The following is a 55,997-nucleotide window of genomic DNA, read 5'->3' as shown; positions in this document are numbered from 1 at the left end:
GACGTTGGTCCCTCCGGTTTCGTCAATCAGGCGCAGCACATGGCCGCGGCGCACGATAAAGGACCAGTGGGATCCGCCGGGAATCAGATCGTCGTAGAGGGGGGCTGCGGTTTGCAACATGGCCTTTTCCTCCTGGTTAGGGCATCCAAAAAAGCGAGAGGCGTCAGTAACTGAGCGATCCTCCCGGGCTTTTGTCCCGCCGTGTAACCTTGGAAAAGGTCGTCAACTCTCGGACCAGTCGTCTGCGTTTGTGGTTGCAGACCGGAACCCTAGTTGACCATTGGTCAGATTGTGGCGCTTTGATTGTGGTTTCAGTAACCGACGTCTCGCTGCGTAACAGATTGACTGCAGAGTCCATGCCAGTTTGTAAGTCCTTGTTTTTGTTGACGGTGCTTTTGAGCGTCGGGGTGAGGTTGCCTCTTGCCTGGGCGCTCGCACTGTTTTTGTGCATTGCTCCGAGCCTTGGCTGTGCATTTATTTTCGGTGGGTGATTGTGGGGCCGGGCCGCTGGTGCCATGGCCTTCCAGCCATCTACTACCAAGGGAGGAGTTTTTCGCCTCCATCGCATCATTCAAACCTCGGGGATTGAGGTCTACATTGAATGGGTAAACGCGAAAGGCCGCGTTGCCCTGCGACAAACACAACAAGAGGTCGAGATCATGATCTACGCACAACCAGGAAAGGATGGCTCCGTCGTTTCTTTCAAATCCCGTTACGAGAACTATATCGGTGGCGAGTGGGTTGCCCCGGTAAAAGGCCAGTATTTCGAGAACATCACACCGGTTACTGGCAATGTGATCTGTGAAATTCCGCGCTCCAGTGCCGAAGATATTGATCTGGCGCTGGACGCAGCGCACAAGGCGGCACCAGCGTGGGGCAAGACTTCGCCCACCGAGCGTTCCAACATTCTGTTGAAGATTGCCGATCGGATCGAGGCCAACCTCGAGAAGCTCGCAGTTGCGGAAACCTGGGACAACGGCAAGGCCGTGCGCGAAACCCTGAACGCCGACATTCCCCTGGCAGCCGACCACTTCCGCTACTTCGCGGGTTGTCTTCGTGCCCAGGAAGGCCACATGGGCGAGATCGACCACAATACCGTGGCGTATCATTTCCATGAGCCGCTGGGTGTCGTTGGCCAGATCATTCCCTGGAATTTCCCGATTCTGATGGCAGCCTGGAAACTGGGCCCCTGTCTGGCTGCGGGTAACTGCACCGTGCTGAAGCCTGCCGAGCAGACGCCTGCCAGCATCCTGGTACTGATGGAAATCATTGGCGACCTGCTGCCGCCGGGCGTACTGAACATTGTTAACGGCTACGGCATCGAGGCTGGCCAGGCCCTGGCCACCAGCAAGCGTATTGCCAAGATTGCCTTCACCGGCTCCACCCCGGTTGGCTCCCACATCCTCAAGTGCGCGGCTGAAAACATCATCCCGTCCACAGTGGAGCTGGGTGGCAAATCCCCGAACATCTACTTCTCCGACGTGATGAAGGCCGAGCCGGAATTCATCGACAAGTGCGTGGAAGGCCTGGTTCTGGCGTTCTTCAACCAGGGCGAAGTCTGCACCTGTCCGTCTCGGGCACTGGTTCAGGAAGACATGTTCGAAGAGTTCATGCAGAAGGTGGTTCAGCGGACCAAGTCGATCAAGCGCGGTAACCCGCTGGATACCGATGTTCAGGTAGGCGCCCAGGCGTCCAAGGAACAGTTCGACAAGATCATGTCCTACCTTGCCATTGGTAAGGAAGAGGGCGCTGTGGTTCTGACTGGCGGCGATCGCGAGCACCTGGATGAAGAGTTCAACAATGGCTTCTACATCCAGCCGACTCTGTTCAAGGGCGACAACAAGATGCGCGTGTTCCAGGAAGAAATCTTCGGACCGGTTGTGGGTGTGACCACCTTCAAGACCGAAGAAGAGGCCCTGGCCATTGCCAACGACACCGAGTTTGGTCTGGGTGCCGGTGTGTGGACCCGTGACACCAATCTCGCCTACCGGATGGGCCGCAACATCCAGGCCGGTCGGGTGTGGATGAACTGCTACCACGCTTACCCGGCTCATGCTGCCTTCGGTGGTTACAAAAAGTCTGGCGTCGGCCGTGAAACCCACAAGATGGCGCTTGAGCACTACCAGCAGACCAAGTGCATGCTGGTGAGCTACGACACCAACCCGCTGGGTTTCTTCTGAATCTATGAGCGGTAAGCGGGCCTCCCACACGGGCCCGCCTGTGAGTCAGCACATTGGATGTGCACCTTCATCCCCCGGTGTCTGACCGGGGCGACTCTCTGATGAGAGTTCGGGTTTTTCTGTCACTCTCTTTGGCCCTTCCCAGGGCCTTTTTTCGTTTCAGGCCAGAGCCGGTTTCTGCCGCCACCCATGTGCGACCTAGGGAGGCACCAAAACAGTTCCAAAGTACCATATTGGCCCCTTGCCCCGGCCGATAGGATGGGAACTGGGTTATCGGCAATGTCGTTGATTCACCCTCAATGCGCTAACAATCATGACAATATAGGTGAGCATTATGTGGACCAAACCAGCCTACGAAGATCTCCGCATCGGTTTCGAAGTCACCATGTACTTCGCCAATCGCTGAGTGCTGAAGCGGCCAGCCTCGAGCTGGCCGTTTTGCTTGTGGAGTGACCCACCATGTTGATTCACGTTCTGGGCTCCGCCGCCGGCGGTGGCTTTCCCCAGTGGAACTGTAACTGCGCCAACTGCGACGGCTTCCGTAAGGGTACTCTGAACGCCCAGGGCCGTACCCAGTCTTCCATTGCTATCAGTGAAGACGGCGAGCACTGGATCCTGTTTAACGCATCCCCGGATATTCGCGCCCAGTTGGCTTCTTTCGAAGCGATGCAGCCGGCCCGTGCTCTGCGCGATACCGGCATTGATGCCATTGTGCTGATGGACAGCCAGGTGGATCACACCACCGGCCTGCTTTCCCTGCGCGAGGGCCTGCCGATGGACGTCTGGTGTACCGAGCAGGTTCATGAAGATCTGAGCGGTGGTTTTCCGCTGTTCACCATGCTCGAGCACTGGAACGGTGGCCTGAACTGGCAGCGTATCGAGGCGTCCGAGCAGTCGCCCTTTACCATACCCTGCGCACCGTCCATCGAGCTGACCGCCATTCCGCTGCTGAGCAACGCACCCCCGTATTCACCGCGCCGGGACAACCCGCACCCGGGCGATAACATTGGCCTGTTCCTGAAAGACACCCGTACCGGCCAGACTGTGCTCTATGCCCCCGGACTGGGTGAGCCGGACGACCGTATTCTTGGATGGATGCGCCGGGCCGACGTCCTGATGGTGGACGGTACCGTCTGGCACGACGACGAGATGATCCGTCAGGAAGTGGGTACCAAGACCGGGCAGGCCATGGGTCATCTGGCCCAGAGTGGCCCGGGCGGCATGATCGAGGTGCTCGATGCCATGTCGGCTCAGCGCAAGATTCTGATACACATCAACAACACCAACCCGATCCTGAACGAGGACTCGCCGGAGCGGGCGGAGCTGATCCGCCACGGCATCGAAGTATCCTGGGACGGGATGCACATCGACCTGTCGGGGCAGCCATGAACGCCAAAGCCAACACCGCCATGAACCGGACGGATTTCGAGCAGGCACTCCGTGCCAAGGGCCAGTACTACCACATCCACCACCCGTACCATAAAGCCATGTACGGCGGGCAGTGCACGCCCGAACAAATCCGCGGCTGGGTGGCCAACCGGTACTACTACCAGATCAAGATTCCCCAGAAAGACTCCGCCATCATGGCCAACTGCCCGGACGCTGGTGTGCGCCGGCTCTGGCTGCAGCGGATTCTGGACCACGATGGCCACGACGGGGATGTCGGCGGCATCGAAGCCTGGCTGTCCCTGGCCGAAGCCGTGGGCCTGAGCCGGGAAGAGGTAATTGATCAACGCCACGTGCTGCCCGGGGTACGCTTTGCCGTGGATGCCTACCTGAACTTTGCCCGCCGGGCGACCTGGCAGGAGGCGGCCTGTTCGTCCCTGACCGAACTGTTCGCCCCGGAAATCCACCAGTCCCGACTGGACAGCTGGCCTGCCCACTACCCCTGGATTGAAGAGAGCGGCTACAGCTACTTCCGCAAACGTCTGTCCGAAGCGAGAAGAGACGTGGAACATGGCCTGACCATTACCCTGGACTACTTCACCACCGAGGCGCAGCAGGCCCGGGCCCTGGAGATTCTTCAGTTCAAACTGGACATCCTCTGGACCATGCTGGATGCCATGACCATGGCCTACGGCCACTGCACCCCGCCGTACCACACCGTGACCGACGAACAGGTCTGGCACCGGGGGCTGTAATGGAGGTGGGTATGCATGAGATACCGCGTTTTCGCCGGGGGTTCCGGTTCCAGTGGGAGCCGGCCCAGGAAAGTTATGTGCTGCTCTACCCCGAGGGCATGGTGAAACTCAACGGCAGTGCCGGCGCCATTCTCAACGAGGTGGACGGCCAGCGTAGCGTGGCCGATATCGTCGCCAGCCTGGAGCAGCAGTTCCCCGACGCCGGCCCGCTTGGCAAGGACGTCAGCGAATTTTTGCAGGACGCCCGGCAACAACACTGGATTGAACTGTCATGAGCACGACTAACCCCCACAACGCCGGGCCACCCCTGTGGCTGTTGGCGGAGCTTACGTATCGCTGCCCGCTGCAATGCCCCTATTGCTCCAATCCGCTGGACTTTGCGCAGACCCAACAGGAGCTGACCACCGAGGAGTGGGTGAGCGTGCTTCGACAGGGGCGAAAAATGGGCGCGGCCCAACTGGGCTTCTCCGGGGGCGAACCCCTGGTGCGCCAGGACCTGGCGGAGCTGATTGCCGAAGCACGGCACCTGGGGTATTACACCAACCTGATTACCTCAGGGCTGGGCCTGACGGAGGCCAAGGTGGGCGCTTTCGCCGAGGCGGGGCTGGATCATATCCAGGTGAGCTTTCAGGCTTCAGATCCGGAACTGAACAACGCCGTGGCCGGCTCCCGCAAGGCCTTTGACCAGAAGCTGGCCATGGCCCGTGCGGTGAAAGAAGCCGGCTACCCGATGGTGCTCAACTTCGTAATCCACCGCCACAACATCCACCAGATGAACGACATCATGGATTTGTGCGAGCGCCTGGGGGCGGACTACGTCGAGCTGGCTACGTGCCAGTATTACGGCTGGGCCTTCGAAAACCGGGAAGGGTTGATGCCTTCCAAAGCGCAGCTGGTCAAGGCAGAGCAGGAAGTGAACCTGTACCGGGAACGGCTGCAGCAATCCGGCTCGGCCATGAAGCTGATCTTTGTTACACCGGACTATTACGAAGAGCGCCCGAAAGCCTGCATGAACGGCTGGGGGAATCTGTTCCTGACCGTGGCGCCGGACGGCACCGCATTGCCGTGCCACAGCGCCCGTTTGCTGCCCATCGACTTTCCGAATGTCCGAGACATGGATCTGCAAAACATCTGGTACGACAGCCCGGGGTTCAACCACTACCGTGGCGACAGCTGGATGCCGGAGCCTTGCCGTTCCTGCGATGAGAAGGAGAAAGACTTCGGTGGCTGCCGCTGCCAGGCCTATCTTTTGACCGGTAATGCGGATAACGCAGATCCAGTATGCAGCAAATCGTCGTATCATGATCGAATCCTGGCAGCGAGGAAAGCTGCCGATCATGCCACGGCCGGCCTGACTGAACTGGTTTATCGAAATGCGGACAATTCACGGCTTTTCTTCCGGGGTTAACAGCTCCGCCATCGATCCTGCACTGGTCGGCCATCACCACGACAAAACGGTACTGAGTGCCTACGAGGCCTGCTCGGCCCATATCCAGCGTGGCGAACTTGCGGTGTCCCCGGCGGGTGTGTTCTGGCTGGAGACTGATCCGGCACGCGGTTGCAATTCGCTCTGGCACCTTACCGATCAGGGGCCGGTTCGTCTTGGGCCTGATGATCTTGGCATCCGCAGCCGGGTAAATGGCTACGGTGGTGGCGCCCTGGCGGCTGCCGACAGCGGCGTATTCGTGGTTGGCGAGGATCAACAGATACGGTTTGTCAGTCTGCCCGACGGCCAGTGCCTCACCCTGACCGATGACCCTGGGGCGGCCTATGGTGGGTTGGTCGCTGACCCGTCCCGTCAACGGGTGCTCGCGGTACGGGAAGCAGAGGGCAAACAGCAGCTGGTTGCCGTCTCCATGCAGGGTGAGCGTTCGGTTCTTCATTCCGGCCTGGATTTTTACAGCTCGCCGGCGGTCTCGGCCGACGGCTATCAGGTTGCCTGGACCAGCTGGCAGCTGCCGGATATGCCCTGGCTGCGTACCCGGCTGTGGACCGCAAATTTCTCTGAAGATAGATCGCTGGATCAAGGCCGGGAATGGCCAACACCTTCTGAGTCTTCGGTACAGCAGCCGGTGTTCGATGGCAACCAACTCTGGGTTTTGTCCGACCACGAGGGTTGGTGGCAACCCTGGCGTGTTGATACGTCGGGCGAGGGCGGATGGCACGCCAGCGATTCGCCAGCTCGGGATCATGCCAATGCCCCCTGGCAGTTGGGCGAATCCCACCACTGCCCAACAGGCAGGGGCGGCTGGGCCAGGGTTCGTTATTGTAATGGCACGGGTGAGCTCTGGCTCAGCTCCGGGCAAACCGGTGACGCTATCCGGGTTGCCCGGGACTTTGGCGACTTCCGTTGTCTGCAGTCGGCTGGCGAGCATCTCTACTGCATCGGCCGCGCATCCAGCCGCCTCGACGCCGTCCTCCAGATTGATCTCGAGACCGGACAGGCCCGCACCATTGCCGGGGGCGAGGAGGCCATGCCAGAGGCGAGGGCGGCACTGCCGCTGGATATCGAGATTCCAGCCCTGAACCCGGGCGAAGCTTCTATCCACGGGTTTTTCTACACGCCCAAGCTGGCCACGCCAGACGTCCCTCCACTGATTCTGATTGCTCATGGAGGGCCGACGTCGGCGGCCTATCCGGTGTTCAATCCCCAGGTTCAGTACTGGTGTCAGCGGGGATTCGCCGTGGCTGAAATCAACTATCGAGGCAGCACCGGCTTTGGTCGTGAGTTCCGCCTGGCCCTGGAAGGGCGGTGGGGTGAAGTGGATGTCGTGGATATGGAACGGGCGGCAGACCACCTGGCCTCCTTCGGCCTGGCTGATGGCAACAGGGTGTTTATCCAGGGCCGTAGTTCCGGGGGCTACACGGCTCTGATGGCGATGATCCGAAGCCAGCGTTTTACCGCCGGTGCCAGCATGTTCGGCGTGACGGATCCCATGCGCTTACGGGCCATGACCCATCGCTTTGAGTCCGGTTATCTGGATTGGCTGCTGGGCTCGCCAGAAAAACACCCGGAGCGGTGGCAGGAGAGAACGCCTCTGTTTCACGCCGATCGTATTACCGCGCCGATGATTTTTTTTCAGGGCGGGCAGGATAAGGTTGTGGTGCCCGAGCAGACCCGTGCCATGACAGACGCCATGAAAGCGGCTGGCAGGGCACCAGAGTTGCACTGGTTTGAAGACGAGGGTCACGGTTTCCGGCGCCAGGCCAACCAGGCCGGTATGCTCGAATGGATGTTCAGCTTCTACCGAAAGCATAGCCAAAAGGCCAATGATCAGGCAGAGAAGTTGAGTTAAACTCTCGGCTATTCCTATAACAACAAGCGGTCGAGTGCAGTCTGATGAGTCACGATATATCCAGCTTGCGAAAGTTTGTTTCACCGGAGATCGTATTTGGTGCCGGCTCCCGGAAGTCCGTGGCCAACTTCGCCAGTAATTTCGGTGCCCGTCATGTCTTCCTGGTGTCGGATCCGGGTGTAGCTGCCGCCGGCTGGGTCAATGAAATCGTGACGCTGCTGACCGATGCGGGTATCCGCTCGACCGTGTACACCGGTGTATCACCCAACCCCAAGGTGGATGAGGTGATGACCGGCGCCGAACTCTACAAATCCAATGAGTGCGATGTCATCGTTGCCATCGGCGGTGGCAGCCCCATGGACTGCGCCAAGGGCATCGGTATCGTGGCCACTCACGGTCGCAGCATCCTGGAATTTGAGGGCGTCGATACCATCACCAACCCGTCACCGCCCCTGATCCTGATTCCCACCACGGCGGGCACCTCGGCGGATGTGTCCCAGTTTGCGATCATTTCCGACCCCAACCGCCGGTTCAAATTCTCGATCATCAGCAAGGCCGTAGTGCCGGATGTGTCCCTGATCGATCCGGAAGTCACCGAGACCATGGATGCCTACCTCACCGCCTGCACCGGGGTCGATGCCCTGGTGCATGCCATTGAGGCCTATGTGTCGACTGGCAGCGGGCCGCTGACCGATACCCATGCGCTGGAGGCAATCCGGTTAATCAACCGGAATCTCGAGCCGTTGGTGGACAACACGGCAGATCCCTATCTTCGGGAGCAGATCATGCTGGCCTCCATGCAGGCGGGGCTGGCCTTCTCCAATGCTATTCTCGGGGCGGTACACGCCATGTCTCATAGCCTGGGTGGCTTCCTGGATTTGCCTCATGGGCTGTGTAATGCGCTGCTGCTGGAGCACGTGGTGGCTTACAACTTCCAGTCTGCCGAAGACCGGTTCCGCCGCGTTGCCGAAGCCATGGATATAGATACCCGGGGTATGAGCAAAGCGGAAATCAAGAAGCGGCTGATGAACCGTATCGTGGAGCTCAAGCGTCGGGTCGGTCTTGAGGCGCGTCTTGCCCAGCTGGGTGTTTCGGTGTCCGATATTCCCCACCTGTCCGGCTTTGCGTTGCAGGACCCCTGCATTCTCACCAACCCCCGGAAGTCGTCGCTGCGGGATGTCCAGGTTGTCTATGAAGAAGCCCTCTGACATCAAGGATGGCGAACAGGACAGTAGCTACGGAATTGGCGATCTTCTCGGGCTGGGCAGCCAGTCCGTCCGCAAGAACTATTACCCGGCTCTGCAGGAACGCATTGACGAGCTGGAGCAGGAACGCAACCGTTACAAATGGCTGTTCGAGAACGCCTTGCACGGTATCTTCCAGGCCAACCTGCGGGGCGGTTTTCTGGCCTGCAACCCGGCCATGGCGAGGATCTGCGGTTACGACAGCCCTGAGGCGCTCACGGAAAAGGTCATCCGCCTCCGTGAACAGTTGTTCTGCAGTTCCAGTGAATTCGATGCCATACGTCAGGAGCTTCTCGACGAGGGCAGCCTGAGTGCGCGGGAAACCCGTTTCCAGCGTGCTGATCGCACGCCGGTCCACGTTGCTGTCACCTTGCTGCGACGCCCGGACCTCGGACCGGAAGTGGTGGAAGCCTTCGTTGCCGACATTACCGAACGAGTGTTGGCCCGGCAGAAACTGGAGCAGTTGAACGCCACCCTCGAGCGGCGCGTGGAAGAGCGGACCGAAGCACTGCAGAATGCCAATGTGGGCCTGCGCTACCAGATTGAGGAACGTGAGAAGGTTGAGCGCGAGCTCTTTGTTGCCATGGAGGCCGCCAAAGAGGCCAACCGCAGCAAGGATAAATATCTCGCGGCGGCCAGCCATGACCTGCTCCAACCCCTGAATGCAGCCCGGCTGATGATCTCCGCGCTCCAGGACAGCACTCTGCCGGAACAGGAAACCCGTATGGTGCACCAGGTACATCGGGCTCTGGAGGGCGCCGAAGACCTGCTGGCGGACCTGCTGGATATCTCCAAGCTCGATCAGCAGGCGATGAAGCCGGATCTGGTGTACACCGATGTGGCCGCCCTGGCCAGATCCCTCGGGGAGGAGTTTGAGGCCGTTGCTAGCAATGCTGGCCTTGGGTTTCGGATCCGGACCATTCCGGCGATGGTGCGAACAGATCAGCGCATGCTGACCCGTATCCTCCGAAATCTGCTTAGCAATGCCTTCCGGTACACTCGCAAGGGCGGTGTTGTCATGGCTTTGAGATCCCGCGGCGACCGTCTGCGGATTGAAGTCTGGGACACCGGTGTTGGCATCGAGGAAGACAAGCTCCGGGACATTTTCACCGAGTTTCACCAGCTGTTGCCCCAGGGCACCGGCGGTCGGCAGGGTGTGGGGCTGGGGCTGGCCATCGTGGAACGGATGGTCCGGGTGCTGGGATACGACATTGATGTGTCATCACGGCCCGGTCGTGGTTCCCGCTTCGTGCTGACCCTTCCGCTCGAACCCGCTCAGGCCAGACCGGATCTGGCTCGCGCAGATTCGCTCCAGAATTTCGCCGATGGCTTTGACGGTGTACCGGTGCTGGTGATCGACAACGAGCCGGCGGTTCTGGAGAGCATGCAGTTGCTGCTGGAGCGTTGGGGCTGTGAAGTGCTCACAGCCGCCAGCAAGGCAGAGGCCGTAGAGACTCTGGAGCAAACCGGCCAGATACCGGCCATTATCCTTGCGGACTATCACCTGAACAATGAGCGAACCGGTTACGATGCCGTTCACGGGGTTCGCCGCCACCTTGGCCGGGACATTCCCGCCGCCATCATTACCGCAGATCGCAGCGACGACACCCGCAAGATACTGCGCGCCCAGTACCTGCCAATCCTGAACAAGCCGGTGAAACCGAACCGGCTCAGGGCCCTGATGACCAGCTTGCTGGCTTCTGACTCGGCCTGACCCTTTCTCGCCAGTCATGTAAGACCTTCTTACATACACTCTGAAGCGCTTCGCGAAATACTCCCTCAACCGGTCTCCGATACCGGCAAGTTTCAAAACATCTGAGGGAGTAACAGATGAAAACAACAACGATTGGCCGGAAAGCCGGCAGCGGATTTGGGCATTGGTGGCTGGCAATGATCGGCGCTGTGCTATTGGCAGGTTGCGGCGGTGGGGGCAGCGAGACGGAGGTGTCCAGCCCATCGGATTTCGAACCCCCGGCCGAGCCCGTGAATATAGGAGGCGATGCCGAGCTTTATGATCCCGAACGGCTGATTGATGTGTCGGTCACCATGAGCTCCGCCGATTTCAGCAAACTGAAATCGGAAGCCCGAACCCTGGCCAGCACCGACCGGGAATGTGTGCCCGAGTTTGAATACACGGAATTCACCGCCAGTGTCACCATCGACGGTGACCGCATGGACCGGGTGATCGTGCGCAAGAAAGGCTACCTGGGCTCCCTGAGCCCCAGTATCCCCTCTCTCAAGCTGGACTTTAACGATCTCTGGCCTGGTCGCACTTATCAGAACATGACCCGGATGACCCTGAACAACAACCGCCAGGACCCATCCAATGCCCGCCAGTGCCTGGCCTATGACCAGTTCCGGCAGGCCGGGCTCGCGGCGCCGAAATGCAATTACGCCAGAGTGTCTGTCAATGGCGAGGATCTGGGTGTGTTTACCAATGTCGAGCCGATCAAGAAGCCCTTTCTGGCACGGGCATTCGGGGACGACGACGGTAACCAGTACGAAGCTCAAACGGCGGACTTCGGTACCTGGCTGAGCCAGCGTTTCGAGAAAAAGACCAACGAAAAAGAAAACGACCGGACTGACCTGCAGGCCGTTACCGATGCTCTGGCCTTGCCCGATGAGCAGATGCTGAATGTATTGCCGCAGCTGGTGGATGTGGATGAATTTATCCGGTTCTGGGCGGTGGAAACACTGTTGGGCGCCTGGGATTCTGCCACGGGCAATGCCAATAACTTCCACATCTATCGGGACCCCGGAGACGGTCTGTTCCATTTTATTCCCTGGGGCGCTGATACGGCGTTTCGTGGGACGCATCCCCTGAAGCCGCTGACGGGGGTGCTCTACCGCAACTTCTCGCTGGCGGACCGGCTTTTCAATATTCCCGAGTACCGGGCGCGCTATGAGGCCGAGCTTGAAAACCTGCTGGCCACCCAGTGGGATGAGGCCGATTTGCTGACGGAAGTGGAGCGGAAACGTCAACTCACCGGAACCAGCGCGGAGACAACTGCCAGCCTGAAAGCCTTCATTGGTGGCCGCGGCGTGGCCGGCGATGACGATTTCCGGCCCGCCCGCAGAGCTGTTATTGAACAGGCCATCGCCGAGCAAACGCCCTCCGGGGACGTATACCGGCTCGCGGACACGCAACCGGACTGCAGTGCGCCGGCGACAACCAGCCTGACCGGCACCGTCAAGTCTGAGGACGGTGCCGACACGGGCGCCTTCCGATTCACGTTGCCCGGAGGTCAGGCGGTGAACGCGAGCCTGACCTTTGCTGCCTTCGAGGTGGACAGCCTGGTTTACTCGGTTGATCGCGAATCAAAGCCGGCGGTGATGAGCCTCCTGCTGATTGGCGCGGATATCAACGACAACTTCACACCCTATGTGCTGCAACTGTTTATCGAGGCATCCGATTACGTGCCCGGTACACACGAGTTCCACGGCTTTGCCACCAACGCCTTGCTGTTTGAAGTGGACGAAAGCCAGCCCGGGGATGTGCGCACCCTGGCCCTGGGTGCAGAGGGCAGTATTACCATCAGCCGAGCAGGCACCGGCGCCAGTGAGGGCGATGTGGAGCTGACTCTGGATGCCACCCTGGAATACGATTCGGGCATCCAATGAACATGGCCGTCGCCAGCCCGCCGGATGCATTCCGCGGGCATTGCCTGGGCGAGCAGATGCAGGCCCGTTTGATGAACCGGGTCGACACCAAGTTTCTGGTGTCGGCCCACCTGCTGGATGCCTGCCTGCGCGGTTTGGAGCACCACTACTCCATTCTGGAGATCGACGGGAACCGGCGGTTCACCTATGACACCCTGTATTTTGATACACCGGGTCGCCAGCTTTATCTGGATCACCACAACGGCAAGCTGAACCGATTCAAGCTCCGAATCCGGCACTACCGCGAAACCGGGGGTAGCTTCCTGGAGGTCAAGAAAAAGAGCAATCGGGAGAGAACCATCAAGAACCGTTTGCCGCTGACATCGCAGACCGTTACGAACAACCGGGTGATCCCGTTTCTTGAAGAGCAATTGGGCCGACCGGTGGCAGGGATGCTGCCGGCTCTTTTTGTCGGCTACCGCCGGATGACCTTGATGAGCCCGATGGGAACCGAGCGGATAACCGTGGACACGGGGCTGGGTTTTCACTCGCCCGACCGTCGAAACAGTTTGTGCCTGCCCGATATTGCCGTTTTCGAGGTCAAGTACGATCGCAAGATCCCTTGCTCCCCCTTTCTTGAACGTCTTGGTCAGCTTGGCTGCCGGCCGATGCAGTTCAGCAAATACTGCATCGGTACCAGCCTGTTGTTCGGCCACGAATGCAAAACCAATCGTTTCAAACCGCTGTTGAGGAGACTCCATGGAATCTGCAGTTGATTTCCATTTTGTGATCCGCCTTTTAATCAATACCGCCTCGGTGTTTGTGCTGATTCGTTGCTACTACGCCTTTTCCCGTCACCGGGAGAATGCCGCCTCGTTCATTCTGTTTGGTGTCGGCGTTTTTCTGGTGACTGCCTTGCTGCATTCGGTCACCGTCACCATGGGCTTTGCCTTCGGGCTGTTCGCAGTTTTCTCTATGCTCCGGTATCGCACCGAGGCGCTGGGCATAAAGGAAATGACCTACCTGTTTCTGGTGATTGCCATGGCCCTGCTGGCGGCGGTTGGGAACATGCACCACCTGGAACTGGTGTGCCTGAATCTCCTGGTCATTGCTCTGGCGCTGGTGCTCGAAACCCGTGTGCTTTTGCCGAGGCACAGCGAGAGAGAGGTGGAGTACGAAAAGATCGAAAACATCCACCGGGATCGCCGGGAGCTGCTCATTGCGGACCTTCGTGAGCGTACCGGTCTGGATGTGTTTAGGGTGGATGTGGTGTCTGTCAGCTATCTGAGGGACACCGCCATGCTGCGAATGCACTTTCGCAAGGATGCCGATCATGTTCGCTGAGCTGAAATGGGCATTGCTGGTTATCGGTCTGACACTGGCGTTTACGCTGCAGCCACTGCTCGTTCTGGCGTCACCGCTGGAAGCCGAACTGGGTGGTTATGTCGCCGCCGGTGTTGACCATTACGGCGCGTTTTATGACGAAGATGGCGAGCGCAGCACAACCCGGGGCGTATTGCGAAATGCGAAGCTTGAACTGGAACTGAGCTGGGGAGAACGCTGGGAGGCAGAGCTGGACGGCAGCTATAAGATCAAAGGCGACAAGAAAGAGCTGGATCTGGGCGATGCTTATCTTCTCTATGACGGTAGGAGCCGTTTCGAGGCCCAGATTGGGCGCTTCAAGGAGCCTTTCGGCCTGGAGCGCCTCGCCAGCTACACCAGCCTGAACACCAGCGAGCGTTCGCTGGTGACCTCGGCGTTCGCACCGGGTCGTTCCACCGGTATTATGGCGGGGCAGTACCGCAAACGCGGCACCTGGTCACTGGGCCTGTTTACCGATGAACCCGATGGTGGCTCCACTCACGCCATAACCGCGAGACTGACCCGTACCCCCATTCGTTCAGAGAGCCAGACCCTGCATTTGGGTGCAGCCGCCTCTTATCGTGATCTCGGCGACAGCCGTTTCCAGATCAAGGATGAAGGGGAAGTGTTCAGTGCCGACAATGTCATCCGCAGCCCAAGGTTCGAGGCCCGTGATGCCTGGCTGGCAGGTTTTGAAGCCGCCTGGCTTCATAATCGCCTGACCCTCGTGGCGGAAGCCATGGCTCAGAATGTGCGGCGAACCGATGGGTCGCGCTGGCAGTTCGGTGGCGCTTACCTCCAGGCCGGTGTGTTCCTGACAGATGACCAGCGTTATTACAGCCGGGGTGAGTTCGACCGGATAGAGCCCCGGCACCGGGCGGGCGCCCTGGAACTGGTCGCCCGGTACAGTGCTGTGGACCTGAGAGACAGGAACCTGGGAGCCGAGGCGAGTGTGACGCTGCTGGGTCTTGCCTGGTATCTGGGCGAGCTGTTCCAGCTGCGTCTGAATTACCTTTTGCCGGATATTCGCGGTAACACCCTGATGGCCAACCCGGACGGAGACGCCGTTACCCTGCGTGCAGTGCTGCGGTTCTAGGTAGCGTGAGGGTGACCTGTGTCCACTGGCCGGGCTCGCTGGTAATCGACATGTTGCCCTTGTGATGTCGCATGATGGTCTGGCAGATGCTCAGGCCCAGCCCCAGGTTGTCCGGCGTATCACTGGTGGAATAGAACGGATCAGTGAGCCGCTTGATATCGTCCGGCGCGATGCCCTGGCCGTTGTCCCGAATCACGATTCTATGAGCATTGTCGGTGCTTTCGGCGGATATCTCGATCTTGCCGGGCCGCTGGTTTTTGCTGACGGCAGAGACGCCATTGAGCAGCAGGTTAACGAACACCTGGGTCAGGGCAGACGGATAGCAGGGAACGGTCGTCCCGTCCGGGATGTCAGTCTGAAGCTCGACACCTCGGAGCTGATGCTGGCAGAAGCGGGTGGCGGTGGTCACCAGTTTGCCAAGGTCTGCCGTCTCCAGGTGGTGTTCCGGTACCGGACGGGAAAACTCGATCAGGTCAGACACAATATCGGCAATGCGTTTCTGGTGGGTGCTGGCGTCGGTCAGGGCGTCTGCGACCTCGACATCCCGGTTCACCGAGCTGGCAAAATCCACCGCCTGGCTGGCGCAGTTCAACGGGTTCATGATTTCGTGCAGCAGCCCCTTGGCCATATGGCTCAGGGCCTGATGTTTCTGTTCCTGGGCCAGTCTTTCTTCCGTTGATTTCAGGGTTTCCAGAGTGCGGGAAAGTTGTCGATTCCGGTCCCGAAGCAGGAATTGAAGTGCCAGCAAATTGCGCAGGAACTGTGACAGAAACCAGGCCGACAGTGGCGCGACCACGAGGCACATCAGAATCAGCCAGTTGGTCAGAATGCCGATCAGGGTGTCGCTTACCTGAGCGCTGTCGACCGCCACGAACGTGGCGAGGACCAGCAGTGTCAGGTTGATCAGGATAATCACGCTGGTGTGGAACAGGGACAGGGTAATGATGCCCACGGAGCTGATGAAAAAGAACAATCCCACGATGGGAGCGAGCGATGCGCCCGTTGTCATGTATCCCAGGTAGCTGAACGCAGCCATGTTGAAAAACACCAGGTAAACGATCATCGGCGCTGACCGGCGCAGGCGCGTGAACCGGTGAGCGGCGATCAGACCGGTCAGTATCGCGGTGTAGATGAGGTAGATGCCGAATACGTCCGGTGCATCCGGGTTCAGGGCCAGGCCCCCGAGAAACAGCAGGGTACCGATAAAGGCAATGACCAGGTAAACGTCGGCGAACAGGGGCAGCACCCGGTACCGATACTGGGTATGGTAGAAGCGTTCGAAGCGTCGCTGTCGGTAGGCGGGCAGCTGGCGGATCTGATCCATCCCGGAAAGCAGTTTCACTCGGCGGCTCCGTGTTGGTGTCGTTGCATAAAGATAATGAGCTCGGGCAGGCGCTCGAAGCCCAATTTCACGAAAATCCGGTCCTTGTAGGAATGCACCGTCTTGCAGGAAACGCCAAGCCTGCCTGCAATATCGCGTACCGGCAGCCGGCTGGCCATCAGCTGTGCCACTTCCCGTTCCCGTCCGGACAAGGCCTGATAGGCGAGCATGGCGGCCGGTGCTGGTTCCTGTTGCCAGTTACCGACATAGACCTGCCCGTTTCGAATGTAGAACAGCGTCTTGATCAACTCCTGTACTGGCTGGTCTTTGGATACCACGGCCTTGATGCCTGCTTCCAGATAGATCGCCATCCGTCCGCTGCTGACCGGCGTGTCCGATATCAGCAGTACGGACAATGAAGGATTCATCGCCAATGCATGCTCGGCGATGGTGAGCCCGTCGTTGTCCTGCAGGTTTTCTTCAATCAGCAGTACTGAAGGGGTGGCCGTCTTCAGGCGATTGAGCGTTGCCACTCCGGTCTCCGATTCGCCGACCAGCTCGACCTCATCGTGCAAAAGGATCTGGAATAACAAGCTGTCACGGAGCAGTCGCTGCCCCATGGTGACGTACAACCTGAGCCTGCGCTGACCTGACGCCATCAGTCTGCCCTGGCCGGCAGCTGAAGGCTCAATCGAAGACACTGGTCGCCTCCGGTTACATCGATGTCGCCAGCAAGCAGTCGGGTGCTCACGAAGAGCATCAGAAGGGCGCTCTGCTGCTCCAGTAGTGGTCGGGAGATACGGGTGATTGGTGCCAGCAGGTGGCTGTACATGTGAAGTGGGCTGGCGCTGGTGACCATGAGACGGTTCTCGGTCCGGGTCAATTCCAGAGCAGAGCGCTCCAGCCCGGAGGCCTTCATCAGGGTTGCCAGTGCCCGGCAAAGGGCCATCAATGGTGTTTGTGTTTCGCTCGCGACTGCCGGGTTCTCCAATGCGTCCGCCAGACCCTGGTCAAAGGCTTGCCGGCTCAGGATGCCGTGCACGTAGCTTGACTGCAGGGTGTCCAGCTGTCGGCCCACCAGTCCGGCAAAGTCCCTTACAAGATCATGCTCAAGCGCGGTTTCCCGGCTTGCGCGCAGATGGGGTGGCTGGGCAGGAAGTGTGCGGACGGTTGCCAGGGCGTCCAGAAAGTCGGCGGTGATCGGTTCGCCGGTAAAACCGTCCACTCTCCCGGAAAGATGTTCAAGCAGTCTGGCTCGTCGTTGCTGGCGAAGCTCCGCGAACTGTTGTTCTGCGATTGAGCGTGAACGGTCCCTTGCAGAGACCAGGGCGCGATGTTGGACAAGAGCCGTGCGGAAGAGAGACAACAATTCGGCTGCGTTCCACGGCTTCTTTTGATAGCGGAAAATCCGGCCCTCGTTAACTGCATCCATGGCCACATCAACCTCGCCCCAGGCTGACGTGAGAATGCGGACAATGGTCGGATGCGACTGGCGTAGTTCGTCCAGCAGCTCTTTGCCATGCATCCCGGGCATTCTCTGGTCGGTCATCACCACCGCGACATCGCTGTCTTTCTGCAACACGAGCTGAGCCTCTTCTGCACTGATGGAGCTCAGCACGCGGAATTCGTTCTGCATGCGCTCCAACTGCCTCGACAGATAACGGGTGGCAGTCGGTTCGTCATCCACAATCAGAATCGCCGGTTTGGGGCCCTCGTGGGGCTGGATGGTATCCGGAGAGGGTGTTTGTCCTTCGCGGGTAAGCGCAGCTGTGAGCACGTGCGACCGGATAACATCGGGATTGACCGGCTGTTCGAAACAGCGATCGATCAGCTGATTGTCCAGCAGTTTCACGAGGAGGTTCAGCGCAATGGCATCTCCTATGAGGATCTTCAGAATCCGGGGGTGGTGGTCCCTGGCCTGTGCCAGTAGCGACGACTCAAGATAGTCATCAGCGCGGTTCGGAAGCAGAATTATGGCGGTGGGTATGGTGGGAGCCGAGGCCAGGTAGTCGAGTGCCCCCTGGTCAGTGGCGAACGCGTGAATAACGAAATCGCTGGCGAACAGGGTTTCGAAATGCTGCCGGCCCTGGTCGTCGTCATACCGGAGAAGGATCTCCGCCGCTCCGCTAGTCGCCATGATTGCTCTGTATCCTGCTGATGGGGTCGGGAAGAGATTAGCAACAGCAGTGGCTTAGCGGTGTAGGAAATTCCTACAAGAGTACCTTTGCCGGTAATGAAAGTCTGGTTCTGTGACAGCCTTGGCACTATGGACTGTCCTGGCGTCAGGAGCGACTACACTTACCAAAGGCTCATCGAAAGGGAAATAACCATGACAGTTCCTGAGAATGGTCTGACGAATCACGAAGTAACCATCTGCCTGGCTGGCGGCGCCGTAATGGGTCCGTTCAATGCGACCTGGAGCAAGGATTCCGGTGGGGATGTGCGTGAACTGGTCCGCGAGTACGATGCGTTTCTGCAGGGTGAAAAGCAGCACCGTTACAAGTTTCACCTTCACGACACCTACACCAACACCGTTCATACCCTGATCCTCAATTTTGAACAGGTTACGGGCATCTGCGACCATGTCCGGCTAAGATCCCAGGGCGGCGGCTGAGCCATGGCCGGGCCCCTGGCGTACAGGCCAAGAAGCCCACAGTGCAAACGCACGGACAGGAGGGAATATGAGCGAATTCAGAACGGAAACCGACAGCCTCGGGGACGTCCAGGTACCTGCTGATGCGCTCTGGGGCGCGCAAACCCAGCGCGCGGTCGAAAACTTCCCGGTCAGTGGCCAGCCGATGCCTCAGCCGTTTATTGCCGCCGTTGCCCAGATCAAGCGAGCGGCCGCCGAGGCCAATACCAGCCTGGGACTGCTGGACAACGATCTGCGGGATGCGATTTCCCGGGCTTGCGAAGATCTGGTGAAGGGCGAGTACGCGGATCAGTTTCCGGTGGACCGCTACCAGACCGGCTCCGGCACTAGCACCAACATGAATGTCAACGAGGTCATCGCCAGTATCGCCCGCAACGCAGGCTTTGAGGTGCACCCGAACGATCACGTGAACATGAGCCAGAGTTCCAACGACGTGATTCCAACGGCGATCCACGTGAGCGCCGTGATTGCAGCCAAGGAGAAGCTGCTGCCGGCGCTGTCGCATCTCTGCGGTGTGATTTACGAGCAGGAAGCGGCATTTTCCAGCCAGGTAAAAACCGGTCGCACCCACCTGATGGATGCCATGCCGGTGACCCTCGGCCAGGAGCTGAAAACCTGGCGCGAACAGCTTCTGGCCGTGGAAAAGCGGTTAGAAGCCGCAGCTGATGAGCTGTTGGCCGTACCCCAGGGCGGCACAGCGGTGGGTACCGGAATCAATGCGCTACCGGAATTTTCCGGCCAGTTCGTCAAGTTCCTGCGCGCCAACACCGGCTATCCGTTTACCTCTCTCGATCACAAATTCACCGGCCAGAGCGCCGTGGATGCTCCGGTGGCGCTGTCCGCACAATTGCGCGGTGCGGCCATTGTTCTAACCAAGATCGCCAACGATTTGCGCTGGATGAACAGTGGTCCGATTCATGGTCTGGCTGAAATCAGTCTTCCGGCATTGCAGCCGGGGAGCAGTATCATGCCGGGCAAGGTAAACCCGGTGATTCCCGAATCCGTTGCCATGGTGGGTGCCCAGGTGATGGGGCTGGACAGCGCTGTGGCTATCGCCGGCCAGTCCGGTAATTTCCAGCTCAACGTCATGCTCCCGCTGGTTGGGGGTAACCTGCTGGACATGACCGATTTGCTCGCCAACGCGGCCATCATGCTGGCGGACAAAGCGATCAAGGATTTCTCGGTCAATGCCGACAACCTGAACTCAGGTGTGGGTAAGAACCCGGTGCTGGTGACAGCACTTAATCCCGAGATCGGCTACAGCCTGGCGGCAGACATTGCCAAAGAGGCGTATAAAACGGGGCGGCCAGTCATCGATGTGGCGGAGGAGCGCAGCGGCCTGAGCCGGGAGCGGCTTGAGGAATTGATGGATCCGCTCAAGCTGACGCGGGGCGGTATCGCCTGACCGGCTGTTTCAGAGAGGCGCCAACGCGTGCTGATACCCCTGGAGCTTTTTGTGATGCTGGTGCTGGCCAACGGTACGCCGGTGGTCGCAGCCGGATTGTTGAAAAACCGCTGGTCGGCGCCGGTGGATGGTGGGCGATTGTGGTCTGACGGTCGTCCTGTTCTTGGTGAAAGCAAAACCTGGCGTGGTCTGCTATCCGGAGCCTTCGCCTGTGCGCTGTTTGCCCTGTTTACCGGTCTGGGGTTCGTGTTCGGGCTTTTGTTCGGCCTGCTGGGACTGGTCGGGGACATGCTGAGCAGCTTCATCAAACGTCGTCTGGGCATGGCGTCGAGTGCCCGGGCCGTCGGGCTGGATCAGATCCCGGAAGCACTGCTACCCATGCTGCTGGCCATGTGGTGGCTGCCCGTCAGTTTCTGGGTGGTGCTGGGCGTGGTGCTGTTTTTCACCTTGTCGAACATTTTCGGGTCTCCGCTCCTCTACCGTCTCGGTATACGCCGACAGCCCCACTAATCCGGGCCGCGAGTCAGGGTGTGAAGGGTTACTTCCGGCGGGCAGTTCAGACGAACGTTTACAACAGACGTGCCCGAGCCGGGTGACGTGTAGCCCTGCATGCCGTTCATTCGCCAGTAGCCTCTTCCGAGGGTTCGCGGACAGTCAGAGTCCAGAGTTACCGGTATGCCACCGGGCAAACAGATCTGGCCTCCGTGTGTGTGACCACAGAGAAAGACGTCATAGCCTGCATGGGCGGCTTCGCGCCAGATCTCCGGTGTATGGCTGAGCAGGATGCTGGTGCCACCGGCAGGGATCCTGTCTCCGGCCTGGTGCAGGTTGTGGGCCCTGAAGAAGTGGGCGTCGTCTACGCCCGCCAGGTAAAGGGCCTGGCCATCGCGCTCAATGGGCGCCATTTCGTTCATCAACAGCTGGTAACCCATGTCTTCCAATGCCGGCAACATGCGAACGCTGTCGTGGTTGCCGAGAACAGCATAAGGCTTGCCTTTTATGCCATCCCGTAGTCGTGCCATGCCGTCCAGGGCGCCTTCGATCGGGCCCCAGGTCAGTTTCCGGTAATCGCCGGTTAACACGCACAGGTCATAGTCTAATGGTTCGATCTGGCGCAGCACTGCCTGCAGGTTGGCTTCGTCCATGTCCACGTGCAGATCGGTCAGGTGAAGAATGCGAAAGCCCTCAAAGGCTTCCGGCAGCCCGGGAACGTTGAAACGATTATGCACGGTATTCAGGCGTCGGCTATTGCTCTGGCCCCGGCCCCAAAGGCCGACCATCCGCAAACAGGTGCGGATAAAGCCGGGCGCCGTGGCCCAGTTTTCCAGGTGGAAGGAGCTGTGATCCTGCCCGAATACCTTCGCTTCAGCTTCCCGTTCAATTCCGAGCCTCTGGCGGGCGTGAACAGGGCCGAGCCGCAGGCTCAGACGGTATTCCAGGAGGTCATCCTGGTTCTCCGGTGTACGAGCCCTTGCCGTCATTTTTCTTCCTTTGTATGCCGAGCCGGGCGTGGCCGGTGTGCAAAGTGGCAAACCCTGTCTGTCATTATGGATGGCCCTCGAAGGGATGCAACCAAAACGACATAATGTTCATGTTTGATGAAACATTGGCAGGCGAACCGAATCAGAGGGTTTATGACTGATCACAAAGGTGTTGAGAAGCTGTCCGCCTGGCAAATTTTCCTGCTGTTCCTGCGCCTGGGCCTGACATCGTTTGGCGGGCCTGCAGCGCACCTCGGATTCTTCTACGATGAGTTTGTTAAGCGTCGGCAGTGGTTGTCAGACAGTGCTTACGGCGAAGTCCTGGCCCTGTGCCAGTTGCTGCCGGGGCCTGCTTCCAGCCAGGTAGGCCTGACCCTCGGTTTCCTGCGTGGTCATTACCGGGGGGCGTTCGCAGCATGGCTGGGTTTCACTCTGCCATCGGCGCTTATCATGATTGGCTTAGCGCTGGGGCTGAGCGCCTGGCCCGAGGCCGGAAGTGGTGGCTGGGTTCAGGGTCTAAAGCTATTTGTTGTAGCGGTGGTGGCCCAGGCTGTCTGGCAGATGGGGCGAACCCTGTGTCCGGACCGGCCCCGAATCGCCATGGCTTTGCTGGTTGCCGTGAGCCTTCTGTTAATCGGCGAGACCTGGATGCAGATACTGGCCCTGGCCGCAGTCGGCGCTGTCGGTTCCTTTCTGGGGTTAGGGAGCAGTGCGGCGTCTGATCCTCTGCATGTGCCGGTGCAATCCCGGAAGCCTGCGCTTTTTGCCGGGACCTTTCTGGTCCTGTTGCTGATTTCGTTCCTGCCTCAGGCGGCAGGCAGCCCCGGCTGGATCGGTGCTGAACTGTACCGGGCTGGCGCCCTGGTGTTTGGCGGAGGGCATGTTGTGCTGCCGTGGTTACAGGAGGGCTTTGTGGCCTCCGGTGCCCTGCCGGCGGATACCTTTCTCGCGGGGTATGGTGTTGCTCAGGCTATGCCGGGGCCGCTATTTTCTTTTTCGGGATTTCTGGGTGCGTCCCAGGCCGGTGCACTGGGCGGTGTGATCGCCGTAATCGCCGTTTTCCTGCCAGGCACCCTGTTGGTATTCGCCGGTCTTCCACTGTGGAGCTGGCTTCGGGAGCATCGCCGGGCCCGGTCTGCACTGGCGGGCGTCAATGCGGGTGTAGTGGGGCTTCTGCTGGCTGCACTTTATGATCCGGTATGGACCTCGGCGGTCCATAGTGCAGTGGATTTGGGGCTGGTATTGATTTTTTGGCTCTGCCTGGCCATCTGGCGGGTTCCGGTCTGGCTACTGGCGCCGTTGAGTGCGCTGGCTGGAGTGATCCTGCTGTCCTGATCAACGTAAATATAATCCGTTCTTGCCGAGCCGGCACACGGGTTGGCAAATCAGCAGGTTTCCAGCCACAATCGAGCCGTTAGAGACAGATAATTCGAACGCAGAGGTTACCATGACGACATCCTGCAGTATCCCGGGTCTCAACGTACCACGTAGCCGTTTCCCCGATCCTGAACAGGATCTGCCAGCGGCCGAGGGCGAACAGCGTGTCGTGCTGGCTGGAGGCTGTTTCTGGTGTGTGGAAGCCGTTTTTCTGGCGATGGACGGCGTAACCAGCGTCGAGTCCGGTTACGCCGGCGGTCACGCCAGCTCTGCCAATTATGAGGCCGTATGCTCAGGTACTACGGGCCACGCAGAGGTAGTGGATGTCCATTATGATCCGGCCAGGGTCAGTTTTGGCGAACTGCTAAAGGTGTTCTTCTCGGTTGCTCACGATCCCACCCAATTGAACCGTCAGGGCAATGATCGGGGCACCCAGTATCGCTCTGCCGTGTTTTACGAGACTGCGGAACAGCGGCGGGTGGCTGAGGCCTACATCCACCAGCTTGATCAGGCCGAGGTATACCCGGATCCGATCGTGACCACGCTGGAGCCGCTCGAAGCGTTTTACCCGGCGGAGGAGTACCACCAGAATTTTGCCGCCCGGAACCCCTACCAGCCATACATCATGGCTGTGGCTGCGCCGAAAATGGAAAAACTCGTAGACAGTTATCCTGATCGCCTGAAGCCGGAATTTACAGACAACGACGCAGGCAGCACCGCCTGAGGAGGCAGACTATGGGAGTTTCCGCTGCAGGTTATGACCTGACACCACTAAACGAAGCACAGGTTGAGGAGAAAGCTGCGGATCTGACATCGGAAGAGCGGCGCGTGCTGCTCGACCATGGAACCGAGCATCCGTTCTGCGGGACTTTGCTGGACAACAAAAAGGCCGGGGTATACCACTGCCGGCTTTGTGATTTGCCGCTGTTCAGCTCGAACTCCAAGTTTGATTCGGGCACCGGCTGGCCAAGCTTCTTCCAGCCCTTTGACCCCGAGCATATCCGCTACATTGAAGACACGAGTCTCGGTATGAGCCGCACCGAAATCCGCTGTCCCCGTTGCGACAGCCATCTCGGCCATGTCTTCCCAGACGGCCCGCCGCCAACCGGGCAGCGCTACTGCCTGAATTCGGTTGCCATGGTGTTTCAGGAAAACGCCTGAGACGAACATTGGGGGGCGCGCAGTGCCCCCAATTTTATTGATTGCCGCCTGTTACCAGAGCCACATAGTGTGCCACCGCCTGAATCTGTTCCTCAGACAATGACTCGTTGAACGCTGGCATGATACCGACCCCGCTGGTTACGGCATTGACCACCTGTTCCCTGGTGGGTTTGAGTTCATCCAGGTTTGGGCCGACGGCACCAGCCGAACCGGCGTCTGCCAGCGTATGGCATATCGTGCAGGCGGGTTGTGCGTCCTGAGTGAATACCTGTTTTCCTTCTTCAAGGTCGCTGGCCATTGTCAGGGGCGACAGTCCGATCAGGGCTATGGTGCCCAGTACTGCAGTTTTTCTCATATTATTGCTTTCCGAAAAGGTCGGAGCCGCCGCGTTCCCGTGTCGGCTCCGCCAATGATCAACTGACGGCAACCGTGACTCCGTGGTCGCTCCAGCCATTGTGGCCGTAGCCACGTTCATTCTCGATCCGGCCCTCAGGCTGGGTGTTGCCCCGCACGTCGGTCGCCCGGCTGACAATTCGGTGCTCTCCGGTCGCTAAATCCGCTGCGAGGACAAAAGGCCTCCAGGCATAGGGGCCAAGGTCTGGTCCCAGGAAGCGAGCCTGTTTCCAGGTTTTGCCGCCATCCACTGAGACGTCGACTTTTTCCAGCGCAACTGTGCCCCCGAAAGCAACGCCGTAGATCATGTTACGGCCGGTCTGGCCGCTTTCCAGGGGGGCGGTCACCCAGGATTTGACGTTCATTTCCCACATGGAGGGCTGGTCCGGGGCGCCCTTCACACCGACATCGCGAATCCGGTAGCCGGAGGCCTGGATCTTGGCGTCAGTCTGGTTTTCGGTGAAGGCGACGTTCTTAACGTACTTCACGTTGTTCACGCCGTAGTAGCCTGGCACCACCATGCGCAGAGGACCGCCATGGGTATGAGTCAGAGGCTCGTCGTTCATTTCCCAGGCCAATAGGGCGCTTTCCAGCGCTCGGGTTGGTACGGAACGTTCGACCATGATGGTTTTCGGGTCCAGGCCATCAGGCAGGGCCTCGCCACCGGTGCTGGTAATGTAGCGATTGCCGTCAGAAGGTCCACCCAAAGCCTCTACAACATCCTTCAATGGCACACCGGTCCACATGATGCAGCCAGCAGCGCCAACGGACCATTGGGTACCACTCGCTCCATGGGGGAAGAAGGCGCGACCGTTACCGGAACACTGCAATACGGAGGCAACGGTGGTGACCCCCATCTGTTTCAGGTCGCCGACCTTCAGGGTTCGGGGATTTTTCACGCCCTCGATCCTCACCTCCCAGGCATCCGGGTTGTCGGTTACCGAGGCTGGTGGCGCGGGCAGGTTATTACGAACGAACAAACGGTCACTGGCAGTAATGACGCCATTGCCGATGGCCCCCCGTTGGGTTTCCATCGTGTTTGCACTGTGAACGATCAGGGCGTTGCGTTCTTTCCAGGCGGCGTAATCCGGCAGTGATTTTGGTTCATCGGCTTTGGCAAGGGGTGTAAATCCCAGCACGCTTACCGCGGCCATGGCGCCAGCACTGCCAAGCAGCAGGGTGCGGCGGGTAGGGTTTTGAAGGCCCGGGTCATTCGGGCCGCGCATCAGAGCTGATTCCTGTTTCATTATCCGTCTCCTTTTTAGGGTTGTCGTCGGACGGTGGGGCTGCTCTTTCAATTATTCATGGTTATATCCTTATACCTTATAGGTAATGGTTAAAAATTAATCAATGCTTTTGTGCGTTATCCAGCGGGTTTTTCAGTCGCTATAATTCGCCTCTTATTAAATGCGCAGCAACAAGGCCGCGAACGAAGCCGGGAAACAGAAAAGAGTAGCTGAGATGATTCGATTGAAGATGAATCCGCTAACGGAGTCAGCGACGCTTCTTCGGCGGGCGGGTGTGGTCCTGGGGAGTGTCGGATTGACAGCACTCTTTTCCCTGTTGGTTTTGCTGAGGGCACTGTTCGGGAGGTTGAACCGGCCCATCGTCGACAAATACTGTCGCGAGTGGTCGGCCTCGCTGTTACGACTGGTTCGTGCCAGCCTGACAGTGCGCGGGCAAGTGCCTGATTTCGGCGACGGGCGCCGGTACATCATCATGTGCACCCATGCCAGCCACTATGATATTCCGGTCACCTTCGTATCGTTGCCGGGGTCCATCCGCATGCTGGCGAAAAAGGAGCTGTTCAGTATCCCGCTGCTGGGGCAGGCCATGCGGGCGGCGGAGTTTCCCTCCGTGGATCGGTCCAATCGGCAACGTGCGGTAAGAGATCTGGAAAAGGCCCGGGCGATGATGGAAAGCGGAATCGTGCTCTGGGCCGCGCCCGAGGGAACCCGCTCGCCGGACGGAAAACTTCTGCCTTTCAAGAAAGGCTGTTTTCACCTGGCGCTGGATACCGAGGCGGTGATTGTGCCGGTGGCCGTTCGGGGCATCCATCGGGTGCTGCCCGCCCGGACTTGGCAAATCAATCTCGGGCAGCCGGTGGATGTCAGGGTGGGAGAACCGCTGGATACAGCCGGCAAGACCAAAGCCGACCTGGAGGAGGTGATGACCGAGGTGCGCTCAAGGCTGACGGAGCTACTGGGTGACGGCGAGGCCGGTTAGCGCCGACCTCACCCAGATGCAGCCGATCAGGCCGTACCGGCTGCCACCACGGTAGACAGCAGATAGCCGGTATAGGCCACGTACACCAGTACCAGGATGCCACCATCCACCCGGCTCACCAGCTTTCGCCATCCGGTAAGCCCGTAACCCATCAGGAACAGACCCACCGTGAGCGCCAGCATCAGCGTCCAGTCACGGTAGAGCACTTCCGGGTCCACGGCCAGGGGTTCGATAACGGCGGCGAGACCTACCACGGCGAGCGTATTGAAAATGCCCGATCCGAGAATATTGCCCAGGATCAGATCGTGTTCATTCTTTTTGACAGCTGCCAGAGCCGAGGCAAGTTCTGGCAGGGAAGTGCCGATGGCAACGATAGTTAGACCGATCACCAGATCGCTGACACCAAGACTCTGGGCAATCGTGACGGCGCCCCAAACCAGCATCCGGGAACTGACGACCAGCAGCACCAGGCCAATCACCAGCCAGATCACGGCCGTTTTCAGGGGCATGGGATGAGCAATGATCTCGGCGTCGGCATCACCGGCCAGGGGGTCCGCCTTGCCTTTCAGGCCCTGGAAGATTGACCAGCCCATAACCACTGCAAATACCGCCAGCAACACCCAGCCATCCATGCGAGAGAGTTGTCCGTCGAGCAGCTGGGCGCCGGCAATGAGGGTAAGGACGATCAGCAGTGGCAGCTCTTTGCGGATTACCTGGGAGTGCACTGCGATAGGCGCGATTATGGCTGTCAGGCCGACAATGAGCGCAATGTTGGTAATGTTGGAGCCATAGCCGTTACCCAGTGCCAGCCCGGGGTTGCCGTCGGACGCCGCCATGGCAGAAACGGCCAGTTCCGGGGCTGAGGTGCCGAAACCGATAATCACCATACCGATCAGAAGGGTGGGCATGCCCAAATGTTTGGCGGTCGCCGCGGCGCCCTCCACAAACTTGTCGGCACTCCATACCAGCAATACCAGGCCAGCGATGATGGCGCCAAATGCCATTAACATAGAAAAACCTCAGTGAATGAAACGTCCGAGCATGAAAACGCCGGCATAGCCAAGGGTGTAGGCTGCCAGGAGGTGTGCAAGATACCGCATATAGGCCGCAAAGGTCAGCCCCGGGATCTTGCTCATCGCCACGATGCCGGCCGCTGAACCAATGACCAGAAGTGATCCGCCCACGCCCACAGCGTAGGTGAGCCCCATCCATTCGCCGGCGCTCATATCAATGCCCGATTTCAACAGCGCTGCTGTCAGCGGGACGTTATCGATAACCGCTGAGAAGATGCCCATCAGGTAGTTGGCATAGAGCGGCGGCAGGATATCGTAAATGGCCACCAGCGAATCCAGTGCATGAATCTCCTTGAGCATGCCCACCAGCAAAAGGATGCCCAGAAAGAACAGCAGGGTTTCAAATTCGATGATACGAATGTATTCGAGAATCGGGTCCAGGTCGGAGTCGTCACTCATGAACCGAGACACAAGAAACATGATGGACAAGCCGAACAGGAAGGTCAGAACCGGTGGAATTCCAAACAAGGCATTGCCGGCAATGGTGGTCAGGATTGTTAACAAAAAGAGCCCGCTGATGACCGCATCCACCCGTCGCACCGGGGTAGTGTTGGAACGCAGTGTCACGGTGCCTGTCAGTCCCCGTGAGAGGAAGACGGCAAGGACGAAAACCGTAATCGAGGCCGGGATCGCCAGGGTCAGCAGAGTCAGTATTTCCACCTTGTCCGCGAGGAAAATCATCAACGTAGTGACGTCGCCGGTGATCAGGGAAACGCCCCCCGAGTTGACCGCAAACACGACCAGCGTGACAAACTGGATACGTTTTTTCAGCTCCAGATCCAGGGACAGAATTAGCGAGCATGAGACTAAAGTGGCGGTGATATTGTCTGCCAAAGACGAGAAAATGAAGCAGAAAAGACCGGTCAGGAACAGTAGCCGCCGCTCGCTCACCTGTTTCGGCATGATCAGGTAAATCACGTTTTCGATCATACCCTTCTTGTTCAGGTAAGCGACGAATGTCATGGCTGCGACGAGAAACAGCCACAGTCCAGCGATTTCGGCAATGCTCTCGGAGAGGCCGGCGGAAATGGCAGACGTTTGATCCGCGTTATCACTGAACAGGAACAGCAGCATCCAGCTCATGGTGCCAAAGAACAGCGTTACCTTGGCCTTGTTGATGTGGATGGCTTCTTCAAATATGACGCCCAACAGCGCCAGAACCGCGAGAATAATCAGAAACGCATCAAGGGCAGACATTGGGGAAATCCCGTCCTGGTTACCAGAGTAGAGGCCGAAGCCGGCCAGACAGATCACGCGTGCGGATTTTAGACCTTTGACCCGCAGCAAACCACTGTTCGTAAGTGCACGTATCGGCAACTGGAACCAGTAAAAGTCTGATAAAGACGCAACGATTGACAATCGCAATTTATTATCCCGCCGAAAATCGGGATAATTGCGCGCACATTCAGACCGGAAGCAGACGGCGGCGCCGTTTACCTCGCGCCTGACCGGCTTCCGACAGGCCTCCTTGCTGATCGTGAGGGGGCGAAAAGGCTCAACACTAGCTAGGGTGAAAACCAATGGCCGTTAGACAGGCAGATGTAGTGCTGGTCGGCGGTGGCGTCATGAGCGCCACTCTCGGCATGATGCTCAGGCAGCTTGATCCGTCCCTGGACATCGTCATGGTGGAGCGTCTCGACCACGTTGCCCATGAGAGCACAGACGGGTGGAACAACGCAGGTACCGGGCATGCCGGGTACTGTGAGCTTAACTACACTCCCGAGACCGGTGATGGCGATGTCACCATCGATCGGGCCCTGCAGATCAACGCCCAGTATGAGGTGTCCCTGCAGCTCTGGTCCTACCTTGTGGAGCAGGGCATCCTGCCCGAACCATCCAGCTTTATTAACCGCACACCGCACCAGAGCTTTGTCTGGGGCGAGAAAGATGTGGCTTTTCTCAAACGTCGCTATGAACGCCTGAGTGCCCATCACCTGTTCCGTGACATGGAATACACCGAGTCCCCGAAGGACCTCGAAGAATGGATGCCCCTGATCGTCAATAACCGGGATCCGATGCAGCGGGTTGCCGCGACCCGGATCAAGCACGGTTCGGACGTGGATTTCGGGTCCCTCACCCGCAGCATGGTGAGCTGGCTGGAAACCCAGCCGAATTTCGAGCTGATGCTCAGCTCACCGGTGCACTACATCGACCAGCGGGACAACGGCCGATGGAAGATCCGCGTCAAGAACCAGAAGACCGGGGAGCTGACCAAGCTCGAGACCGGCTTCGTGTTCCTCGGCGCCGGTGGTGGTGCGTTGCCGCTGCTGCAGAAATCCGGTATCGAGGAAGCCCGGGGTTACGGTGGCTTCCCGGTGAGCGGTCAGTGGCTGGTGTGTGGCAAGCCCGACATCGTCAAGCAGCATAACTCCAAGGTTTACGGCAAGGCGCCGATCGGGGCACCGCCCATGTCGGTACCGCACCTCGATACCCGCATCATTAATGGCGAGCCTGCCCTTCTGTTTGGCCCGTTCGCCGGCTTCACCACCCGCTTCCTGAAGCAGGGCTCCATCTTTGATCTGATTGGTTCGGTGAAGCCCACCAACCTGAAGCCAATGCTCTCGGTGAGCAAGAGCAACATGGACCTGACACGCTACCTGATCGGGGAAGTGTTCCAGTCCCACAGTGACCGGGTGGCATCGCTGCGCAACTTCTTCCCGGACGCCATGGAAGAGGATTGGCAGCTGCGCATGGCCGGCCAGCGCGTGCAGATCATCAAACAGTTGGACGACGGCGGTGGCAAACTCGAGTTCGGCACTGAAATTGTGGCGGCAAAAGATGGAACGCTGGCGGCGCTGCTGGGTGCTTCTCCCGGGGCCTCCACCGCAGCCAATGCCATGATCAACGTCATCGAGCGCTGTTTCCCTGAGAAGATCAAGACTCCAGATTGGCAGGAACGGATGAAAGAGCTTGTTCCGTCCTATGGCCAATCCCTGGTAGAAGACGAAGCACTGCTCACCAAAGTTCGCGAGAGGACCCTGTCGACCCTGCAGTTGGGCTGATATTCCCAATCGATCTAAGAAAGCCTAAGGCACTGCGATTGCTGGATTCACTCCCGGCGGTCGTGGTGCTTTTTGCGTTTCGACGGGGGGCGAAATTTGCGATTTCATAGCTAATGCGTAGGGTTATAAGCCAACCCTTATGAAAGGAGAGAGCCTGTGAGTGAGCAAAAGTACAATCCTGAGAAAGGGTATATCGCGTTACTGGGCTGGAGCCTGAATGCGGTTGAAGCGGCCGACAAGTTCGATCGTCGCTATGTTGTCGTGGCACCGGACTGGGCCGAAGCCTATTGCGAAGAGCATGACATTCCCTACGTGCCCTGGAATTTTGAGCGCCTGAATGATCGTTCGGTAGAAATTGCGCAGACCCTCAAGGAGATGGGCGTCGACGTTGCCATCCCGTTGTTTGAGGAGACTGTGGAGTGGGCGGGCGCCATCAACTCGGTATTGATGGACAAGCCTCGTTTGTTCGGTCAGGCGATGCTGCTGCGTGACAAGGCCCTGATGAAACGCCGCGCCCAGCTCGGTGGTATCCGGGTGGGTATCTTCGAGGAAGCGCACGACAAGGGCGATGTTATCCGGTTCCTGAAGCGGGTTAACCAGACTCTGCTCAAGCTGGATGGTGACCCCAACGATCCCATCCACCTGAAGGCCTTTGATAAGGCCGGTTGCCTTGGTCACCGGGTGATCCGTACGCCGGACGAAGTCGATACCATCCCGGAAGAAGAGTTTCCGGTTTTGATGGAGTCGCACCTGGATGGCTGGGAGTTTGCAGTCGAAGCCTGGATCCACAATGGTAAGATCGCCTTCCTGAACATTTCCGAGTATGTGACTCTGGGCTATTCCGTGTTTGTCCCTGCGACACCGGACCTGGAGAAGTATCGGGATCAGATACGGGGCGAAATCGAGAAGCTGATCAAGACCTTTGATATCGAATTCGGGTTTATTCACCCGGAGTACTTCGTGACCAGCGACCGGACCATGTACTTCGGCGAGGTGGCCTATCGTCCGCCCGGCTTCAAGGTGTTCGAGCTGCTTGAGCGTGCCTACGGCTTCAACGCCTATCAGGGGATGATCCTGACGTTTGATCCGAAAACCACGGAAGATGAAATCAAGGCCTTCTTCCCGAAGGAAGTTGTGGATGCGAAGGGTTACGCCGGTTGTTTCGGTGTGTATCCACGCCGCCGGGTTGTCAGCAAGCTGGAAATCCCGGACGAGACCGAAAATCACGAGTATTTCGAGTCCCACGAGCTGACCGCGCCGCTGGAAGAAACGGTCACCAAACGTACCGCTTTCGGTACCCACTGGGGGCTGGTCTATTTCTTCGGTGAAGACCCTTACGTCATGCGGGACCTCCTGAAACATCAGGAAGACCTCGATTTCTATGTATAATCAGGAGAAGCATTAACAACAACCGGGTTTGGTGCCAGGCCCTGAGGATTATCGTTTGAACGATCACCAATCGGGCAGCGCAGCGCCAGCTGTAAACGTTGACAAGCTGGCTCAACGCCTGGATGACGCCATTCAGGCTTTGGAAGAAAGCCGGTCTTTTACCAAGGCCGGCAAGTTGCCGCGCGTGCTGGATATTGCCCGCCGGATCCTGCTGCAGCCGGATGGCTGCCGGATCATCGAGGAGCGCGCTGAGCGCCTTGAACTGGCGGGCGTCTTTGCCGGCACCGACTGGGCCGAACCCGGGATTCTTCTTCCCACGCTGACAACCTATTCGCTGCAGAGCCAGAATGCCGACACCGTCGTCATCGAGGCCTTCAGTGAGTTGAGGCTGCTTGCCGTCGCCCGGGGCAGCTATCTGCACCCTTCGGTGTCGGCTGAACAGGCCCACCATTACCTGACCCAGGTTCTGGCCATCAACCTGGGCCTGCTGTTTGGAATGACCGGCGAGGCTGAGCGGGAGCAGGGCAAGCTCGCGCTGATCAGCCAGAACCTTGTGCAGTATGTGGCCCACCACATCGGCTACGAACATGTCATTGACAGTCTGATCGAAGAGATCTGGCGGATCCTTGAACAGCGGCCGATCCAGGTATCGGACGTGCGCAAGATGATTACGCAGATTGCCCTTTGCCGGGCCGATCCGCAGGCCGATCTGGGCAGTGCCGGGCGCGGTGCCGACCGGTTGATCTCCAGCCTCTATGGCCCCACCCGGGCCTGCAGTGAAGACCCCGGAACCGTCGTCTACGAGCAGCGGCTGGAAACCATGGATGCCCAGGCCCTGCAGAACGAGGCCACCGGGTTTGCGCGGTCCATGCACGATACCGGCCTGGTCTCCCCTTACCATGCCTCGTTTATACGTTTCATCCTGGCGGACCAGGACACCTTGCTCAGTGAGGCGCTGGGTCTGTCCAGCACCGGCCGGGATTGCCTGATGTGTTATCGGGAGCTGGTCCACACCCTGATTAAAGAAGGTATCTATCCGGAAACGGCACAGGGCATCTACGGCCTGGCGCTGCTTCTGGAACGGGGTATTCTTTATCAACCTCCTGTTGCGCCGGGTCTGTGGCGCCAGGCACGGCTGTCTCTCTGTCCTCATGCGCGGGAGCGACTTGAGCTGGCCTATGGCTATCAACCGCAACCGAATGCCTGGCTGATTCAGGGCGTGTTGAATATGTTGGGCCAGCCTTTGGGAGTAGGGCAGGGCAACAACCCCACCTGCCAGTCGGCCCGTGCGCTCTCGATGTGGGCGTATAACGATCCGGATTATCTCTTGCAGATGGTGGCCTGGGCTGCTCGAGACAATGAAATCGTCATTCACTTTGAAGGTCAGCCGGTGTCATCGGCGCGAAGTGTCGGCGGCGTTGCTTCCGAGGTAACCCTCGATCTGGATCCTGTCTCCCTGGTAGTGGTGCCGCATCTGGACCGCATCTACGTGGAAATGGGCCGGTTGTGCGTCGGTCGCCAGGGCGATCCCCATAAATGGGTGAACCCGGAGTTCCACGGCTGGTCTGCCGGGCGCGGGTTTGCCATCAACGTGGATGTGGCCACTGGCAAGCTGCACGATCTGGAAGGCTTTATCCGGCATTTCTACGCCAGTTATCACCCCTACTACAACGGCAATCAGCCATTGATCCATCCGCAGCCTGCGGGTATTGCTGTTACCGACAGCGCCGCCCGGTTTATCGGCTGGCACGCCATTACCATTCTCCGGTCCGCGCTCGACCCGGAAGGTGAGATGCGGATTTATTTCTTCAATCCCAATAACGACAGTGGCCAGAACTGGGGCGATGGGGTCCAAGTCAGTACCTCTGGCAACGGGGAACGTTTTGGCGAGTCGTCGCTGCCTTTTGAGCAGTTCACATCGCGACTGTACATCTTCCATTATGATCCCCTGGAGCGGGGAGAGCCTGCGGAAGTGAACGAGGATGCCCTTCGGCGCGTAACAGAGGGAGTGTATCGCAGTTGGGGTCTGGATCGCGTGCCGGCGGATGCTTTGCAGGCGGAGCCGCCCATAACCGATTGATCCCGGAACCTGCCGATCACCCGGAATCCACAGATCAAGAGGAAGGCCATGGCCAACGAACAGACCCCGGTCCAAAACGGGGCCGAGTTGTTTATCCGGGCGCTGGAGAACGAAGGCGTTGAATACATTTTCGCGGTGCCCGGCGAGGAGAATCTTGCCTTCCTGGAGGCCTTGAGGACGTCCAGTATTCAGCTGGTCCTCAACCGCCATGAGCAGGCCGCCGGGTTCATGGCCGCCACCTATGGTCGCCTGACGGGCCGGGTGGGGGTCTGCCTTTCCACGCTTGGGCCTGGCGCCACCAACTTCGTGACTGCCGCCGCCTACGCCCAGCTGGGCGGTATGCCCATGATGATGATCTCGGGCCAGAAACCCATAAAGTCCTCCAAGCAGGGGTTGTTCCAGATTCTGGATGTGGTGGACCTGATGCGTCCGCTCACCAAGTACACCCGGCAAATCAGCAATGCCAACACCATCCCTGCCAAGGTTCGGGAAGCCTTCCGCCTGGCCTCTGAAGAGCGCCCGGGTGCCGTGCATCTGGAGCTGCCGGAAGACATTGCCGACGAGACGCCTGAATCTGACACCCACATCTTCAAACCCAGTGATGCCCGCCGACCCTCGGCCAGCCCCAAAAGCCTGGAGATGGCCTGTGAGATGCTTCGCGAAGCCCGGCATCCGCTGATCATGATTGGTGCCGGCGCCAACCGGAAGCGAGTGTCTCAGGCGCTGCTGCACTTGGTGAATGTCACCGGCATCCCGTTCTTTACCACCCAGATGGGAAAGGGCGTGGTGGATGAGCGGCACCCACGTTACCTGGGCAATGCCGCCCTGTCGGCCGGGGACTTCGTGCACTGTGCGATCGATCGTGCCGATCTGGTGATCAACGTGGGCCATGATGTGGTGGAAAAGCCTCCCTTCTTCATGACCCCCGGCGGCAAGAAGGTCATTCATGTGAACTTCAGTGCGGCCGACGTGGACCCGGTGTACTTCCCCCAGCACGAAGTTGTCGGGGACATCGCCAACAGCGTGGAATACATGGCCGAGAACTGTGGCCAGTGCGCCAACCACGATTTCACTCGCCTGATGGAAGTGAAGGAGGCGGTGGATGCGCACCTGCAGGAGCGGGCTGAAGACGATCGCTTCCCGGTGATCCCTCAACGCATTGTTCATGATGTGCGTGATGTGATGCCTGACGATGGGATCATCACGCTCGACAACGGTATGTACAAACTCTGGTTTGCCCGCAATTACCGCGCCTACGACAACAATACGGTTCTGCTCGACAACGCCCTGGCTTCCATGGGCGCCGGGCTGCCCAGCGGCATGATGGCCTCCATGCTGTATCCGGATCTGAAAGTGATGGCGATCTGTGGCGATGGCGGCTTCATGATGAACAGCCAGGAGCTGGAAACTGCGGTGCGACTGAATCTTAACCTGGTGGTGCTGATTATCAACGACAGTGCCTACGGCATGATCAAGTGGAAGCAGGGCCAGGAAGGCTACAGCGATTTCGGCCTGGATTATCGCAACCCGGATTTTGTCACCTATGCCCAATCCTATGGCGCCAAGGGTCACCGCGTGACCCGCACGGAGGACCTGCGGCCAACCCTGGAAGGCGCCCTGGCTGAAGGCGGTGTTCATGTGGTGGACGTGCCCGTGGATTACAGTGAAAACCGCCGGGTGTTTGATGAGGAGCTGGCGGAACTGACCTGCAAACTGTGAGGGGTGTATCATGCGTCCATGGATGATGAACCCGAGGTAGCACTGCAATGATCCGTTCCTTTTTTCGCGGCCTGATGGCCGTCGCGACACTGACGTTGCTCGCCGGGTGTAGCAACCCGGAGACACCCCAGGAAGTGGCGGCGGCCTTCTGGCAGGCCATGGCCGAGAATGACGCCGGCGATGTAATGGAATACTCCACCCTGGCGGAATCCGCCGCGTTCGACGGTTACAAGCGCAGCTGGACCGACGCCGTGCCATCCTTCGGCCGGGTGGTCATTGAAGATCGTGAAGCCACTATCGTGACCCGCCTGCCGGCTGAAGCCGGAACCGAAGGCGAGCGGCTGGAGCTGGTCACCTATCTCGTACGGTTCCAGGATCAGTGGCTGGTGGATTACGACCGCACTGGCGATGCCATCCTTAACCCTTCCCCGTTCACCAGCATCATGGGCGAGCTCAGCCGGCTCGGTGAAGAGCTCAGCGCCCGTTTTTCCTCATCTTCTGACGATTTTGAGCAGCAAATGGAGCAGCTGGCGCGGGATCTGGAGGCCTACTCCGAGGAAATCGGCCGTGAGGCAGAGGGCGCCATGGAGCAGTTCGGCAAGAAGTTGCAGGAAGCCATGCGGGAGCTTGAGCGCTCGGTGGAAGACGCCCTGAAAGACAGTGAGCCGACACCGGAAGAGGACCGGGTGATTCTGGAACAGGCTGCCCGGGATCTGGACCGCCAGGCCGATGAGCTGAACGACCCGACCATGGAATCGCTCGCCAATGCCAGCCGCACCGTGGCGGAAACCGGCGAACGCTTCACGCGTCTGAGTGAAGATACGCTGAATCGTCACCGGGAAGAGTGGCAGCAGAGGCTGGCTGAGATGCGCGCTGACGCGGACGACTTTATCGAGCAGCTCAGGCTTTAGCGGGCCTGTTCGGCGCCTCGCAGCATGGCCTGAAGCAGCTCCTCGGCATCGAATTTGGTCAGCGCTTCGTTGGCGCCCACCTGATTGGCATAGCTCAGGCTCATCTCACTGTTCAGTGATGTATGCAGGATGATGTAAGGCTGCTTCAGTGCTGAATTGTCCCGCACATTGAACGCCAGCTCGTACCCATCCAGCCCCGGCATCTCGATATCGCTGACCAGAATGTCCGTGGGCCGGCCCAGTTCGTGGTCCCGCAGAAGGATCTGCAGGGCATCATCGCCATTGGACGTCACCTGGTAGGGGATGTCTTTGCTATCCAGCACGTCCGAGAGTTGCTTACGGGCCACCTGGGAATCGTCCACCATGAGAATGTTCAGGGACTTGAGCGTCTCACTCTGCACATCCGTGAGAACCACCTCCTGAGTGTCCAATGATTCCGGATACACCTTCGCCAACAGTAACTCCACATCCAGTAGCTGGATGATATCGCCTTCCACGTCCAGCAGACCTGTGATAAACGCCTTGCTGCCCAGGGCCTTGGGTGGCGGCATCACAGATTTCCAGTCAGTCTCGATGATCTGTTGCACGCTGCGCACCAGAAAACCGATCTCCTGGCGCTGGATATCCGTGACAATAATCGAGGCTTTTTCCCGTTCTTCCTGCGTCAGCGGCGGATAGCCAACCGCGGCAGCCATATCAATCACCGGAACGGCGGAACCCCGGAAGGTTGCTGTGCCAATGACGGCGTGATGGCTGTGGGGCAGTTTGGTCAGCCGCATGAAAGGCAGGATTTCCCGGATCTTCAGGGTTCCTATTCCGAACAGACGCTCGCCGGAAAGCCGGAACAGCAGAAGTTTCTGGGTCTGCTTCGCTTTGCTGGACATACAACCGGGTCCTTTCAAACGCAAAAGCCCCTGACGCAGGAGCTTTTGCAAGAAGTTGGTTCACCAGGCTGTCTGGCGGGCGCTGCTCAGCCCGCAAGCCTAGAGTATGTAGCAATAGTAGCAGCTTTACCGTGAATCGGGATTCAGAAGGATTGTTTCAAATGGTGACAGAATCCTTCCGCACGGGGTGCCTTGGGCTGCAATGCCAGTACGCCTTCAGAACGCCATTTCCTTACCGTCCCAGGCCTTGAAGCAGCCGGTCTCGGCGAGGGTGAGGTTATCAATCTGCCGCCTGAGGCCATCGACGGATTGTTCAACCGATACCTCGGCGTCGCTGCCGCCCATGTCCGTGGCCACCCAGCCCGGGTGGTAGATGCCCACGGCTATGCCTTGCTCACGCAGGTCCACAGCCAGATTTCGCCCGAGATTAAGCGCCGCCGCTTTCGAGGCACGATAAATGTACCGGCCGCCGCCAGCAGAAGCCTGGGATCCGAGCTTGCTGGAGATGATGGCGATTTTCGGGGTGCCGCCGCCGGCCAATGCCAGTCTGAGATTGGGTAGCAGCGCCTGTATGGTGAGGAATACGCCGGTCACATTCACCTGGAAGTGCTTCGCCCAGAGTTCGGGCGGGTAGCCGTCCTCCAGCTGTTCATGGCGATCGAGCAAAATGCCGGCGTTACAGATCAGGGTTGAGATTGGCTGGTTTTCGAGGCGCTTGCCCAGCGCGGTAATGCTGGCCGGCTCGGCGACATCCAGCAGCTCCATGCCCGGTTCGCTGCGGGCCGTGCCGATGACATGCTCGCCCGCCTTTTTCCACTCATCGGCCAGGCCCTTACCGATGCCGCGATTGGCTCCCGTGATAAGAATGGTCATGTTTGTATCCCTTGTGTTTAAGGCTTAACAGTAGCACAGGCCTCTGGCGATCCCGGCCGGAAGTGCTGTCTACCAGGGGAGGTTGTTCAGAATGAACCAGGCGGTACCGCCGGTCGCCAGGATCGCCACCAGGGCAAGCAGACCGTCCCGCGCCACGATGGCCAGGCCAAACGCCATCAGGGCGATTCCGGCACCGTTAGCGCTGAATGGAATCACCTCCATCAGTGGCATGGCAGCCGCCACAACCATGCAGAGGATGGCGATAACGTATTGCCCCGGCCCGCGAACCAGCCAGAGCAGCCTTTGTTTCGTCCAGCGATCCAGAAAACGGGCAGGCTTTGCCATCCAGTCGAGGCCTTTGGCAAGTTTTTCTCTCTCAATGTTCCGACGCGCCAGCTTTGAGGGAATCCAGATCGAGTGGCGCTGGAAGATCAATTGCCCCAGGGTAAGTATCACCATCAGGCCAAGCAGCGTCGGCACTCCCGGAATATCGCCGATCAATGGTGCCAGGGTGATTACGCCAGCGATCAGAACCATCGGCCCAAAGGAACGTTCACCGACGGCTGCCAGTACATCGCCCACAGACACCTGAACCTGTCCCGCGGTGCTTGCGCGGAGGCGCTCCAGAAGCTCTGTCAGGCTGGCCGGATCGTCTGGCTGGTTCATGGTGGTGCTCGTGGTCTCCTTTTGAACAGGTTTTGCAGACACTACCTTGATTGCGCAACGAGTGCATGAACACAAGATGACAGGGGAGTTAGCCCGGGCCTGGTTATTCAGAGAGTGTTCAGTGCCTGATTAATTAGTCTATATTAATTAGACCTTCCTTCCTCGGCGGCCTCAAAGATGTATACAGGCAGGAGCAACGGGTTGCCGTTCTCAAAATCGTTGCTCTCGCGTTTTTTGGCGCCCGCCTTGTGCAGATCTGCTTTGGTGCTCGCGTCCGTTCTCTGTTTTGCGGCTCCAAGCTATGGGGACTGCGACATCACCCTGCGCTGGGACGATGATCCCCCCTATTTCATGGCTCAGGAGGGTAAGGTGGTCGGCATTGATGCCGACCTGGTTCGTGAGGCCATGGGACGCCTGGATTGCGGGCTTTCCTTTCGGAAGATGCCATGGGCCAGGGCGCTTCGGGATTTGCGTGACGGGCATGTGGATATGCTCTCCGGCGCCTACCGGACTCCGGAGAGAGAGGAGTATGCTCATTACTCCGAAGTGGTCGGCCTGGTATCACCCAATATCCTGTTTATTCGGCGATCTGATGAGTCCAGGTTCGAGCTGAATGGCTTGAGGCGGCTGCTGGAATCGGGTTTCAGGCTTGGTGCCCAGATTCATGTGTCCTACAGCGATGAATACAGCGCCCTTGTCCAGAATCCGGACTACGACAAAAACATCGAGTATCTCTCCCGCCGGGAGCCGCTGTGGCTCATGCTGGCCCGCGATCGGGTCGATGGCGTGGTGGCGAGTCAGTTAACCGGGCTCTACGAGATTCAGGAACTGGGGCTGACCGGAACGGTTATTCCCAGCTCCTTGGTCGTGTCCAATAAGCCCGCCTACTTTGTTTTTTCCAAAGCAACCGTTGGCTCCGAATTTGTGGAAGACTTTGATCGCGCACTGCAGTCGATGCTGGATGATGGCACCTTTGCATCGATCGTGAATCGGTATGTCTGCGTGGCTGCAGGCGCTGGGCTTTCAGCGGTTGCGGATGGCCCAGGGGCTTGTTCCCCGGCAGAGCAATAGCGTTGAAAAGAACCGGGAATCAGCAAAATGAAAAAAGCCGGAGGGTTGCTCCGGCTTTTTCGTCTTCAGGAATGAGTCATCATTCGCCAGTTTCAGTAGCGCCGACACCACCCTGATAGTTGGCAGGAATGAATTCATAGCCTTGGTCTGCGCTTTTCAGGTGCCCCAGGCCGGGAAAAGAGAGGTGGGCGGAGCCTACCCAGTACCCGGTTTCCTGGGCGTCGGCAAAGGCCTGTGCACGAGACTCCACTGCCTGTTCACTGTTCACATCGAACTGGATGGCAATGTCCGGCTGCGGGAACTGAACCGCTGCCACGTGAATCAGGTCGCCCCAAAGCATCAGCGTGTTGTCCCCGCTTTCAACCTTGTAAAGGCTATGGCCCGGGGTGTGCCCGCTGGCGGACACTGCAGAAACACCTGGCACCAACTCCTGGTCTTTATCGAAAGGCTTGAACTGGCCGGACTCGACATATGGGTTGAGAGAGGCCATCGCGCCTTTAAAAAAGCCCTTCGAACCTTCATCGGCGGCCTTCAGGTTGTCTTCGTTCAGCCAGAAATTCTGGTCTTCCACGCTGGCGCGAACAATGGCATTGGGGAACACAATCTCACCGTCAGATACCAGCCCGCCAACATGGTCCGGATGCATGTGCGTGATGTAGATTTCATCGACATCTGCGGGCTCGTAACCGGACGCTTTCAGATGTTCAACCAGTTTTCCGAGTGTTGGCCCGAACAGACTGCCGGCACCGGTGTCGACCAGTACCAGATGGTTGCCGGTGTTGATCAGATAGCCGTTAACGGACGTGTCGAGCGGGGCAGAGAGGAAGTTATCCGCCAGGGTGTTATGCACGTGTTCTTCGGTGGTATTCAGCAACAGTTTGTCCACCGGCAGCTTGACGGTGCCATCGGACAGGGCGGTGATTTCGAAGTTGCCGAGCATGGTGCGGTAATAGCCCGGAGCCTGCTCTTTTACCATCGGAGCCTCCGCCTGGGCGGCAGCCGCAAACAAAACACCGGCTGTCAGGCCGGTAATGCGAGTCAGCATAGTAGGCATACGTTATCCCTCTTCCGTCTCGTAAACAGAATGAATGTTTGGGTGTGGGGGTAATCTTCGTTGAGGGAACCAGTTTAGACCACTCTGGCCGGGCACAAAAAAAGGCCTCGTCGTGGGACGAGGCCTTTTGGTTGTTTGGTGGAGACGGCGGGAATTGAACCCGCGTCCGCCAGTACTCAGCCTTGAGGTCTACATGTTTAGCGTCTCTCTATTGATTTAAGTTCAAGCGACCCGAGAGCCAGGGTGCAAGAACCGAGTTCTTTAAATCTTAGCCGTTAGCCAGTGAACTCTGGATAACGGAGCATCCCGTAAGCGATGACGTCCTGAGATGTTGCTTCCGGGCTACGGGCGACCCGGTCAGGACGACTAGCAGCTTACGCTGCTAGTGCGTAGTTTTCGTCGTTTGCGACTATTGCGTTGCAGCTTTGGATTAACGAGATTGGCTGCCATCTCGACATGCGCTCAAGGGTTCGCCACCGGCGTCGAAGCCATGTCGTCCCCTTACCTCCAGTATATGTGTCCGGTTTGCCGGACTTCAAGGTTTCTTTGTTGCAGTTTTGTGCTTTCGGGACTGTAGATGTACCTAGAACCCTAGCTGGCCTTGCGTTCAATGGCGTCATGGCGGCCGGCCAGGGCCGCGTGGCTCAGGGCCTCAAAGCTTTCCCGGAAGTAGCCCATCACGGCGTCCGGGTCGGCGTGAATCGCCTTGTCCACGGTGATGCCGAATTGCACGGTGCCGGCATAACTGAGAATGCTCATGCCGATACCGATGGTGCCGCTCTGAGGCACCCAGAACATGGGCTGGGTCAGCTTGCTGCCCGCCAGATACAGAGGCTCTTTCGGGCCGGGCACGTTGGTCAGTACCGCCGAGGCCTTGTTGCTGAGCAGATCCAGGGCCCTTCGTTCAATAACATCGGGGCCGCGCCCGAAGATATCAAGCAGGCTGTAGGTAACCTGGGCCTGATAGGACCGCTTGAGCCGGTTCATATTTTCCTGCACCTGGCGGAAGCACATGAGCGGGTCTCTCACTTCCACCGGCAGGGTAACCAGTACGAGCCCGAACTTGTTGCCGAGGGTTTCGATGGGCTGATCAAGAGGGCGCAGGTTGAACGGCACGGCGACCCGAATGCCGCACTCGGGGATGGTTTCCTTGTGGGCGGCAAAATGTCTCTGCAAAGCGCCCGTGACGGTGCAAAGGAGGGCATCGTTGATGGTGCCCCCCAGAGCCTTGGCACAGGCTTTTACCTCGGCAAGGTCGAGGGGATCGGCCCAGGCCACTTGCTTGCGCCCGGACAAGGGCTCTTTCAGTCCGGTTTTCGGTTCGCCGGGCGCCAGGCCAAGTTTCAGGAGGTCAAGGGCGACACCGCTGGCGGTGGTGGCCAGTTTTAACGGGTAGTTGGGCTCTTCACGGACGGACTGGATAAACAGTCTGGCCTGGTTGGTGGCGGTCTGCGCGCTGTCCACGGCACGGTGCAGGAAGTTCTGGATGGCCGATTTCCTGCCGGGTTTGGAGCGACGCTTGCGGGCGACTTTGCCCAGCCGTGGTTCCGGCGTTTTATCGGTGAGTGACAGCATTACACGAACCAGCGAGATGCCATCGGCGATGCAGTGGTGAATGCGGATGAGTAGCGCGCCGCCGTCCCCGTAATTGTCGATATAGTGCATTTGCCAGAGCGGTTGCCGGAAATCCAGCGACGTGCTGTTCATGTCACTGACCAGCTTCTGGAGCTCTGCTTTGTCGGCCTTGCCCGGCAGGGCGATGCGGTGCAGATGGTTGTCCAGGTCGAACAGCGGATCGTACTGCCAGTAGGCCCGGTCTCCGGTGTCTATGACCCGTTGCCGGAACCGGTCGAAGCAGAGAAATCGCTCTTCAAGGGTGTGCCTGAGGCGGCTCATGGAAATCGGCCGCTCCAGCGTCCACACCCCGCAGATCATCATGGGGTTCTGGGGGGTGTCCATGCGCAGCCACGCGCGGTCTACAGCGGACATTGGTATCTGTTTGGGTGACATAAGCGGCTCCCTTTGCCATGCACCAGAGTTCCCGAGTATAGGCCCGTTGGAGTTCTGAACAAAGAGAGTGAGTATGCGACATACCGGTTCACGCCGGCCATGACCGGCGTCAGGTATTTGTTAATTGGTGGCGGGCAGGATCAAATGTTGGTTTCGCGCAGGATGCGTTGCTTCTGGCGGTTCCAGTCGCGCTCTTTCTCGGTAGCACGCTTGTCGAACAGCTTCTTGCCTTTTACCAGGGCAATCTCGCACTTCACCTTGTTGTTTTTCCAGTACAGCGCCAGCGGGATGCAGGTGTAACCGGCCTGGTTGACCTTGCCCACGATCTTGGCAATTTCCTTGGCGTGGAGCAGGAGCTTGCGGGTGCGCGTGGGGTCTGCGATCACGTGGGTAGACGCCGCAATCAACGGCGTAATGTGAGAGCCGAGCAACCAGGCTTCGCCGTCCTTGAGCAGCACATAGGCGTCCACCAGCTGGGCCTTGCCCGCACGCAGGGACTTCACTTCCCAGCCCAGCAGGGAGAGACCCGCTTCAAAGCGCTCCTCAATGTGATACTCGTGCTTCGCCTTTTTGTTCAGCGCAATGGTATTGCTCGGCGTTCCGGGTTTTTTCTTGCTCATGAATCAATGAATCCGGGGTCGGACGAATGAACGGGCCGGCCTTGCTGCAGCCGGAAAAAGGCGCATTGTAGCCCAACAGTGCCGGACCGGTCACGAATTCGGCGTTGTGGCGGTGTCTGGTTCGTGCGCGACGGGATCCTTCAGCTACAATACTGGCCCAGACTTTCTCCCCGACCTGTTGAGTGGCCTCAGGGAAGCGAATGCCTACGCCGTATCAGACACATATCGGGTCCTTTACCCGAAAATCAACCTTCTTCTGGGCCGCGGTGGGCGCTACCGTGGGCCTTGCCAACCTGTGGCAGTTCCCCTACCTGGCCAGTCTGCACGGTGGTGGCCTGTTCATCCTGCTTTACCTCGCCTGCCTGCTGCTGGTGACCCTGCCACTGATGGTGACTGAAGCGGCTGTTGGTCGGTATTCCCGCCACGGCATTGTGCTGGCCATGGACGGGCTGATCCGCAGTGCCAGACAGTCTCGGGCCTGGATGGCAGTTGGCCGGCTCAGCATACTGGCCGCCTTTCTGGTGCTCTCTTTTACGGCAGTCTTCGGATCCATTGCTCTGGCTTACGTGTTCTTCGGTGCACTTGGCCGTTTCTCCGGCGCCGGTGAGGCAGAGGCAACCGGGATTCTGGCGGGGCTGGTGTCCGATCCACGCCAGTACCGGGTATTCATGGGCTGGCATATCTTCTTTCTGCTGTTGGTGCTCTGGGTCTCGGCGCAGGGCGTAGTGAGGGGGCTGGAGCGGGCCCTGAGAGTGGTTGTGCCGGGCGCCCTGGTACTGATGCTCGTGCTGTTCGCCCTGGCTGCCTGGCATGGTCGGATCGACGGGGCCATCAATCACATTCTGGCCATGCATCCGGAGGACCTTTCCTGGGAAAGCCTGAAAGCGGCGTTGTTTCATGCCTTTTTTACGCTCGGGTTAGGCATGGGCGTCTGGGCGATACTGGGCTCGTATACCACGCCTCACACCCGTCTGAAGCGTTCGATTCTGGCCGTGGTGCTGATGGATACCCTGGTGGCGATCCTGGCTGGCCTGATGATCTTCGCGATCGCAACAGACGGCAACAGCTTTGACGGTGAAAGGGGCTTCAGCCTGCTATTTGTTTCCATGCCGGTCACGCTGGCCCAGTTACCCGCGAGCCAGTTTGTGATTGCCGCTGTTTTTCTGATGGTGGTGCTGATTGTCTGGACCACCTCCCTGAATCTGCTGGAGCCCATCGTTGGCTGGTTCCGTGAGTGGACCGGGGCGCCCAGGGCGCTGTCGGTGCTGCTGATTGGTCTGTCGGTGTGGCTGGCGGGGCTCGCGTCTCTGCTGTCGTTTAACGTCTGGGCCGAGGAGCGGATGGGCGGCGCCACCATGTTCCGCTGGCTGGAGTTGATCACCGGCGGCCTGCTGATCCCGCTCGTGGCCATTCTGATTGCGCTGTTTACCGGCTGGTGCCTGACCCGACACCTTTCGGGTACCATGCTCGGCGGAGCGCCAAGACTGTTCGCCGGCATCTGGTTTTGGGTGATGCGCCTGGTGCTGCCCATCGTTGTTGCCTGGATAGGAGTCCAGTACACGGCCTTTTCATTGGCTAACCTGTGCAGCAACGGCAATGTTGCAGCCTGGTGCGATCAGCCTGCTGTCATGCTCTCGGAGGACGGGGAGGTGACAGCGAGAGATCGGCCTTTTGCCGCTACGCCTGCCGAGCCGGAGGAGAAAGCCGCCGAGGCTGAGAAGACAGCGCCCGCGTCAGACCAGAAGCCGCCGGGGGTCGAGGAAAGTGGTGGTAAGTCAGGCGAAAAAGCCCCAAAACAGGACGATATCCTTTATGATAGCGTGTGATTGAGGCTGTCTTCCTTCCCAGAAGTCTGCAATCTTTTCACAGCGTGTTTGCAAGCAGGACAACCGGTTCCAATGCCCCATCAGATTGATAAAACAGCTTTGGTTATGCACTCCGCCGAGCGCATGTTTCACCTGGTTAACGACATCGCCCGTTACCCGGAGTTTCTACCCTGGTGCGCCGGCGCGGAGATTCATGAGCGCCAGCCCGAGCAGGTAACAGCGTCGCTTGAGATTGCCAAGGGTGGGGTGCGGCACACGCTCACAACCCGGAATCAGCTGCTGATGCCGGAGGCGATCGAGATGAACCTGGTGGATGGCCCCTTTCGCAACCTGACCGGTCGCTGGCATTTTAAATCCCTGGACGAGAATGCCTGCAAGGTGATCCTGACCCTGGAGTTCGAATTCTCCGGATCGCTTTCAAGGATGACCTTCGGGCCGGTATTCAGCCAGGCGGCCAATAGCATGGTGGATGCTTTTTGTCGGCGCGCTGATGAGCTTTACCGGAAGGAGGGCGCATGATTCAGGTGGAAGTCGCCTATGCCCGGCCTGACCGGCAGGAAATTGTGCCGGTAAATGTGCCGGAGGGCACGACCGCCCTGGAAGCGGCCAAACTTTCCGGGATCAGCGATATTTTTCCGGAGATCGATCCGGATACGATTGATATGGGCGTGTTCGGGAAGGTGATCAAGGACCCGGCCGCCCATGAGCTGCGTGAAGGTGACCGGGTGGAGCTGTATCGCCCGCTGAAGATCGATCCGAAGCAGGCGCGACTGAATCGGGCGAAAAAGAAAGATCAGGCTCAGTAGGCCGGCGTTTCTTCGAGCAATTGTGCTTCGTAATAGGCGTACTGATCTTCTTCGTAGTACACGATGATTCGCTGTTCCTGGATGTCCCCGCCCTCTCTCTGGAAGGTATACAAGTAGTATTCGCGGGAGGGGTCAACCGGGTTGAGCATGAGCGGTGTTCCCATCACGGCATGCACCTGGCTGCGCGGCATGCCCTCGGTCAGCTGCGTCAGCTCCTCATCGGTAACGATGTTTCCCTGCTGGACGTTGATTTTGTAGACGCCCGGAAAAACGCAACCGGATAGAACGAAAGTGAGAATGAGAGCTGTGAGCTTTTGCATCGCCGGGGGAAATCCTCTATCTTGAAATCGCCTGCCAGAGGCAGGTGTGACACGGGTTAACCGTTCAATGGCGGCTTCATCATACCGGAAGCCGTGAGGCACACCAAAGAGTGAATAGTAACATGTCATCCGAAAACGCCGAATTACGAAAAGTCGGTCTGAAAGTGACTCTGCCGCGGGTCAAAATCTTCAATATTCTGGAGACCGCGGAGGAGCATCACCTCAGTGCCGAAGATGTTTACAAGAAGCTTCTGGAGCAAGGCGATGACGTGGGGCTGGCAACAGTCTACCGGGTGCTGACGCAGTTTGAAGCAGCAGGGCTGGTACTGCGCCACAATTTTGAGGGCGGCCATGCCGTGTTTGAGATGGCCGGCGACGACCACCACGACCATATGGTGTGCACCCAGACGGGTGAGGTAATCGAGTTTGTCGACGAGATCATTGAAGAACGACAAAAGAAGATTGCCGAAGAGCACGGTTACGAAATCGTCGATCACAGCCTGATTCTGTACGTTAAGCCCATCAAGTCCTGAGCCTGGCTCAGGCAGTTTGCTGGAAGAACGAAAAAAAGGGGCGGGTTTTTGGCCCGCCCCAACAGCTCTCAGGATCGAGAGGGGTAGTGGATAGTTGCTCGCGGCTCAGTGATGGGTTGCCTGCCCCTTTGAAAACATTTCCCTGGCATGAGCGATCGTATGTTCGGTCATGTCCACGCCTCCCAGCATTCTCGCCACTTCACTGATTCTGCCCTGATCGTCCAGCGTCTCGATTTTCGAGAAGGTGGCATCTTGCTCGGTGAACTTGCTGACAAACAGGTGCTGATGACACTGAGCGGCCACTTGCGGCAGGTGGGTGACACAGAGTACCTGCCCGTTGCCGCCAAGAGTCCGTAACAGTCGGCCAACCACCTCGGCCGTGCCGCCGCCAATGCCGACATCCACTTCATCGAAGACCAGTGTGGGTGTGGTTGATGTCTGGGCAACCACCACCTGGATGGCAAGGCTGATCCGCGACAGTTCGCCGCCGGAGGCTACCTTGGCCAATGGCCGGGCCGGCTGGCCCGGGTTTGCGCTGACCAGGAATTCAATGTCTTCCAGCCCGTGGGGCGCCGGCTCCCCACCGTTGCTGCGATTCAGGTGCGTAATGAACTGCATGTTGGGCATGCTCAACTGGGCGAGCTCCGCTGCGACCCGCTGATCCAGTTCGGCGGCGGCCCTGGCACGGGCCTCTGACAGCTCCCCGGCCAGTTCATCGAAGCGTCCGCGCTGGCTGTCCAGCTCTGCGGCCAGCTGCTCCAGGCTGCCTTCGCCGCCATCCAGCTCGGCCAGCTCGGCACTGAGGCGCTGATGCAGTTCCGGTAATTCTTCCGGCGTGATCCGGTGTTTGCGGGCCATCTGGTAGATGGCGCTCAGCCGTTCTTCCACTTCCGCCAGTCTGGCTGGATCGGCCTCGTAGTCCTCGACGAAATGGCGAAGGTTGTCGCCGGCCTCACTGATCTGGATCTGGGCTTCGTTCAGCATCTGGATTGTGTCTGCCAGTGCGGGAACGTCCACCGGAAGCTGCTCAAGCTGCTGTAGTGCCTGGCGCACCAGATCCACTGCGCTGGTTTCATCTTCGGTGCAAAGCAGGGCGGCCTGATGGCTGTTGTGCAGAACCGTATCCGCCTGGCTAAGCTGCGCCTGCTCCTGTTCCAGGTTTTCCTGCTCGCCCTCCTCCAGGGCCAGACGATCCAGTTCCTCCACCTGATACCGCAAAAGCTGGAGTTTGGCCTCTGCTTCATCGGCATTTTGCTGGCGTTCGGTCAGACGCTGGCGGATCTGGTTCCAGGATTTCCAGGCTTCCCGCGTCTCAGCGGCCAGGGTCTCAACGCCAGCGAATTCGTCCACCAGCTTGCGGTGGGTTTCCTTGCGCAAAAGAGACTGGTGCTGATGCTGGCTGTGAATATCCATTAAAACACCGCCCAGTTCCTTGAGATGGTTCAAGGGGCAGGGTTGGCCATTGATGTAGGCGCGGGAGCGGCCATCCTTGCTGATGACCCGGCGGAGAATGCAATCGTTGTCGTCATCCAGCTCGTGTTCTGCCAGCCACTCGGTGGCCTCAGCAATGCCGGATACGTCGAAGGTCGCTGTGATGTCGGCGCGTTTGGCACCATGCCGGACGGCGCCGGCATCGGCTCTGCCGCCCATGGCCAGGCCCAGGGCGTCCAGCACAATAGATTTGCCGGCGCCGGTCTCGCCGGTCAATGCGGTCATGCCCTTGTTGAACTGGAGTTCCACCCGTTCAGCGATGGCGTAATTGGAAACCGTAAGTTGAGTCAGCATGCAGATAACCTCCGCGTTTTTCCTGAGACCGGCAAAACACTGTGAATGTATACAGTGACTGTGAATATATACAGGGTTTTTGCTGTTTGCAAACCTGTGGCAGGGATTTTCTTCAGGATTGCAGGCATTGGTGGTTGAAACCTGGAGAGCGGGCCCCATATCCGTTCGCAACGACATTTTCCGGCTCGCCGGGGCCGGAACCCATGTTTAGCCGGCCACTGACCGCGGGCCGCTTTAGATCAAGCAGGAGTAGCCATGAGCACTGACGAGAACCGGAACGAGCACGAGGAACTGAACGAAGCCCTCGAGGCTGCAAAAGAGGAAGCCCAGTCTGCTGAAGGTGAGGCTGGCGACAGCGAAACCTCCGAAGTGGAAGCACTCCAGGCTCAGGTTCAGGAATTCCAGGAGCAGATGTTGCGCTCCCAGGCGGAGATGCAGAATGTGCGCCGTCGAGCGGAGATTGATGTGGAAAAAGCCCACAAGTTCGCCCTGGAAAAGTTCGTCAAAGAGCTGTTGCCCGTTGCGGACAGCCTGGAGAAGGCGGTCGAGAGCACCGAGGGTCACGAGGGCTCGGGCGAGGCGGTTGCCTCCATCCGCGAAGGCGTTGAAATGACCCTGAGTCTGTTCATGTCCAGCCTGAAGAAATTCAATGTTGAGCAGATCAACCCGGTAGGCGAACCGTTCGATCCTCAGCATCACGAAGCCATGTCCATGGTTCCTGCGCCAGATGCAGAGCCGAACAGCGTGGTAGCCGTGGTGCAGAAGGGGTATCTGCTGAATGGCCGCGTGGTGCGGCCGGCCATGGTGGTGGTCGCGAAAGCGGAAGATGCACCAAAAATTGATGAGCAGGCTTGAAAAGCCGATTAAAGCGCCAATATAGCCAGTAAATAGCGAAAGCGGAGGCAAATGGCCTCCTGGAAAGCATTCAGAAGAATTGGAGTGACTCAATGAGCAAGATTATCGGTATCGATCTGGGAACCACAAACTCTTGTGTAGCCATCATGGATGGCGACAAGGTGAAGGTAATTGAAAACGCGGAGGGTGATCGTACCACCCCGTCCATCATCGCCTATACAGACGATGGTGAGACCCTGGTTGGTCAGTCAGCTAAGCGCCAGGCAGTAACCAACCCGAACAACACCCTGTACGCCATCAAGCGTCTGATCGGTCGTCGGTTTGAGGACGACGTGGTTCAGAAAGACATCAAGATGGTGCCGTACAAGATCGCCAAAGCAGATAACGGCGACGCCTGGGTGGAAGTAAAGGGTGAGAAAATGGCTCCCCCGCAGGTTTCTGCGGAAATCATCAAGAAGATGAAAAAGACGGCCGAAGATTATCTTGGCGAGAAAGTGACCGAAGCGGTTATCACCGTGCCGGCCTACTTCAACGACAGCCAGCGCCAGGCAACCAAGGACGCTGGCAAGATTGCCGGTCTTGATGTGAAGCGCATCATTAACGAGCCGACCGCAGCTGCTCTGGCCTATGGTCTGGACAAGAAGAGCGGTGATCGCACCGTTGCGGTTTATGACCTCGGCGGTGGTACCTTTGACCTGTCCATCATCGAGATTGCTGATGTCGATGGCGAGCATCAGTTTGAAGTGCTGGCGACCAACGGCGACACCTTCCTCGGTGGTGAAGACTTCGATATGAAGATCATCGAGTTCCTGGCAGACCAGTTCAAGAAAGACAGCGGTATTGATCTGCGCGGCGACTCTCTGGCCATGCAGCGTCTGAAAGAAGCCGGTGAGAAGGCCAAGATCGAGCTTTCCAGCAGCCAGCAGACCGATGTGAACTTGCCGTACATCACGGCCGATGCCAGTGGTCCGAAGCACATGAACGTCAAGCTCACTCGCGCAAAGCTTGAATCGCTGGTGGAAGATCTGGTTCAGCGCAGCCTTGAGCCTTGTAAAGTGGCTCTGCAGGATGCCGGCATGAAAGCGGATGGTATCGACGAGGTAATTCTGGTCGGTGGTCAGACCCGTATGCCGCTGGTGCAGGAAAAAGTGAAAGAGTTCTTCGGCAAAGAAGCCCGCAAGGACGTCAACCCGGACGAAGCCGTGGCGATGGGTGCTGCGATTCAGGCGGCCGTTCTCTCCGGTGATGTGAAGGACGTTCTGCTGCTGGACGTAACCCCGCTGACCCTTGGTATCGAAACCATGGGCGGTGTGGCAACTCCGCTGATCGACAAGAACACCACGATTCCGACCAAGAAGTCGCAGACTTTCTCTACAGCGGACGACAATCAGACTGCGGTAACCATCCACGTGGTTCAGGGCGAGCGTAAACAGGCTGCCCAGAACAAATCGCTGGGCCGTTTCGATCTGGCTGATATTCCGCCGGCAGCGCGTGGTGTGCCGCAGATCGAAGTTACCTTCGATATCGACGCCAACGGTATCCTGAACGTGTCCGCCAAAGACAAGGCGACCGGTAAAGAGCAGTCGATCGTGATCAAGGCCTCTTCTGGTCTGAACGATGACGAGATCGAGAAGATGGTGCAGGACGCCGAGGCCAACGCCGAGGAAGATCGCAAGTTCGAAGAGCTTGTCCAGGTCCGCAACCAGGGCGACGCAATGGTTCACGCTGTTCGCAAGACCCTGAAGGATGCCGGTGACAAGGTCAGCGACAGCGAGAAAGAGTCTATCGAAGCTTCCATCAAGGAGCTGGAAGAAGCTCTGGAAGGTTCCGACAAGGAAGACATCGAAGCCAAGACTCAGAAGCTGACCGAAGTCTCTTCCGAACTGGCTCAGAAGATGTATGCAGATCAGGCGGATCAGACCCAGCAGGCCGGTGGGCAGGAAGAAGCCCAGGGCCAGAAGTCTGACGACGCGGTCGACGCCGAGTTTGAAGAAGTCAAAGACGACGACAAGCGATAAATCTGACGTACATCAGGCAGTTGGAAAACGCGGGGAGCTCCCCGCGTTTTCCGCGTTTAAAAACAGGGTTTTAAAAGCATGGCCAAGCGCGATTATTACGAGATTCTCGGGATTTCCCGGGACGCGGACGAGAAGGAAATCAAGCGAGCCTACCGAAAGCTCGCCATGAAGTACCACCCCGACCGTAACCCGGACGACACCGAAGCCGAGAACAAGTTCAAGGAGGCCAGCGAAGCCTACGAAGTACTGGCAGAGCCGTCCAAGCGGGCTGCCTACGACCAGTTCGGCCACGCTGGTGTTGACGGTCAGGCCGGTGGCGGCGGATTCGGAGGTGGCGGTGCCAGCTTCTCCGATATCTTCGGCGATGTATTCGGCGACATCTTTGGTGGCGGCGGTCGTGGCCGCAACACCCGCGGTGCCGACCTGCGCTACACCCTGGAGCTGGATCTGGAAGAGGCCGTGAAAGGCAAAACGGTCCAGATCAAGATCCCGGGGCATCGCGAATGTGAAGTATGCGACGGCAGCGGCGCCGAGAAAGGCTCCCGCCCGGAAACCTGCGGTACCTGTAAGGGTATGGGGCAGGTGCGCATGCAGCAGGGCTTCTTTACCGTACAGCAGGCCTGCCCGACCTGTCGGGGCTCCGGCCAGATCATCAAGAACCCCTGCCAGGCCTGTCACGGTCAGGGTCGGGTTCAGGAAGAGAAAACACTGTCGGTCAAGGTGCCGCCTGGCGTAGACACCGGCGACCGCATTCGTCTTTCCGGTGAAGGCGAGATGGGCATCGATGGTGGTCCTCCCGGAGATCTGTACGTGCAGATTGCCGTGCGGGAACATTCGATCTTCACCCGCGATGGCCGCAACCTCTATTGCGAAGTTCCCATCAGCATTGTTGATGCCTCCCTGGGTGGAGAGCTCGAAGTGCCGACACTGGATGGCCGGGTTAAACTGAAGATTCCACCGGAGACCCAGACCGGCAAGCTGTTCCGTCTGCGTAACAAAGGTGTCAGCCCGGTTCGTGGCGGTCCTGCTGGCGACTTGCTGTGCCGCGTGATCGTGGAAACGCCGGTGAATCTGACCAAGCGCCAGAAAGAGCTGCTGGAAGAGTTCCAGAAAACCCTGGATGCCAGCAACGGCACAGAGCATGGTCCGAAGAAGACCTCCTGGTTTGAGGGTGTGAAAAGCTTCTTCGACGAAATGAAATTCTGATCGGCGCGACAAGAAGGAACGCGAGCATGAGGGTAGCAATCATCGGCGCCGCCGGGCGCATGGGAAAAGTCCTGATCGAAGCTGTTGACGGCACCGAAGGCCTGGAGCTGGGTGCCGCCGTCGTCGAGCCGGGCAGCAGCCTGATCGGCGCCGATGCCGGTGAAATGACCGGTATCGGCAAAACCGGCGTGAAAATGGCCGGCAGTCTGGCCGATGTGAAGGACGATTTCGATGTGCTTGTCGACTTCACCTTCCCGGATCTGACCCTGGAAAATGCCGAATTCTGCAAGGCCAACGGCAAGATGCTCGTGATCGGCACCACCGGCATGTCCGACGCCGAAAAGCAGCAACTGGCCCTGGCCGCCGAATTCATGCCGGTTGTGTTCGCGCCCAACATGAGCGTGGGCGTCAACGTCGTCCTCAACCTGCTGCGCACCGCCGCCGCAACCCTGGGTGACGACTACGACGTCGAAATCATCGAAGCCCATCACCGCCACAAGAAAGACGCGCCCTCCGGAACGGCCCTGCGCATGGGCGAAGTCGTCGCCGATGCCCTCGGTCGCGACCTGAAAGAGTGCGCCGTTTATGGCCGTGAAGGCTTCACAGGCGAACGAACCCGCAAGGAAATCGGTTTTGAAACCATTCGGGCGGGTGATGTGGTCGGCGATCACACCGTTCTGTTCGCCACCGAGGGCGAGCGTATTGAGGTGACCCATAAGGCGAGCAGCCGGATGACCTTTGCCAAGGGTGCCATGCGGGCAGCTTTGTGGCTGAAGGATAAGTCGGCCGGGCTTTACGACATGCAGGACGTGCTGGCCCTCAAGTGAGGGCAATTCTCGTGGACACAAAGCGCCATATTTTTTACAATAAGGCGGTTTGACTGCACCAAGCGTACCTTTGCACAAAGTTTCTGAAAAAGCGGGACCGAGTTAAGACTCCGTCTCGCTTTTTTGCAACCTGAATTTGCGCTTGCGTTCCTGTTCGTGACGAACCGATACGCCACTCGATGAGGATACAAGCCTTGAGCACACCAGCAATCCTTGCACTCGCAGACGGAAGCCTGTTCTACGGCACAGCCATCGGCGCTGACGGAGAAACCAGCGGCGAAGTGGTGTTCAACACCGCCATGACCGGCTACCAGGAAATCCTGACCGACCCGTCCTACTCCCGCCAGATCGTTACCCTGACTTACCCGCACATTGGCAACACCGGTGTGAACGAAGAAGACATCGAGTCAGACCGCATCCAGGCCGCCGGCCTGATCATCCGCGATCTGCCTCTGCTGGCCAGCAGCTGGCGTAGCAAGGGAACCCTGGACGACTACCTGCGAAGCAACAACATTGTTGGGATCGCCGACATTGATACCCGCCGTCTGACCCGCATCCTCCGGGACAAAGGCTCCCAGAACGGTGCCATCGTTGCGGGTGAAAACGCCACTGCCGAGCGTGCACTGGAACTGGCGAAAGCCTTTCCGGGCCTCAAAGGCATGGATCTGGCGAAAGAGGTTACCTCCGACAAGATCTGGTCCTGGAACGAGACCGAGTGGACCCTGGGCGAGGGTTATGGTGAGCGGAAGGAATCACGCTTCAAGGTGGTTGCCTGGGATTACGGTGTGAAGCTGAACATCCTGCGCATGCTCGCCTCCCGCGGCTGCGACATCACCGTGGTGCCGGCTCAGACTCCGGCCTCCGACGTGCTGGCGATGAAACCGGACGGTGTGTTCCTGTCCAACGGTCCGGGCGACCCCGAGCCTTGCGATTATGCGATCACCGCCATCAAAGAAGTTCTGGAAACCGAGATTCCGGTGTTTGGTATCTGCCTGGGCCACCAGCTTCTGGCCCTGGCCAGCGGTGCCAAGACCATGAAGATGGGCCACGGTCACCACGGTGCCAACCATCCGGTTCAGGACATCGCCAAGGGTACCGTGATGATCACCAGCCAGAACCACGGGTTTGCCGTGGACGAGGCAACACTGCCGGCCAATGTCGAGGCGACTCACAAGTCCCTGTTTGACGGCACCTTGCAGGGCATCCGCCGGACCGACAAGCCGGCCTACAGCTTCCAGGGTCACCCGGAAGCCAGCCCTGGTCCCCATGACGTGGCCCCGCTGTTTGACGAGTTTATCCGCCTGATGGAGGCGCGATCGGCCTGAGACCGATCGCCATGGAAAACTCACGGGCGCCGCGTGTTGCGCTGCCAGAATTCAAAAGTTGCTGACAGGTTTACCAAGACATGCCAAAACGTACCGACATCCAAAGCATCCTGATCCTGGGCGCCGGCCCCATCGTGATCGGGCAGGCGTGCGAGTTTGATTACTCCGGGGCCCAGGCCTGCAAGGCGCTGCGCGAAGAGGGTTACCG

The 55,997-nt window shown here is 58.8% G+C and carries 53 protein-coding genes, 1 other RNA gene and 1 riboswitch (1 of these 55 running past the window's edge); of the genes, 36 read left to right on the top strand and 18 right to left on the bottom strand.

Translation table 11 applies throughout. The features are described 5' to 3' along the window. A protein-coding gene (locus tag ACWJ62_RS19470; protein ID WP_449287651.1) for an urea amidolyase associated protein UAAP1 crosses the window boundary here: on the bottom strand, nt 1–120 show its 5' end (the start). 606 nt of this gene lie to the left of the window's left edge; only the first 120 of its 726 coding nucleotides appear in the window; it begins with the start codon at nt 118–120; its stop codon lies beyond the left edge, outside the window. 58 nt (nt 121–178) lie between these two features. Then, nucleotides 179–284: riboswitch (guanidine-I (ykkC/yxkD leader) on the bottom strand. A gap of 375 nt (nt 285–659) precedes the next feature. Between ACWJ62_RS19470 and exaC the strand changes: the two genes are divergently transcribed. The 13 genes from exaC to ACWJ62_RS19405 all read left to right on the top strand — a co-directional run bounded on the left by exaC (nt 660) and on the right by ACWJ62_RS19405 (nt 14,919). Further along, complete coding sequence (gene exaC, locus ACWJ62_RS19465) at nt 660–2,180, top strand: acetaldehyde dehydrogenase ExaC (protein ID WP_104321811.1); 1,521 nt, start codon at nt 660–662, stop codon at nt 2,178–2,180. 334 nt (nt 2,181–2,514) lie between these two features. Continuing rightward, nucleotides 2,515–2,586 carry a pyrroloquinoline quinone precursor peptide PqqA gene (gene pqqA / locus ACWJ62_RS19460; RefSeq protein ID WP_007153157.1) on the top strand — a complete coding sequence of 24 codons (72 nt, stop codon included), beginning with the start codon at nt 2,515–2,517 and terminating at the stop codon, nt 2,584–2,586. 53 nt (nt 2,587–2,639) lie between these two features. Beyond that, a complete protein-coding gene (pqqB, locus tag ACWJ62_RS19455) occupies nt 2,640–3,569 on the top strand; it encodes a pyrroloquinoline quinone biosynthesis protein PqqB (protein WP_449287650.1) in 930 nt (309 codons plus the stop codon). Further along, nucleotides 3,566–4,321, top strand: a complete 756-nt coding sequence (gene pqqC, locus ACWJ62_RS19450) for a pyrroloquinoline-quinone synthase PqqC (protein WP_449287649.1) — start codon at nt 3,566–3,568, stop codon at nt 4,319–4,321. The genes pqqB and pqqC overlap by 4 nt, the downstream gene beginning before the upstream one ends. After that, nucleotides 4,321–4,596 carry a pyrroloquinoline quinone biosynthesis peptide chaperone PqqD gene (gene pqqD, locus ACWJ62_RS19445; RefSeq protein ID WP_148608858.1) on the top strand — a complete coding sequence of 92 codons (276 nt, stop codon included), beginning with the start codon at nt 4,321–4,323 and terminating at the stop codon, nt 4,594–4,596. The genes pqqC and pqqD overlap by 1 nt, the downstream gene beginning before the upstream one ends. Further along, the gene (pqqE, locus tag ACWJ62_RS19440; RefSeq protein WP_449287648.1) at nt 4,593–5,729 is read left to right on the top strand and encodes a pyrroloquinoline quinone biosynthesis protein PqqE; all 1,137 of its coding nucleotides are present in this window, start codon (nt 4,593–4,595) and stop codon (nt 5,727–5,729) included. The genes pqqD and pqqE overlap by 4 nt, the downstream gene beginning before the upstream one ends. Then, nucleotides 5,695–7,617 carry a prolyl oligopeptidase family serine peptidase gene (locus tag ACWJ62_RS19435; protein WP_449287647.1) on the top strand — a complete coding sequence of 641 codons (1,923 nt, stop codon included), beginning with the start codon at nt 5,695–5,697 and terminating at the stop codon, nt 7,615–7,617. Before pqqE ends, ACWJ62_RS19435 begins: the two co-directional genes overlap by 35 nt. 44 nt (nt 7,618–7,661) lie before the next feature. After that, on the top strand, nt 7,662–8,825 hold the full coding sequence (gene ercA, locus ACWJ62_RS19430) for an alcohol dehydrogenase-like regulatory protein ErcA (RefSeq protein WP_449287646.1): 1,164 nt from the start codon (nt 7,662–7,664) through the stop codon (nt 8,823–8,825). Further along, nucleotides 8,809–10,575: a NahK/ErcS family hybrid sensor histidine kinase/response regulator gene (locus ACWJ62_RS19425; protein WP_449287645.1), complete on the top strand. Its 1,767-nt coding sequence runs from the start codon at nt 8,809–8,811 to the stop codon at nt 10,573–10,575. The genes ercA and ACWJ62_RS19425 overlap by 17 nt, the downstream gene beginning before the upstream one ends. A gap of 116 nt (nt 10,576–10,691) precedes the next feature. Continuing rightward, on the top strand, nt 10,692–12,482 hold the full coding sequence (locus ACWJ62_RS19420) for a CotH kinase family protein (protein WP_449287644.1): 1,791 nt from the start codon (nt 10,692–10,694) through the stop codon (nt 12,480–12,482). Next, the gene (locus ACWJ62_RS19415) at nt 12,479–13,237 is read left to right on the top strand and encodes a polyphosphate polymerase domain-containing protein (RefSeq protein ID WP_449287643.1); all 759 of its coding nucleotides are present in this window, start codon (nt 12,479–12,481) and stop codon (nt 13,235–13,237) included. The genes ACWJ62_RS19420 and ACWJ62_RS19415 overlap by 4 nt, the downstream gene beginning before the upstream one ends. Further along, nucleotides 13,221–13,805, top strand: a complete 585-nt coding sequence (locus ACWJ62_RS19410) for a DUF4956 domain-containing protein (RefSeq protein ID WP_449287642.1) — start codon at nt 13,221–13,223, stop codon at nt 13,803–13,805. The genes ACWJ62_RS19415 and ACWJ62_RS19410 overlap by 17 nt, the downstream gene beginning before the upstream one ends. Then, entirely contained in the window at nt 13,795–14,919 is a 1,125-nt protein-coding gene (locus tag ACWJ62_RS19405) for an OprO/OprP family phosphate-selective porin (RefSeq protein WP_449287641.1), read from the top strand. The genes ACWJ62_RS19410 and ACWJ62_RS19405 overlap by 11 nt, the downstream gene beginning before the upstream one ends. Here ACWJ62_RS19405 and ACWJ62_RS19400 read toward each other — a convergent pair. Genes ACWJ62_RS19400 through ACWJ62_RS19390 form a run of 3 tightly spaced genes read right to left on the bottom strand, consistent with a single transcriptional unit; the run spans nt 14,891 to nt 18,377 of the window. Further along, nucleotides 14,891–16,261, bottom strand: a complete 1,371-nt coding sequence (locus tag ACWJ62_RS19400; RefSeq protein WP_148608866.1) for a sensor histidine kinase — start codon at nt 16,259–16,261, stop codon at nt 14,891–14,893. The two genes, ACWJ62_RS19405 and ACWJ62_RS19400, sit on opposite strands and share 29 nt — an antisense overlap. After that, entirely contained in the window at nt 16,258–16,941 is a 684-nt protein-coding gene (locus ACWJ62_RS19395; RefSeq protein WP_449287640.1) for a LuxR C-terminal-related transcriptional regulator, read from the bottom strand. The genes ACWJ62_RS19400 and ACWJ62_RS19395 overlap by 4 nt, the downstream gene beginning before the upstream one ends. Then, nucleotides 16,899–18,377 carry a response regulator gene (locus ACWJ62_RS19390; protein ID WP_449287639.1) on the bottom strand — a complete coding sequence of 493 codons (1,479 nt, stop codon included), beginning with the start codon at nt 18,375–18,377 and terminating at the stop codon, nt 16,899–16,901. Before ACWJ62_RS19390 ends, ACWJ62_RS19395 begins: the two co-directional genes overlap by 43 nt. Nucleotides 18,378–18,569: 192 nt before the next feature. Here ACWJ62_RS19390 and ACWJ62_RS19385 point away from each other — a divergent pair, with 192 nt between their 5' ends. The 3 genes from ACWJ62_RS19385 to ACWJ62_RS19375 all read left to right on the top strand — a co-directional run bounded on the left by ACWJ62_RS19385 (nt 18,570) and on the right by ACWJ62_RS19375 (nt 20,808). After that, nucleotides 18,570–18,854, top strand: coding sequence for a hypothetical protein (locus ACWJ62_RS19385; protein WP_148608868.1), 285 nt, complete (start codon nt 18,570–18,572; stop codon nt 18,852–18,854). A 67-nt stretch (nt 18,855–18,921) separates the two neighbouring features. Then, the gene (locus tag ACWJ62_RS19380) at nt 18,922–20,298 is read left to right on the top strand and encodes a class II fumarate hydratase (protein ID WP_449287638.1); all 1,377 of its coding nucleotides are present in this window, start codon (nt 18,922–18,924) and stop codon (nt 20,296–20,298) included. A 27-nt stretch (nt 20,299–20,325) separates the two neighbouring features. Beyond that, on the top strand, nt 20,326–20,808 hold the full coding sequence (locus ACWJ62_RS19375; protein ID WP_449287637.1) for a CDP-archaeol synthase: 483 nt from the start codon (nt 20,326–20,328) through the stop codon (nt 20,806–20,808). Here the strand turns inward: ACWJ62_RS19375 and ACWJ62_RS19370 are convergent. Continuing rightward, nucleotides 20,805–21,779 carry a metallophosphoesterase gene (locus ACWJ62_RS19370; RefSeq protein ID WP_449287636.1) on the bottom strand — a complete coding sequence of 325 codons (975 nt, stop codon included), beginning with the start codon at nt 21,777–21,779 and terminating at the stop codon, nt 20,805–20,807. The two genes, ACWJ62_RS19375 and ACWJ62_RS19370, sit on opposite strands and share 4 nt — an antisense overlap. Nucleotides 21,780–21,932: 153 nt before the next feature. Between ACWJ62_RS19370 and chrA the strand changes: the two genes are divergently transcribed. From chrA to msrB, 3 genes are all read left to right on the top strand, one after another. Continuing rightward, nucleotides 21,933–23,114, top strand: coding sequence for a chromate efflux transporter (gene chrA, locus ACWJ62_RS19365; RefSeq protein WP_449287635.1), 1,182 nt, complete (start codon nt 21,933–21,935; stop codon nt 23,112–23,114). Between the two features lie 112 nt (nt 23,115–23,226). Continuing rightward, nucleotides 23,227–23,880, top strand: coding sequence for a peptide-methionine (S)-S-oxide reductase MsrA (gene msrA / locus ACWJ62_RS19360; protein ID WP_449287634.1), 654 nt, complete (start codon nt 23,227–23,229; stop codon nt 23,878–23,880). An 11-nt stretch (nt 23,881–23,891) separates the two neighbouring features. Next, entirely contained in the window at nt 23,892–24,317 is a 426-nt protein-coding gene (gene msrB / locus ACWJ62_RS19355) for a peptide-methionine (R)-S-oxide reductase MsrB (protein WP_449287633.1), read from the top strand. A gap of 34 nt (nt 24,318–24,351) precedes the next feature. Here the strand turns inward: msrB and sorU are convergent, their stop codons facing one another. Together sorU and sorT are read right to left on the bottom strand one after the other, a co-directional pair. After that, nucleotides 24,352–24,672, bottom strand: coding sequence for a SorU family sulfite dehydrogenase c-type cytochrome subunit (gene sorU / locus ACWJ62_RS19350; RefSeq protein ID WP_449287632.1), 321 nt, complete (start codon nt 24,670–24,672; stop codon nt 24,352–24,354). A gap of 58 nt (nt 24,673–24,730) precedes the next feature. After that, a complete protein-coding gene (gene sorT, locus ACWJ62_RS19345) occupies nt 24,731–25,957 on the bottom strand; it encodes a SorT family sulfite dehydrogenase catalytic subunit (RefSeq protein ID WP_449287631.1) in 1,227 nt (408 codons plus the stop codon). A 214-nt stretch (nt 25,958–26,171) separates the two neighbouring features. On the opposite strand from sorT, the gene ACWJ62_RS19340 reads away from it, so the two are divergent. Beyond that, nucleotides 26,172–26,936, top strand: a complete 765-nt coding sequence (locus tag ACWJ62_RS19340; protein WP_449287630.1) for a lysophospholipid acyltransferase family protein — start codon at nt 26,172–26,174, stop codon at nt 26,934–26,936. 26 nt (nt 26,937–26,962) lie between these two features. Here ACWJ62_RS19340 and ACWJ62_RS19335 read toward each other — a convergent pair whose 3' ends face one another. Then, entirely contained in the window at nt 26,963–27,946 is a 984-nt protein-coding gene (locus ACWJ62_RS19335) for a calcium/sodium antiporter (RefSeq protein WP_449287629.1), read from the bottom strand. Nucleotides 27,947–27,955: 9 nt separating this feature from the next. After that, entirely contained in the window at nt 27,956–29,206 is a 1,251-nt protein-coding gene (nhaD, locus tag ACWJ62_RS19330) for a sodium:proton antiporter NhaD (protein ID WP_148608878.1), read from the bottom strand. A 323-nt stretch (nt 29,207–29,529) separates the two neighbouring features. On the opposite strand from nhaD, the gene mqo reads away from it, so the two are divergent. The 5 genes from mqo (at nt 29,530) to ACWJ62_RS19305 (ending at nt 37,110) form a co-directional block, all read left to right on the top strand. Continuing rightward, on the top strand, nt 29,530–31,011 hold the full coding sequence (mqo, locus tag ACWJ62_RS19325) for a malate dehydrogenase (quinone) (RefSeq protein ID WP_449287628.1): 1,482 nt from the start codon (nt 29,530–29,532) through the stop codon (nt 31,009–31,011). A 156-nt stretch (nt 31,012–31,167) separates the two neighbouring features. After that, nucleotides 31,168–32,400, top strand: a complete 1,233-nt coding sequence (locus ACWJ62_RS19320) for an ATP-grasp domain-containing protein (RefSeq protein WP_349519326.1) — start codon at nt 31,168–31,170, stop codon at nt 32,398–32,400. 55 nt (nt 32,401–32,455) lie between these two features. Further along, nucleotides 32,456–34,480 (top strand): hypothetical protein, encoded by a 2,025-nt coding sequence (locus ACWJ62_RS19315; RefSeq protein ID WP_449287627.1) that lies wholly within the window; start codon nt 32,456–32,458, stop codon nt 34,478–34,480. Between the two features lie 48 nt (nt 34,481–34,528). Further along, nucleotides 34,529–36,199 carry an acetolactate synthase large subunit gene (locus tag ACWJ62_RS19310; RefSeq protein WP_449287626.1) on the top strand — a complete coding sequence of 557 codons (1,671 nt, stop codon included), beginning with the start codon at nt 34,529–34,531 and terminating at the stop codon, nt 36,197–36,199. Nucleotides 36,200–36,246: 47 nt separating this feature from the next. Next, complete coding sequence (locus ACWJ62_RS19305) at nt 36,247–37,110, top strand: hypothetical protein (RefSeq protein ID WP_449287625.1); 864 nt, start codon at nt 36,247–36,249, stop codon at nt 37,108–37,110. On the opposite strand, the gene ACWJ62_RS19300 is transcribed toward ACWJ62_RS19305, so the two are convergent. The 3 genes from ACWJ62_RS19300 to ACWJ62_RS19290 all read right to left on the bottom strand — a co-directional run bounded on the left by ACWJ62_RS19300 (nt 37,107) and on the right by ACWJ62_RS19290 (nt 39,533). Then, nucleotides 37,107–37,994: a chemotaxis protein gene (locus ACWJ62_RS19300; protein WP_008171092.1), complete on the bottom strand. Its 888-nt coding sequence runs from the start codon at nt 37,992–37,994 to the stop codon at nt 37,107–37,109. The genes ACWJ62_RS19305 and ACWJ62_RS19300 overlap by 4 nt on opposite strands. A 216-nt stretch (nt 37,995–38,210) precedes the next feature. Continuing rightward, nucleotides 38,211–38,867: an SDR family NAD(P)-dependent oxidoreductase gene (locus ACWJ62_RS19295; protein WP_449287624.1), complete on the bottom strand. Its 657-nt coding sequence runs from the start codon at nt 38,865–38,867 to the stop codon at nt 38,211–38,213. Between the two features lie 69 nt (nt 38,868–38,936). Beyond that, a complete protein-coding gene (locus tag ACWJ62_RS19290; protein WP_449287623.1) occupies nt 38,937–39,533 on the bottom strand; it encodes an exopolysaccharide biosynthesis protein in 597 nt (198 codons plus the stop codon). 264 nt (nt 39,534–39,797) lie between these two features. Between ACWJ62_RS19290 and ACWJ62_RS19285 the strand changes: the two genes are divergently transcribed. Further along, complete coding sequence (locus tag ACWJ62_RS19285) at nt 39,798–40,604, top strand: substrate-binding periplasmic protein (RefSeq protein WP_449287622.1); 807 nt, start codon at nt 39,798–39,800, stop codon at nt 40,602–40,604. Between the two features lie 79 nt (nt 40,605–40,683). Here the strand turns inward: ACWJ62_RS19285 and ACWJ62_RS19280 are convergent, their stop codons facing one another. From ACWJ62_RS19280 to smpB, 4 genes are all read right to left on the bottom strand, one after another. Further along, complete coding sequence (locus ACWJ62_RS19280; protein ID WP_449287621.1) at nt 40,684–41,658, bottom strand: MBL fold metallo-hydrolase; 975 nt, start codon at nt 41,656–41,658, stop codon at nt 40,684–40,686. Nucleotides 41,659–41,794: 136 nt separating this feature from the next. After that, nucleotides 41,795–42,159, bottom strand: a transfer-messenger RNA (tmRNA) gene (gene ssrA / locus ACWJ62_RS19275). Between the two features lie 90 nt (nt 42,160–42,249). Then, a complete protein-coding gene (locus ACWJ62_RS19270; protein WP_449287620.1) occupies nt 42,250–43,668 on the bottom strand; it encodes a WS/DGAT/MGAT family O-acyltransferase in 1,419 nt (472 codons plus the stop codon). 140 nt (nt 43,669–43,808) lie between these two features. Beyond that, on the bottom strand, nt 43,809–44,288 hold the full coding sequence (gene smpB, locus ACWJ62_RS19265) for an SsrA-binding protein SmpB (protein ID WP_449287619.1): 480 nt from the start codon (nt 44,286–44,288) through the stop codon (nt 43,809–43,811). 200 nt (nt 44,289–44,488) lie between these two features. Here smpB and ACWJ62_RS19260 point away from each other — a divergent pair, with 200 nt between their 5' ends. The 3 genes from ACWJ62_RS19260 (at nt 44,489) to ACWJ62_RS19250 (ending at nt 46,920) form a co-directional block, all read left to right on the top strand. Then, nucleotides 44,489–46,114: a sodium-dependent transporter gene (locus tag ACWJ62_RS19260; RefSeq protein WP_449287618.1), complete on the top strand. Its 1,626-nt coding sequence runs from the start codon at nt 44,489–44,491 to the stop codon at nt 46,112–46,114. A gap of 72 nt (nt 46,115–46,186) precedes the next feature. Continuing rightward, nucleotides 46,187–46,633, top strand: a complete 447-nt coding sequence (locus tag ACWJ62_RS19255; protein ID WP_449287617.1) for a type II toxin-antitoxin system RatA family toxin — start codon at nt 46,187–46,189, stop codon at nt 46,631–46,633. Next, nucleotides 46,630–46,920: an RnfH family protein gene (locus tag ACWJ62_RS19250; protein ID WP_008171510.1), complete on the top strand. Its 291-nt coding sequence runs from the start codon at nt 46,630–46,632 to the stop codon at nt 46,918–46,920. Before ACWJ62_RS19255 ends, ACWJ62_RS19250 begins: the two co-directional genes overlap by 4 nt. On the opposite strand, the gene ACWJ62_RS19245 is transcribed toward ACWJ62_RS19250, so the two are convergent. Then, nucleotides 46,914–47,240, bottom strand: coding sequence for an outer membrane protein assembly factor BamE (locus ACWJ62_RS19245; RefSeq protein WP_449287616.1), 327 nt, complete (start codon nt 47,238–47,240; stop codon nt 46,914–46,916). The two genes, ACWJ62_RS19250 and ACWJ62_RS19245, sit on opposite strands and share 7 nt — an antisense overlap. 122 nt (nt 47,241–47,362) lie before the next feature. On the opposite strand from ACWJ62_RS19245, the gene fur reads away from it, so the two are divergent. Beyond that, nucleotides 47,363–47,773, top strand: coding sequence for a ferric iron uptake transcriptional regulator (fur, locus tag ACWJ62_RS19240; RefSeq protein ID WP_449287615.1), 411 nt, complete (start codon nt 47,363–47,365; stop codon nt 47,771–47,773). Nucleotides 47,774–47,878: 105 nt separating this feature from the next. On the opposite strand, the gene recN is transcribed toward fur, so the two are convergent. Further along, nucleotides 47,879–49,558 carry a DNA repair protein RecN gene (recN, locus tag ACWJ62_RS19235; RefSeq protein WP_449287614.1) on the bottom strand — a complete coding sequence of 560 codons (1,680 nt, stop codon included), beginning with the start codon at nt 49,556–49,558 and terminating at the stop codon, nt 47,879–47,881. A gap of 255 nt (nt 49,559–49,813) precedes the next feature. Between recN and grpE the strand changes: the two genes are divergently transcribed. The 6 genes from grpE to ACWJ62_RS19205 form a co-directional block, all read left to right on the top strand. After that, nucleotides 49,814–50,413, top strand: a complete 600-nt coding sequence (gene grpE / locus ACWJ62_RS19230; RefSeq protein ID WP_449287613.1) for a nucleotide exchange factor GrpE — start codon at nt 49,814–49,816, stop codon at nt 50,411–50,413. A 92-nt stretch (nt 50,414–50,505) separates the two neighbouring features. After that, a complete protein-coding gene (dnaK, locus tag ACWJ62_RS19225; RefSeq protein ID WP_349519310.1) occupies nt 50,506–52,431 on the top strand; it encodes a molecular chaperone DnaK in 1,926 nt (641 codons plus the stop codon). 78 nt (nt 52,432–52,509) lie between these two features. Further along, nucleotides 52,510–53,637 (top strand): molecular chaperone DnaJ, encoded by a 1,128-nt coding sequence (dnaJ, locus tag ACWJ62_RS19220; protein WP_449287612.1) that lies wholly within the window; start codon nt 52,510–52,512, stop codon nt 53,635–53,637. A 26-nt stretch (nt 53,638–53,663) separates the two neighbouring features. Further along, nucleotides 53,664–54,464 (top strand): 4-hydroxy-tetrahydrodipicolinate reductase, encoded by an 801-nt coding sequence (gene dapB, locus ACWJ62_RS19215; protein WP_449287611.1) that lies wholly within the window; start codon nt 53,664–53,666, stop codon nt 54,462–54,464. Nucleotides 54,465–54,658: 194 nt separating this feature from the next. After that, a complete protein-coding gene (carA, locus tag ACWJ62_RS19210) occupies nt 54,659–55,789 on the top strand; it encodes a glutamine-hydrolyzing carbamoyl-phosphate synthase small subunit (protein WP_449287610.1) in 1,131 nt (376 codons plus the stop codon). 80 nt (nt 55,790–55,869) lie between these two features. After that, nucleotides 55,870–55,997, top strand: a 128-nt coding sequence (locus ACWJ62_RS19205) for a carbamoyl phosphate synthase preATP-grasp domain-containing protein (RefSeq protein ID WP_449285363.1), incomplete at its 3' end; no start/stop codon positions are given.

The sequence above is a fragment of the Marinobacter sp. PE14 genome, from assembly GCF_053566155.1.
The sequence above is the reverse complement of the archived record's forward strand: the minus strand, read 5'-3'. Positions and strand labels throughout refer to the sequence as shown.

What these genes read in the sequence shown, in the direction of transcription:
- ACWJ62_RS19410 (WP_449287642.1), top strand. Translation starts at nt 13,221, where the DNA reads ATGGAATCTGCAGTTGATTTCCATTTTGTGATCCGCCTTTTAATCAAT.
- ACWJ62_RS19390 (WP_449287639.1), bottom strand. Translation starts at nt 18,377, where the DNA reads ATGGCGACTAGCGGAGCGGCGGAGATCCTTCTCCGGTATGACGACGAC.
- ACWJ62_RS19290 (WP_449287623.1), bottom strand. Translation starts at nt 39,533, where the DNA reads ATGAACCAGCCAGACGATCCGGCCAGCCTGACAGAGCTTCTGGAGCGC.
- smpB (WP_449287619.1), bottom strand. Translation starts at nt 44,288, where the DNA reads ATGAGCAAGAAAAAACCCGGAACGCCGAGCAATACCATTGCGCTGAAC.
- nhaD (WP_148608878.1), bottom strand. Translation starts at nt 29,206, where the DNA reads ATGTCTGCCCTTGATGCGTTTCTGATTATTCTCGCGGTTCTGGCGCTG.
- pqqB (WP_449287650.1), top strand. Translation starts at nt 2,640, where the DNA reads ATGTTGATTCACGTTCTGGGCTCCGCCGCCGGCGGTGGCTTTCCCCAG.
- recN (WP_449287614.1), bottom strand. Translation starts at nt 49,558, where the DNA reads ATGCTGACTCAACTTACGGTTTCCAATTACGCCATCGCTGAACGGGTG.
- sorU (WP_449287632.1), bottom strand. Translation starts at nt 24,672, where the DNA reads ATGAGAAAAACTGCAGTACTGGGCACCATAGCCCTGATCGGACTGTCG.
- ACWJ62_RS19250 (WP_008171510.1), top strand. Translation starts at nt 46,630, where the DNA reads ATGATTCAGGTGGAAGTCGCCTATGCCCGGCCTGACCGGCAGGAAATT.
- msrB (WP_449287633.1), top strand. Translation starts at nt 23,892, where the DNA reads ATGGGAGTTTCCGCTGCAGGTTATGACCTGACACCACTAAACGAAGCA.
- ACWJ62_RS19245 (WP_449287616.1), bottom strand. Translation starts at nt 47,240, where the DNA reads ATGCAAAAGCTCACAGCTCTCATTCTCACTTTCGTTCTATCCGGTTGC.
- ACWJ62_RS19420 (WP_449287644.1), top strand. Translation starts at nt 10,692, where the DNA reads ATGAAAACAACAACGATTGGCCGGAAAGCCGGCAGCGGATTTGGGCAT.
- sorT (WP_449287631.1), bottom strand. Translation starts at nt 25,957, where the DNA reads ATGAAACAGGAATCAGCTCTGATGCGCGGCCCGAATGACCCGGGCCTT.
- ACWJ62_RS19295 (WP_449287624.1), bottom strand. Translation starts at nt 38,867, where the DNA reads ATGACCATTCTTATCACGGGAGCCAATCGCGGCATCGGTAAGGGCCTG.
- mqo (WP_449287628.1), top strand. Translation starts at nt 29,530, where the DNA reads ATGGCCGTTAGACAGGCAGATGTAGTGCTGGTCGGCGGTGGCGTCATG.
- dapB (WP_449287611.1), top strand. Translation starts at nt 53,664, where the DNA reads ATGAGGGTAGCAATCATCGGCGCCGCCGGGCGCATGGGAAAAGTCCTG.
- ACWJ62_RS19280 (WP_449287621.1), bottom strand. Translation starts at nt 41,658, where the DNA reads ATGCCTACTATGCTGACTCGCATTACCGGCCTGACAGCCGGTGTTTTG.
- msrA (WP_449287634.1), top strand. Translation starts at nt 23,227, where the DNA reads ATGACGACATCCTGCAGTATCCCGGGTCTCAACGTACCACGTAGCCGT.
- ACWJ62_RS19260 (WP_449287618.1), top strand. Translation starts at nt 44,489, where the DNA reads ATGCCTACGCCGTATCAGACACATATCGGGTCCTTTACCCGAAAATCA.
- pqqE (WP_449287648.1), top strand. Translation starts at nt 4,593, where the DNA reads ATGAGCACGACTAACCCCCACAACGCCGGGCCACCCCTGTGGCTGTTG.
- grpE (WP_449287613.1), top strand. Translation starts at nt 49,814, where the DNA reads ATGAGCACTGACGAGAACCGGAACGAGCACGAGGAACTGAACGAAGCC.
- pqqD (WP_148608858.1), top strand. Translation starts at nt 4,321, where the DNA reads ATGGAGGTGGGTATGCATGAGATACCGCGTTTTCGCCGGGGGTTCCGG.
- ACWJ62_RS19270 (WP_449287620.1), bottom strand. Translation starts at nt 43,668, where the DNA reads ATGTCACCCAAACAGATACCAATGTCCGCTGTAGACCGCGCGTGGCTG.
- ACWJ62_RS19255 (WP_449287617.1), top strand. Translation starts at nt 46,187, where the DNA reads ATGCCCCATCAGATTGATAAAACAGCTTTGGTTATGCACTCCGCCGAG.
- ACWJ62_RS19435 (WP_449287647.1), top strand. Translation starts at nt 5,695, where the DNA reads ATGCGGACAATTCACGGCTTTTCTTCCGGGGTTAACAGCTCCGCCATC.
- ACWJ62_RS19300 (WP_008171092.1), bottom strand. Translation starts at nt 37,994, where the DNA reads ATGTCCAGCAAAGCGAAGCAGACCCAGAAACTTCTGCTGTTCCGGCTT.
- ACWJ62_RS19340 (WP_449287630.1), top strand. Translation starts at nt 26,172, where the DNA reads ATGATTCGATTGAAGATGAATCCGCTAACGGAGTCAGCGACGCTTCTT.
- ACWJ62_RS19310 (WP_449287626.1), top strand. Translation starts at nt 34,529, where the DNA reads ATGGCCAACGAACAGACCCCGGTCCAAAACGGGGCCGAGTTGTTTATC.
- ACWJ62_RS19425 (WP_449287645.1), top strand. Translation starts at nt 8,809, where the DNA reads ATGAAGAAGCCCTCTGACATCAAGGATGGCGAACAGGACAGTAGCTAC.
- ACWJ62_RS19385 (WP_148608868.1), top strand. Translation starts at nt 18,570, where the DNA reads ATGACAGTTCCTGAGAATGGTCTGACGAATCACGAAGTAACCATCTGC.
- ACWJ62_RS19380 (WP_449287638.1), top strand. Translation starts at nt 18,922, where the DNA reads ATGAGCGAATTCAGAACGGAAACCGACAGCCTCGGGGACGTCCAGGTA.
- ercA (WP_449287646.1), top strand. Translation starts at nt 7,662, where the DNA reads ATGAGTCACGATATATCCAGCTTGCGAAAGTTTGTTTCACCGGAGATC.
- dnaK (WP_349519310.1), top strand. Translation starts at nt 50,506, where the DNA reads ATGAGCAAGATTATCGGTATCGATCTGGGAACCACAAACTCTTGTGTA.
- ACWJ62_RS19335 (WP_449287629.1), bottom strand. Translation starts at nt 27,946, where the DNA reads ATGTTAATGGCATTTGGCGCCATCATCGCTGGCCTGGTATTGCTGGTA.
- ACWJ62_RS19370 (WP_449287636.1), bottom strand. Translation starts at nt 21,779, where the DNA reads ATGACGGCAAGGGCTCGTACACCGGAGAACCAGGATGACCTCCTGGAA.
- pqqC (WP_449287649.1), top strand. Translation starts at nt 3,566, where the DNA reads ATGAACGCCAAAGCCAACACCGCCATGAACCGGACGGATTTCGAGCAG.
- ACWJ62_RS19415 (WP_449287643.1), top strand. Translation starts at nt 12,479, where the DNA reads ATGAACATGGCCGTCGCCAGCCCGCCGGATGCATTCCGCGGGCATTGC.
- fur (WP_449287615.1), top strand. Translation starts at nt 47,363, where the DNA reads ATGTCATCCGAAAACGCCGAATTACGAAAAGTCGGTCTGAAAGTGACT.
- exaC (WP_104321811.1), top strand. Translation starts at nt 660, where the DNA reads ATGATCTACGCACAACCAGGAAAGGATGGCTCCGTCGTTTCTTTCAAA.
- ACWJ62_RS19405 (WP_449287641.1), top strand. Translation starts at nt 13,795, where the DNA reads ATGTTCGCTGAGCTGAAATGGGCATTGCTGGTTATCGGTCTGACACTG.
- ACWJ62_RS19305 (WP_449287625.1), top strand. Translation starts at nt 36,247, where the DNA reads ATGATCCGTTCCTTTTTTCGCGGCCTGATGGCCGTCGCGACACTGACG.
- dnaJ (WP_449287612.1), top strand. Translation starts at nt 52,510, where the DNA reads ATGGCCAAGCGCGATTATTACGAGATTCTCGGGATTTCCCGGGACGCG.
- chrA (WP_449287635.1), top strand. Translation starts at nt 21,933, where the DNA reads ATGACTGATCACAAAGGTGTTGAGAAGCTGTCCGCCTGGCAAATTTTC.